This is a genomic window from Shewanella sp. 10N.286.52.E4 (genome assembly GCF_041468785.1).
GTDB classification, from domain to species: domain Bacteria; phylum Pseudomonadota; class Gammaproteobacteria; order Enterobacterales; family Shewanellaceae; genus Shewanella; species Shewanella electrodiphila.
The window spans coordinates 57,672-115,342 of sequence record NZ_JBFRJJ010000013.1; the positions used below are offsets into that span (position 1 = coordinate 57,672).

Annotated in this window: 50 protein-coding genes and 1 pseudogene (2 of these 51 cut by a window edge); 29 read left to right on the forward strand and 22 right to left on the reverse strand. The window is 41.4% G+C overall.

Features of this window, described 5'->3' with window-relative positions; genetic code table 11:
• Positions 1-774, forward strand: the 3' portion of a protein-coding gene (locus AB4153_RS07070; RefSeq protein ID WP_303517227.1) for an SEC-C domain-containing protein. It extends 225 nt beyond the left edge of the window; the window shows 774 of its 999 coding nt (coding positions 226-999); its start codon lies off the left edge, out of view; its stop codon occupies positions 772-774.
• A gap of 32 nt (positions 775-806) precedes the next feature.
• Here the strand turns inward: AB4153_RS07070 and AB4153_RS07075 are convergent.
• The 5 genes and pseudogenes from AB4153_RS07075 to AB4153_RS07095 all read right to left on the reverse strand — a co-directional run.
• Positions 807-1,109 (reverse strand): annotated as a pseudogene (locus AB4153_RS07075) (endoribonuclease YicC domain-containing protein); the annotation flags it as partial.
• Between the two features lie 3 nt (positions 1,110-1,112).
• The gene (locus AB4153_RS07080) at positions 1,113-2,420 is read right to left on the reverse strand and encodes a HipA domain-containing protein (protein WP_371996841.1); all 1,308 of its coding nucleotides are present in this window, start codon (positions 2,418-2,420) and stop codon (positions 1,113-1,115) included.
• A complete protein-coding gene (locus AB4153_RS07085; protein WP_102526821.1) occupies positions 2,407-2,649 on the reverse strand; it encodes a helix-turn-helix domain-containing protein in 243 nt (80 codons plus the stop codon). Before AB4153_RS07085 ends, AB4153_RS07080 begins: the two co-directional genes overlap by 14 nt.
• A gap of 725 nt (positions 2,650-3,374) precedes the next feature.
• Positions 3,375-4,817: a hypothetical protein gene (locus tag AB4153_RS07090; RefSeq protein WP_371996842.1), complete on the reverse strand. Its 1,443-nt coding sequence runs from the start codon at positions 4,815-4,817 to the stop codon at positions 3,375-3,377.
• 64 nt (positions 4,818-4,881) lie between these two features.
• A complete protein-coding gene (locus AB4153_RS07095; RefSeq protein ID WP_169731090.1) occupies positions 4,882-5,037 on the reverse strand; it encodes a hypothetical protein in 156 nt (51 codons plus the stop codon).
• Positions 5,038-5,314: 277 nt separating this feature from the next.
• On the opposite strand from AB4153_RS07095, the gene hsdR reads away from it, so the two are divergent.
• The 7 genes from hsdR to AB4153_RS07130 are packed head-to-tail and all read left to right on the forward strand — an operon-like array spanning position 5,315 to position 18,414.
• A complete protein-coding gene (gene hsdR, locus AB4153_RS07100; protein WP_371996843.1) occupies positions 5,315-8,731 on the forward strand; it encodes a type I restriction-modification system endonuclease in 3,417 nt (1,138 codons plus the stop codon).
• A 53-nt stretch (positions 8,732-8,784) separates the two neighbouring features.
• Positions 8,785-10,293: an N-6 DNA methylase gene (locus AB4153_RS07105; protein WP_371996845.1), complete on the forward strand. Its 1,509-nt coding sequence runs from the start codon at positions 8,785-8,787 to the stop codon at positions 10,291-10,293.
• Positions 10,290-11,918 carry a restriction endonuclease subunit S gene (locus tag AB4153_RS07110; protein WP_371996846.1) on the forward strand — a complete coding sequence of 543 codons (1,629 nt, stop codon included), beginning with the start codon at positions 10,290-10,292 and terminating at the stop codon, positions 11,916-11,918. The genes AB4153_RS07105 and AB4153_RS07110 overlap by 4 nt, the downstream gene beginning before the upstream one ends.
• Positions 11,915-13,510, forward strand: coding sequence for an AAA family ATPase (locus AB4153_RS07115; RefSeq protein WP_371996848.1), 1,596 nt, complete (start codon positions 11,915-11,917; stop codon positions 13,508-13,510). The genes AB4153_RS07110 and AB4153_RS07115 overlap by 4 nt, the downstream gene beginning before the upstream one ends.
• 2 nt (positions 13,511-13,512) lie before the next feature.
• Complete coding sequence (locus AB4153_RS07120; RefSeq protein ID WP_371996849.1) at positions 13,513-14,394, forward strand: hypothetical protein; 882 nt, start codon at positions 13,513-13,515, stop codon at positions 14,392-14,394.
• Positions 14,395-14,402: 8 nt separating this feature from the next.
• Positions 14,403-17,141 (forward strand): AAA family ATPase, encoded by a 2,739-nt coding sequence (locus AB4153_RS07125; RefSeq protein WP_371996850.1) that lies wholly within the window; start codon positions 14,403-14,405, stop codon positions 17,139-17,141.
• The gene (locus AB4153_RS07130; RefSeq protein WP_371996852.1) at positions 17,128-18,414 is read left to right on the forward strand and encodes an McrC family protein; all 1,287 of its coding nucleotides are present in this window, start codon (positions 17,128-17,130) and stop codon (positions 18,412-18,414) included. The genes AB4153_RS07125 and AB4153_RS07130 overlap by 14 nt, the downstream gene beginning before the upstream one ends.
• A 106-nt stretch (positions 18,415-18,520) precedes the next feature.
• Here AB4153_RS07130 and AB4153_RS07135 read toward each other — a convergent pair whose 3' ends face one another.
• From AB4153_RS07135 to AB4153_RS07160, 6 genes are all read right to left on the reverse strand, one after another.
• The gene (locus tag AB4153_RS07135) at positions 18,521-18,991 is read right to left on the reverse strand and encodes a hypothetical protein (RefSeq protein WP_371996853.1); all 471 of its coding nucleotides are present in this window, start codon (positions 18,989-18,991) and stop codon (positions 18,521-18,523) included.
• A gap of 178 nt (positions 18,992-19,169) precedes the next feature.
• Entirely contained in the window at positions 19,170-20,657 is a 1,488-nt protein-coding gene (locus tag AB4153_RS07140) for a protein PacB (RefSeq protein ID WP_371996854.1), read from the reverse strand.
• Complete coding sequence (locus tag AB4153_RS07145; protein WP_371996855.1) at positions 20,654-21,346, reverse strand: hypothetical protein; 693 nt, start codon at positions 21,344-21,346, stop codon at positions 20,654-20,656. Before AB4153_RS07145 ends, AB4153_RS07140 begins: the two co-directional genes overlap by 4 nt.
• A gap of 53 nt (positions 21,347-21,399) precedes the next feature.
• Positions 21,400-22,209: an inovirus-type Gp2 protein gene (locus tag AB4153_RS07150; RefSeq protein WP_371996857.1), complete on the reverse strand. Its 810-nt coding sequence runs from the start codon at positions 22,207-22,209 to the stop codon at positions 21,400-21,402.
• Between the two features lie 86 nt (positions 22,210-22,295).
• Entirely contained in the window at positions 22,296-22,442 is a 147-nt protein-coding gene (locus AB4153_RS07155) for a hypothetical protein (RefSeq protein ID WP_371996858.1), read from the reverse strand.
• 236 nt (positions 22,443-22,678) lie between these two features.
• A complete protein-coding gene (locus AB4153_RS07160; protein ID WP_371996859.1) occupies positions 22,679-22,924 on the reverse strand; it encodes a helix-turn-helix transcriptional regulator in 246 nt (81 codons plus the stop codon).
• A gap of 312 nt (positions 22,925-23,236) precedes the next feature.
• On the opposite strand from AB4153_RS07160, the gene AB4153_RS07165 reads away from it, so the two are divergent.
• On the forward strand, positions 23,237-23,956 hold the full coding sequence (locus AB4153_RS07165) for a GIY-YIG nuclease family protein (protein ID WP_371996861.1): 720 nt from the start codon (positions 23,237-23,239) through the stop codon (positions 23,954-23,956).
• 42 nt (positions 23,957-23,998) lie between these two features.
• Here the strand turns inward: AB4153_RS07165 and AB4153_RS07170 are convergent, their stop codons facing one another.
• From AB4153_RS07170 to AB4153_RS07180, 3 genes are all read right to left on the reverse strand, one after another.
• A complete protein-coding gene (locus AB4153_RS07170) occupies positions 23,999-24,724 on the reverse strand; it encodes a hypothetical protein (RefSeq protein ID WP_371996863.1) in 726 nt (241 codons plus the stop codon).
• A 20-nt stretch (positions 24,725-24,744) separates the two neighbouring features.
• Positions 24,745-26,019 (reverse strand): tyrosine-type recombinase/integrase, encoded by a 1,275-nt coding sequence (locus AB4153_RS07175; protein ID WP_371996864.1) that lies wholly within the window; start codon positions 26,017-26,019, stop codon positions 24,745-24,747.
• Between the two features lie 194 nt (positions 26,020-26,213).
• A complete protein-coding gene (locus tag AB4153_RS07180) occupies positions 26,214-27,077 on the reverse strand; it encodes a YicC/YloC family endoribonuclease (protein WP_371996865.1) in 864 nt (287 codons plus the stop codon).
• Positions 27,078-27,568: 491 nt separating this feature from the next.
• On the opposite strand from AB4153_RS07180, the gene lgt reads away from it, so the two are divergent.
• A complete protein-coding gene (gene lgt / locus AB4153_RS07185) occupies positions 27,569-28,351 on the forward strand; it encodes a prolipoprotein diacylglyceryl transferase (RefSeq protein ID WP_371996867.1) in 783 nt (260 codons plus the stop codon).
• A 178-nt stretch (positions 28,352-28,529) separates the two neighbouring features.
• On the opposite strand, the gene AB4153_RS07190 is transcribed toward lgt, so the two are convergent.
• Positions 28,530-29,525 carry a 2-dehydropantoate 2-reductase gene (locus AB4153_RS07190; RefSeq protein ID WP_371996868.1) on the reverse strand — a complete coding sequence of 332 codons (996 nt, stop codon included), beginning with the start codon at positions 29,523-29,525 and terminating at the stop codon, positions 28,530-28,532.
• A gap of 238 nt (positions 29,526-29,763) precedes the next feature.
• On the opposite strand from AB4153_RS07190, the gene rph reads away from it, so the two are divergent.
• Together rph and pyrE are read left to right on the forward strand one after the other, a co-directional pair.
• Positions 29,764-30,477, forward strand: a complete 714-nt coding sequence (gene rph / locus AB4153_RS07195) for a ribonuclease PH (RefSeq protein WP_055025233.1) — start codon at positions 29,764-29,766, stop codon at positions 30,475-30,477.
• A 108-nt stretch (positions 30,478-30,585) separates the two neighbouring features.
• Complete coding sequence (gene pyrE, locus AB4153_RS07200) at positions 30,586-31,227, forward strand: orotate phosphoribosyltransferase (RefSeq protein ID WP_102526826.1); 642 nt, start codon at positions 30,586-30,588, stop codon at positions 31,225-31,227.
• 89 nt (positions 31,228-31,316) lie between these two features.
• Here pyrE and folE read toward each other — a convergent pair whose 3' ends face one another.
• The 4 genes from folE to coaBC form a co-directional block, all read right to left on the reverse strand.
• Positions 31,317-31,970, reverse strand: a complete 654-nt coding sequence (folE, locus tag AB4153_RS07205; RefSeq protein ID WP_371996869.1) for a GTP cyclohydrolase I FolE — start codon at positions 31,968-31,970, stop codon at positions 31,317-31,319.
• Between the two features lie 282 nt (positions 31,971-32,252).
• Positions 32,253-32,846: a nucleoid occlusion factor SlmA gene (gene slmA / locus AB4153_RS07210; protein WP_102526830.1), complete on the reverse strand. Its 594-nt coding sequence runs from the start codon at positions 32,844-32,846 to the stop codon at positions 32,253-32,255.
• A gap of 34 nt (positions 32,847-32,880) precedes the next feature.
• Complete coding sequence (gene dut / locus AB4153_RS07215) at positions 32,881-33,339, reverse strand: dUTP diphosphatase (protein ID WP_229370478.1); 459 nt, start codon at positions 33,337-33,339, stop codon at positions 32,881-32,883.
• Positions 33,336-34,529 (reverse strand): bifunctional phosphopantothenoylcysteine decarboxylase/phosphopantothenate--cysteine ligase CoaBC, encoded by a 1,194-nt coding sequence (gene coaBC / locus AB4153_RS07220; RefSeq protein ID WP_229370480.1) that lies wholly within the window; start codon positions 34,527-34,529, stop codon positions 33,336-33,338. Before coaBC ends, dut begins: the two co-directional genes overlap by 4 nt.
• A 182-nt stretch (positions 34,530-34,711) precedes the next feature.
• Between coaBC and radC the strand changes: the two genes are divergently transcribed.
• The 5 genes from radC (at position 34,712) to AB4153_RS07245 (ending at position 38,509) form a co-directional block, all read left to right on the forward strand.
• Positions 34,712-35,389, forward strand: coding sequence for a DNA repair protein RadC (radC, locus tag AB4153_RS07225; RefSeq protein WP_371996870.1), 678 nt, complete (start codon positions 34,712-34,714; stop codon positions 35,387-35,389).
• Positions 35,390-35,511: 122 nt separating this feature from the next.
• Complete coding sequence (gene rpmB, locus AB4153_RS07230) at positions 35,512-35,748, forward strand: 50S ribosomal protein L28 (RefSeq protein ID WP_055025225.1); 237 nt, start codon at positions 35,512-35,514, stop codon at positions 35,746-35,748.
• A 6-nt stretch (positions 35,749-35,754) separates the two neighbouring features.
• Positions 35,755-35,928, forward strand: a complete 174-nt coding sequence (gene rpmG, locus AB4153_RS07235; RefSeq protein WP_011494790.1) for a 50S ribosomal protein L33 — start codon at positions 35,755-35,757, stop codon at positions 35,926-35,928.
• A 623-nt stretch (positions 35,929-36,551) separates the two neighbouring features.
• A complete protein-coding gene (gene argA, locus AB4153_RS07240; RefSeq protein ID WP_102526872.1) occupies positions 36,552-37,871 on the forward strand; it encodes an amino-acid N-acetyltransferase in 1,320 nt (439 codons plus the stop codon).
• A 116-nt stretch (positions 37,872-37,987) separates the two neighbouring features.
• Positions 37,988-38,509 carry a PH domain-containing protein gene (locus AB4153_RS07245; protein WP_371996871.1) on the forward strand — a complete coding sequence of 174 codons (522 nt, stop codon included), beginning with the start codon at positions 37,988-37,990 and terminating at the stop codon, positions 38,507-38,509.
• 2 nt (positions 38,510-38,511) lie between these two features.
• On the opposite strand, the gene rarD is transcribed toward AB4153_RS07245, so the two are convergent.
• A complete protein-coding gene (gene rarD / locus AB4153_RS07250) occupies positions 38,512-39,408 on the reverse strand; it encodes an EamA family transporter RarD (RefSeq protein ID WP_371996872.1) in 897 nt (298 codons plus the stop codon).
• Positions 39,409-39,582: 174 nt separating this feature from the next.
• Positions 39,583-40,047 (reverse strand): thioesterase family protein, encoded by a 465-nt coding sequence (locus tag AB4153_RS07255; RefSeq protein ID WP_102526836.1) that lies wholly within the window; start codon positions 40,045-40,047, stop codon positions 39,583-39,585.
• Positions 40,048-40,515: 468 nt separating this feature from the next.
• Here AB4153_RS07255 and recQ point away from each other — a divergent pair, with 468 nt between their 5' ends.
• The 7 genes from recQ (at position 40,516) to glpK (ending at position 51,673) form a co-directional block, all read left to right on the forward strand.
• Entirely contained in the window at positions 40,516-42,396 is a 1,881-nt protein-coding gene (gene recQ, locus AB4153_RS07260; protein ID WP_102526837.1) for a DNA helicase RecQ, read from the forward strand.
• A 784-nt stretch (positions 42,397-43,180) separates the two neighbouring features.
• Entirely contained in the window at positions 43,181-44,749 is a 1,569-nt protein-coding gene (leuA, locus tag AB4153_RS07265) for a 2-isopropylmalate synthase (RefSeq protein ID WP_102526838.1), read from the forward strand.
• A complete protein-coding gene (gene leuB / locus AB4153_RS07270) occupies positions 44,746-45,840 on the forward strand; it encodes a 3-isopropylmalate dehydrogenase (protein ID WP_371996875.1) in 1,095 nt (364 codons plus the stop codon). Before leuA ends, leuB begins: the two co-directional genes overlap by 4 nt.
• Complete coding sequence (gene leuC / locus AB4153_RS07275) at positions 45,840-47,255, forward strand: 3-isopropylmalate dehydratase large subunit (RefSeq protein WP_102526840.1); 1,416 nt, start codon at positions 45,840-45,842, stop codon at positions 47,253-47,255. Before leuB ends, leuC begins: the two co-directional genes overlap by 1 nt.
• A gap of 23 nt (positions 47,256-47,278) precedes the next feature.
• A complete protein-coding gene (gene leuD / locus AB4153_RS07280; RefSeq protein ID WP_102526841.1) occupies positions 47,279-47,884 on the forward strand; it encodes a 3-isopropylmalate dehydratase small subunit in 606 nt (201 codons plus the stop codon).
• Between the two features lie 537 nt (positions 47,885-48,421).
• Entirely contained in the window at positions 48,422-49,765 is a 1,344-nt protein-coding gene (locus tag AB4153_RS07285; RefSeq protein ID WP_303517237.1) for an outer membrane protein transport protein, read from the forward strand.
• A gap of 423 nt (positions 49,766-50,188) precedes the next feature.
• Positions 50,189-51,673 carry a glycerol kinase GlpK gene (gene glpK, locus AB4153_RS07290; RefSeq protein WP_371996876.1) on the forward strand — a complete coding sequence of 495 codons (1,485 nt, stop codon included), beginning with the start codon at positions 50,189-50,191 and terminating at the stop codon, positions 51,671-51,673.
• Between the two features lie 29 nt (positions 51,674-51,702).
• On the opposite strand, the gene AB4153_RS07295 is transcribed toward glpK, so the two are convergent.
• Positions 51,703-51,981 (reverse strand): hypothetical protein, encoded by a 279-nt coding sequence (locus tag AB4153_RS07295; protein ID WP_102526844.1) that lies wholly within the window; start codon positions 51,979-51,981, stop codon positions 51,703-51,705.
• 542 nt (positions 51,982-52,523) lie between these two features.
• Here AB4153_RS07295 and mraZ point away from each other — a divergent pair.
• The 5 genes from mraZ to murE form a co-directional block, all read left to right on the forward strand.
• On the forward strand, positions 52,524-52,982 hold the full coding sequence (gene mraZ / locus AB4153_RS07300; RefSeq protein WP_102526873.1) for a division/cell wall cluster transcriptional repressor MraZ: 459 nt from the start codon (positions 52,524-52,526) through the stop codon (positions 52,980-52,982).
• A gap of 22 nt (positions 52,983-53,004) precedes the next feature.
• Complete coding sequence (rsmH, locus tag AB4153_RS07305) at positions 53,005-53,946, forward strand: 16S rRNA (cytosine(1402)-N(4))-methyltransferase RsmH (protein ID WP_102526845.1); 942 nt, start codon at positions 53,005-53,007, stop codon at positions 53,944-53,946.
• 72 nt (positions 53,947-54,018) lie between these two features.
• Positions 54,019-54,333 (forward strand): cell division protein FtsL, encoded by a 315-nt coding sequence (ftsL, locus tag AB4153_RS07310; protein WP_102526846.1) that lies wholly within the window; start codon positions 54,019-54,021, stop codon positions 54,331-54,333.
• A gap of 57 nt (positions 54,334-54,390) precedes the next feature.
• Positions 54,391-56,127 (forward strand): penicillin-binding protein 2, encoded by a 1,737-nt coding sequence (locus AB4153_RS07315; protein WP_102526847.1) that lies wholly within the window; start codon positions 54,391-54,393, stop codon positions 56,125-56,127.
• A protein-coding gene (gene murE / locus AB4153_RS07320) for a UDP-N-acetylmuramoyl-L-alanyl-D-glutamate--2,6-diaminopimelate ligase (RefSeq protein WP_371996881.1) crosses the window boundary here: on the forward strand, positions 56,124-57,671 show its 5' portion. It continues 18 nt past the right edge of the window; 1,548 of the gene's 1,566 nt are visible here — the first part of the coding sequence; its start codon is at positions 56,124-56,126; its stop codon lies off the right edge, out of view. The genes AB4153_RS07315 and murE overlap by 4 nt, the downstream gene beginning before the upstream one ends.

The window sequence follows — 57,671 nt, forward strand, 5'->3', positions numbered from 1 at the left end:
ACACAAATGAGCAATTGGTTATATGCGCCTTTCAGTGAGTTGGAAGGGGTAGCAATACACGCATCAGATGACCTAATAACCAGCCCAGTGATGCGTTACTTAGCATTGATATTAGATGAAGCCATGCAAAGCGATGGTTCGTTTAAGGCCACTAGCAAAGGTAACTTGCCAGCCAAAATCGTTAAACAGGCCAGTGAGTTACTACCAGAGTTCGCCGTCTCTGAATTTGAACGACATATCAGCATCAGTGAATATGCAGGCAGTAACGAAGATAAATTTAATGCATTGCATTACAGTCGAGTGCTGGCAGAAATTGCAGGTGTTATTTATCGTCGCAGTGGGCGTTATCATATTAAAAAAGCGGCTCAAAAGAAGTACCTAGCCCACGGTATTCAATCGTTCTTCATTCCAATGCTCGAAGCTGCAACCTCTCAGTATAATTGGGGCTACTTAGATGGTTGGGAACAAGAGGTTGATCTAAGGGCTATTTGGTTGTTTTTGCTGTGGCGCTTGCAAAGTCATGGCAATACTGAGCAGCTGATGGAAGAGGTGATCACCGCATTCCCTGACTTACTGCTGAGATTCCCTGAAGACGGGTATTCATCTCCGAGTCAGCTACTAGGTGTAATGGTTGAATCGCGTTTTATTAAACGCTTTTTAGAATTCTGGGGCTTTGTGACTCTTACACCGAAGAGGCATGCTAATGAGCTTAAGATGTTAGATAAAGTAGCAATACAGCCATTGATGAAGCATGTTTTTAAATTCGACATTTAATGATAATAAGTGTCTGTTATCATATGTTTAGTTTAATGGAGTGACTGTGGAAACTTTATTAAACGTTCTCTCATTTGTTCTTTCATTTGTTCAATCAACACTTTAAGCTCTACCGCAGCGGCGGTGACTTCTGCACTGATTGACTTAGACGCTAGGGTGTTAGATTCACGGTTAAACTCTTGCATCATGAAATCTAAGCGGCGGCCTTGTGCGCCACCTTTTTTAAGGATTAAACGCGTTTCAGCAACGTGTGCATCAAGGCGGTCCATTTCTTCGGCGACATCCATTTTTTGTGCAAGCAATACCATTTCTTGTTCCATACGGGCTGGATCAAGTTATTACAGCTCAATATGTTTCATTTCTTCAGCTTGAGTTAGGTAGTACTCACATCGAGCTTTAATGGACTGCTTATATGCAGCAGCATACTCAGATTCTGCTTTTGTAAGCTCCCCAGCTTGTTTTGCCAGGTTATGCAGGTTATCGATGATTGCTTTTGCTAGTTGCTTGAGGGTTAATTCGAGTATGGCTTGCTTAATTCCACATTCTTCTGCAAATGTCATTAATTGATAGGCGTGGATCTTATTGGCTTCAAATTCATCACCAATGGCCATTGCTAGTTCTTGATCAAAATCAGGGTACATTTGCACGTTGACAAGATCATACCATGGGGTCGGTTCAAGCCCATTAGGGGTGACATAGAATGAGTAGTTTTTACCATGTGAGTCAGCATTGCAGACAAGTAAGTTAAAGATTGTCCACCGCAGCATGTCGAACTTGGCTTGTGCTGGGTTAGCGCAGTGCTCAGCGATGCTAAATAGTTTTTTAAGGCTCACTCCTTCACGAATATCTCGCACGTCACGCCCACTACCCAGATGTCGTTCATATTTTCTTGCGACAGAATAGCCTAAAGCCTGACACGCATCGATTTGATGGCGACGCATTACTCTGTGACGCTTAGCGTCATAAAGGCGATCGAAGCGGGTGACAGATAATGCTTTGTACTTCCCTATTGGCATTATCTCAACTTCGGCTACCTGCATGCCTATAAGTTTAGCCAGTGTCATGGTCATAAATTCGTTGAGTACTAGATGCTGCTGGCTGTTCTTTTCAAATTTAATAATATGAGTTGAACAGAGCTCTCCTTCGCCAAAACCGTATTCTGTATCGACGTGGAATAGGTTTAACTTTGATTGACCCCCTGCTACTGAAAGGCGTGGTTTTCCATCCCAGACTTCCATCGGCCAATATTCAGGGTCTTCGATGCGCTTGATAAGATCTGCTTTGCTAATTGGGGTAAAAGACGTCGCTGGTGCTTTAGTGCCTACTGGGAGATACAATATTGCCCCAGAGGTGTCGAATCCAATGGCCTTGATCAGAGCAAATGTATTACTCCTGGCAATGCCGAGAGCTTCAATTAGGTGATCAAGTCCTTTATTTTCAGGTAATAGATTAGTTAAGTAAATGGAAATTTGAGAACTGCTAGCTTGCCCATCAAGCGGTAGCTTGGGTGAAATTGGAAACCCATCTTCTTGCCAAGCTTGAGTGTATTCGATAGAAAATTGTTCAGTGTTTATATCAAAATTTATCGCACCAATTACCCTATCTCTAAAATGCATTTCTAGAGTGTGAACATTAGAACCATTCATTGCTGCCACCAACTTTGTTATTAGGCGTATTAACGGTTAGTTTGATGCCAAGACCATTGAGGATTTTGATTATTGTTGAAAAGTACACATCATCGCCTTTCTCGACTCTAATTAAGGTTTTTTTAGTCACACCACAGAATGAGGCTGCGATTTCCTGATTCATTCCTGAGGCTTTTCGGCAGTCTTTGATGAGTTCGCCTAAACTGCTGGGGTCGAGTTGAGAGGCCATTTCATTATCCTAAAAAGTGTACGTACGGTTACTTTAGTGCTTTGAATATAACTTATCAAGCTAAAGGTGTAACAAGCTACACTATTTGACTGATTGAAAGTTGTTATTATCAAAAAGTGTATTATTGTACACTTTTAGTGGGTGTGTACCGTTATGTGCTTTAAAAGAGTAATAAGGTACACCTATTGGTAGAGCCGTCAGTCATTACTTTGTTGTTAGGGGCTGAACTTGAATGCTAATGGTTCGAGATTCGCTTATTTTTATATAGATTTTTCAATGATATTAATGCAAACAAAAAGCCCAGCATTCGCTGGGCTTAGTTTTATAAAACGTCTGTAAAAACCTTATTCAACGTTCTGAATTTGAATGTGGCTTTAAATGCTCTAATTAAACAAATATAATGTCTTAGGTGCTGTGGCGGGATTCGTTCTTTTAGTTTGGTCACCAGTTTGGTCACCATTTGTCATTTGTTAACTCTGTTAGAAAGCAACTATTTAGCTTTGTCACCTATAACTGTGAATCGCCCTTTTTAACATGTTTCACACAGTAGAGTAGGTTCTTAACTAATATCAGTAACAGCTACATTGCTAAACTTGCGCATACCGTACCGTGTGGAGTATTTCATAAGTAGCTTTAAGGCGTTCTTCTGATTCATCTAAGCCTCGATACCAACGTACTTTAATACCTAGGTAATTAGCCCATGCGATGCCTTTTTTAAAGTCACGTCAAAACCTGCTTTTGGCACAAGATTCTATATATTGGTTGACTAAAAGGTACTGGTCTTGACCACTGCAGTATTTAGCCTCTTGAAAGGCCTTAGAGTAGTGCGGTAGAGCAAGAGCGTGCTCTTCTCGTCGGTAAAAATATGTTGCCCATATCCAGTTGATCACCCAACTAAGATAACTGTCTAGGTTTGCTTTATTTACCTGTTGCGTAAACTGTTCTATTTTTTCTACGTTGACGTTAGGAGCCTTGCGAAGTCTTAGCCCTTCAAGTAATAGTTCTAAAAATAAAGGAGGAGCCATGGCGATTGTATTTTCTCGGGCTTCCTCAAGTAAAGGCGATAAGAAAAATGGCTCAACACTTTGTAAGAAGAACTTTATATCAGTGGGATTGAATCCACTCTTATATTTCTCTCTAAATCTGAGGTCGATAGATTTTGAACCTTGCATAAATTGTATTGATTTTAGTTCCCAAAATTCCTGCGTCTTATCGAACCAAATTCTGTTGATCACTAGTGGATCACGGATCTTGTAGGATTCTATAGCTTTTGACAAACTAGCTTTAAGATTATGATGAACTTTGCCTAATCTGCGGTCTTGTCTTCTTAGATGCATCGTTATGTCGATGATAAAGTCTTTTCCAAATTGTTGTTCTAACTCTGTGAATATCGACGTTGAAAATCGAGCAATAAATAATATGGCCTTAAAGCTGCGCAAAGCGTCGTTATCAACAGTCCTCTTGTATTGACTAGATGTTGTCTCCATTGCAGATGCTGAGGTTACAAGGTTTTGTAATAAACTTGGCCAGCTAGGTAAATTCTTTCCAGTTGTCCAACGGGAAGCGTTCTCAAGGTTTTGCGATAAACGGTAATTGTCAGTCGATCCGAAGTCCGGGAAATGGAAATGTGTTTGATTAGTTTCACAAACCGAATACATCCAGTTCATGGCTTTGGCTATAGGCCATTGAATAGATTTCGATGTGAAATCCGGAAGCCACCAATAGGTGTCAGAAGGGGTTAAAAGATTAGATGCTGATACATTGTATTTTAGAGTGTTCTTTTGATAAGAGAGGATTATTCGGTCAAGTAGTTTGGTTTTTATCAGCCATTTAACAGACTCTGATTTTGATAGAAAGGTTCCATCACCTCTCACTAAGTCAAGATATTGAGTTAGTACATCTCCAACAGAGGCCATACATGCACAAGTGATTTTTGAGTTGTTAGTTGCTTCAAATATAAGATCTGCCAATAACTCTAATAAAGAGGTTAGGTTTTTCTCTAGCTCACTCTCTTCTTTTGCTAAGCGCCGCAGCTGCGTTTGGATTTTCTTCTTTGTTTTTTCATCACCAATAACTGTTGAATCATCATCTTTTTGTGGCAACACTCCTGTATGATCAAATAAAGCTTTGGTGATATCTCCGATACTGGGTAACTGTGGTTTTGGCATGTTCAACAATTCCGTATTGTTTTGGGAAAGGTAGCTTAAAAAAGCTACCTTATTCGTGGATGGATTACTTACCTTTAGCCGGTGCATTACCTCTTAGGCCACCAGATTTTCCACCAGTAGTGCTCGGCCAGTTACCACCTGGTCCAGGGTGGCTTGAAGGGCCACGTCCACCACTTTTTGCACCGCCATTACCTGATTGTCCGTTATTACCTTTAGCCATAATATTTTTCCTTTAACTTTAATTGATTAAATTTGAATAGCATTAGCACAAAGCTAAGCTTTTCGTTGAGTACATGGCTAAAGTTACTCTTTGGTGCATTTAAAGGCTTCCTGCATTTTGGCGACATTAATTATTTTGTCAGCTTAGAGTGGTAGTTAGGTTGTAACAGTGAAACTTAACCTTATAAGCTAATTGGATTTTATAGCCTGTTATAACGAATGTTGGTACTATCTTTTGATACCAATCTGTTCTGAATGTTCAAAAGAAGGCGCTATTGATGGGAAGCAATATTAGTAACTTCGATTTTCTTAAGCACCACGATGAGCTATTACTTCGTTTAGCACAAACCGCTGAATGGTGTTTCGCACCAGATCCAAATACCACATTATTAAAGATGCGTCAGTTAGGTGAAGAGTTAGCTAAGAACATCGCTGCTCGTGTAGGTGTTGATTCAGGCAAAGATATTAAGCAAATCGATTTACTCAAAAATCTTGATTACTCCTTAAGGCTTGACCAACGCATCAAAGATGCTTTCCATACCATCAGAAAACTAGGCAACAACGCCAATCACGATATTACCTCTAATAGTCATAGAGATGCCTTGCAGTCTTTGCAAATTGGTTATGCTCTCAGTGTTTGGTACCACCAGCTTTATGGTGGAGAAAAAGCAAAAGGATTTAAGCCTGGGCCCTATATAAAACCCAAAGACCCTTCTGATGAAGTTCGAATGCTCGAAGAAAAAATGCTTGAGCTTGAACGCAAACAGCAACGGACTACAGAACGATTAGCTGTAGCTGAATCTATCAATCAATTAGCCACAGAAAAAGCTGAAGCCGAGCGAAAGCGCTCTGAGAAAATGCTTGCCGAAAGCAAAGTATGGGAAGAGGTTGCAACTGAACAAGAAGCGCAGCTAAACGAATATAGAGCGAAGATGGAAGCGGCTAATCAAGAATTACTGATTAACTTCCAAGCTAAAGATCAAAAAAGCAAAACGACAGAAATCAAACGTATTGAGAAATTGCCATTTCATATGGATGAGGCTGAAACACGCATCATTATTGATAAACAACTTAATGACGCTGGTTGGAAAGCCGATAGTGTTAACCTTAGGTACTCTAAGAATGTTCGCCCTGTACCCAATGAAAATCGTGCTATCGCCGAGTGGCCAACTGAATCAGGCCCAGCAGATTATGTATTATTTATGGGCCTCACACCTGTTGCGGTTGTTGAAGCTAAAAAGACTGCCAAGAACGTTTATAGCTCAATAGATCAAGCAAAGCGCTATGCAAAAGGACTCAAACCCAAAAATTCATTTACTATAGATACCGTATGGGGCGAGTACAAAGTGCCGTTAACCTTTGCAACGAATGGCCGCCCATATCTTAAGCAACTCGAGCAAGAAAGTGGCATTTGGTTTCTTGATGTAAGAGATAACGCAAACAGGCGTAAAGCATTAAAAGGTTGGTATACGCCAACTGAAATAAAATTGTTGCTGAAGCAAACGCCACAGCAAGCAGAACAAAAACTCGATGTAATGGATTTTAATTACGACCTAAAATTACGTGACTACCAAGTTGATGCAATTAAGGCCGTAGAGCAAACCATTAAAGATGGTGAAGATCGTGCACTAGTAGCTATGGCAACGGGTACTGGTAAAACAAAAACCTGTATCGCGTTAGTATATCGTTTACTTAAATCTGAACGTTTTAGACGAATACTGTTTTTAGTTGACCGTTCAGCACTAGGTGAGCAAGCTGCTAACGACTTCAAAGAAGTACGGTTAGAGAATTTGCAAACCTTTGCCGACACCTTCGATCTAATGGATTTAGATGATAAAAGACCTGATGACAGTACCAAGGTCCATGTGGCAACGGTTCAAGGGTTAGTACAGCGTATTTTATACCCTAGTGATAACGATATTAAACCTGGTGTTGGTCAGTACGATTGTATTGTTGTAGACGAGTGTCACCGTGGTTACTTACTAGATAGAGAGCTTAGCGATACTGAAATCCTGTTTCGCGACCAAAAGGATTACCAATCAAAGTATCGTTCAGTAATAGATTACTTTGATGCATTTAAGATAGGTCTAACCGCAACGCCAGCACTTCACACCGTTGATATCTTTGGTGAGCCAGTGTTCAGCTATAGCTACACCGAAGCCGTGCTTGATGGCCATTTAAATGACCATCTACCGCCTATTCGCATTCATACCAAACTTTCAGAACAAGGTATTCATTACGAAGTTAATGAGGAAGTGAAAGTATATGATGTCGAAAATAATGACATCAAAATTTATAACACCCCAGATGAACTCGATTTTGATGTATCAGAGTTTAACAAAAAAGTTATTGCCCCTAGTTTTACCAAAGTCGTCACTAAATGGTTAATTGAAAGCGATGCTATTAACCCTTATTCAGAAGCTAAAACACTCATTTTTTGCGTAACAGATAAACATGCTGATGAAGTAGTTGAAGCACTAAAACAAGCCTGTGAAGATTATCACGGTGAAGTTGAAGACGATGCTATTCAAAAAATCACTGGCGCAACAGATAAACCGCTAGAAAAAATCCGCTTATACAAAAACGACCGCCTTCCAAATATTGCTGTTACCGTTGATTTACTGACAACGGGTATTGATGTACCCAAAATCTGTAATTTAGTCTTTTTGCGTCGTGTGAATAGCCGTATCTTATTCGAACAAATGTTAGGGCGTGCAACTAGGTTATGCCCTGCTATTGGTAAGGGGCCATTTAAAATTTACGATGCGGTGGATATTTATAAACAGCTAGAAAACGTCAATACCATGAAGCCAGTTGTCACTAATGTTGATATCAGCTTTACAGAGTTAGAGCGTGAAATGGCAGATGCTGCGAACGAAGATTTACAAGCTCTGGCTAAAAATCAGTTTATCGCTAAGTTACAAGTAAAACGACGTCACCTTTCACCTGAACAACAAGATAAGTTTGAAACGCTGACTGGTCAGCCACCAGCTGAATTTATTAAAGACTTGAAAGCAATGCCTGTTGAAAAAATAGCCGAATGGTTTACTCGGCACCCTGGTCTAGGTGAGTTGCTAGACGAAAAAGTTAAAGGTGCTGGTGGCGGTAATACGCAATATATTTCAGACCATGAAGATGAATTTACTAAAACCACCACAGGTTATGGTGATGGTCAAAAACCTGAGGATTATTTAAGCTCTTTTAACGACTTTGTTAATGCCAACAGCAATCGTATGCTCGCAATTCAAACAGTCGTGCAAGCGCCATGGGAATTAACCCGTCAAAGCTTAAAAGAACTGGCATTAGTGCTTGAACAAAACAAGTTTAGAGAACAAGATCTGCAGGTCGCTTGGAAAGAAGTGAAAAGTGAAGATATTGCCGCGCGTATCATCGGCTTTATTCGACAAGCCGCTATTGGTGAAGCGTTAATTCCATTTGAACAAAGAGTCGATCAAGCACTTAAGCGAATACTAGCAAGTCAAGAATGGAAAACACCGCAAATACAGTGGCTCAATACGATAGCCAAACAAATGAAGGCTACTACCATTGTTGACGAAGCCGCGCTAGACCAAGGTATATTTTTACACCAAGGCGGAACAAAGCGCGCGAACAAATTATTTGAACAACCCGTATCCAATGTACTACTCATGTTTAATAAGGCCCTTTGGCAAACTGACATGAGTAAATCTGCATAAGTATATTTTTATAAGCAATTCATTTTAAACAATGAGCAAAATTAGGTAATAACATGAGCACTCAAGATCTGGTCGCCAAACTATGGAACCTGTGTAACCTACTTCGTGATGACGGCGTCACCTACCATGAATACATAAATGAACTGACCTATCTGGTCTTTCTTAAAATGGTAGAAGAAACTGGCCGAGAAGAGCATATTCCCGTTGGTTACCGTTGGGCTGATTTAGAAAAGTACGATTCGGCCACACGCCTTGAAGAATATAAAAAATTGCTCATTCATCTAGGTACGCACGGTTCACAAATCACCAATGCCATTTATGCTAATGCCAGCACCGTTATCCGTAAACCTGCCACTTTAAGCAAGCTCGTCAGCGAGATAGATAAACTTGACTGGTACAGCGCTAAAACCGAAGGTTTGGGCGATATGTATGAGGGTTTACTAGAAATCAACGCTGGCGAGAAGAAGTCTGGTGCAGGCCAGTATTTCACGCCGCGTGTGCTCATCAATGCCATGGTCGAATTAATGAAGCCAAACCTTGATGACGTGATTGTTGACCCTACTGCAGGTACCGGTGGCTTCTTAATTAGTGCGCATCATTACATAAAAGAACATCACGACGTACAAGCGTTAGAGCCTGACGCCTACGACAAGTATCAACATAAAACCTTTTTCGGCATGGAGTTAGTGCCAGACACTCGTCGCCTAGCGATGATGAACTTGATGCTGCACGACTTAGCGGTTGATGATGAAAACTCCGGTATTTTATTTGGCGATACCTTATCTAACGAAGGTAAAGCGCTGCCACCAGCTAGCCTGATTTTAGCGAACCCGCCGTTTGGTACTAAGCAAGGTGGTGGTATCCCCACACGTGATGACTTAATCACTTACACCAGCAACAAGCAGCTAGCGTTTTTGCACTTAATGTATTTACGTATGTTAAAGCCTGGTGGCCGTGCCGCAGTCGTCTTGCCTGACAACGTGTTGTTTGAAGGCTCTACCGGCCAAACTATTCGCCGGGACTTAATGGAAAAGTGTAACCTGCACACCATTTTGCGCCTGCCAACCGGTATCTTTTATGCCGCTGGCGTAAAAACCAACGTGCTGTTTTTCTCCAAACCGACAGACCCAAAACAAGACAAAGGCCAAACCAAAAATGTCTGGGTGTATGACTTACGCTCCAATATGCCGCAATTTGGTAAACGCACCGTTTTAACCAAAACGCACTTTGACGAGTTTTATCAAGCAGTGGGTAGTGACTTAACCACAGTGGATGAAGCGGCACGCCAGGCCTTTATTAAAAACCATAAGCATGGCAGTGAAATTGGTAACGTTGATACCTGCCGCTTGCGCTGTTTTAGCCGCGAAGAAATCGCCAAAAAAGATGACTCGCTTGATTTAGCCTGGATCCGAGACGACAGCACCGAGGATAGTGCTAACCTGCCTGAGCCAGATGTATTGATTAATCAAGCCTTAGAAGAGATGGCTGGTGCCATGCATGAATTACAAGCCATTTTGGTTGAGCTTGGTTCTGCTGATGAATCAGATGAGGTGATGCTGTGAGTGAGTTACCTAAAGGCTGGTGCGTCCTACCATTAAATATTGCTGCAACTTTGATTCGTGGCGTAAGCTACAAGAAAAATGAGTCTTCAAGTGAATTTAGTGAAGGTTCTTTGCCCATACTTAGAGCAAACAATATCCAAGATGGAAAGCTATATTTTGACGATTTAGTTTATATACCTGCTGATAAAATTAAAGCTGAGCAAAAGATTAAGGCTAAGGATATTGTAATCGCAATGTCTAGTGGTAGTAAGAAGTTAGTAGGTAAAAGTGGTGTTGCGACTGTAGATTTCGATGGTGGTTTTGGGACGTTTTGCGGCTTATTAAGACCTAATAAACATCTTGATTCGCGGTATATCGGTCACTTTACTCGTTCAAAGTATTACGCTGACTTAGTTTCAAGTTTGTCAAAAGGCGTAAATATAAATAACCTAAAGCCAGCTCATTTTTCTGAAATTATGGTGCCACTTGCACCATTAAACGAACAAATTCGCATTGCTGACAAACTCGATTCGATTCTAGCCAAAGTTGATCAAGCCCAAGCACGCCTTGAAAAAATCCCCCATATCCTAAAACGCTTCCGCCAATCCGTGCTTGCAGCCGCTACGTCGGGTGAGTTGACTAGGGAGTGGCGGGAAGAAAATGGTCTTAGTTATGAATGGCAATCAATAAAAGTATCTACTTTAGTTTCAAAAATTGAAGCAGGGAAGAATATAAAATGTGATGAAAGACCTCCACATGATAATGAATTCGGGATCATAAAAATCAGTGCTGTCACATGGGGTTTTTACGATGAAGCACAAAGTAAGACGTTAAAGGATGATAAATTATTTATAGAAAATCGTAGAGTAGGAGTTGGTGATTTCCTGATATCTCGCGCCAATACACTTGAATTACTTGGAATGCCAGTAATAGTGAAAAAGGTGACAAAAAATTTAATGCTTAGTGACAAAGTCTTAAGATTAGTTATGCCGGAGCAAGAAAAGGCTTGGTTAGATATTTTTCTAAGATCCCCTAAAGGAAGGTTGGAGATTCAATCAAGAGCTACGGGGAATCAGGAGTCAATGAGGAATATAGGTCAAAAAGCATTATTTGACATTGATGTATTGTTACCAACATCAATAGAAAAGACAGAAATTGTTAAAATAGTAGGATTACTTACCTCACATGTAGAAATGCTTGAAAAGCAATATTTCATTATTAAAAGTAGGCTCGATAAGCTAGCACAATCCATTTTGGCCAAAGCTTTCCGAGGAGAATTGGTTGAACAAGACTCTAATGATGAGCCAGCCAGTCTGCTTCTTGAACGTATAAAACTGGAGCAACTTGAAAAGCCAAAACCTGCGAAGAGAACTAGAAACACTAAAGATAAGGCAGCTCAAAAAGTTGAAGAAGCCTCATCAACAGAAGCTTCAGAAGAGTCAATCCAGTTACAAAGTGAAGTGTTATCTATGCTGCAAAAAGCGAATGTTGAGTTAAGTGCGCAACAGTTAATGGATAAGTTAACTGAGCAGTCATTTGATGCCGTCGATGTTCTTTTCACCGAGCTAAAACGTTTGCTTGATGCGGCTGTTATAACCAAAGCAGGTAGTGGTGAAAACTGTACTTTTAAGGTTATAAAAAAATGAAGCTAGATTACCTAACCATTCGCTCTGGCTTCAAAAACATCAGTAACCTAACAGTTGATTTTGATGAAAGCCAGCTTTTGACAGTGCTGGTGGGACGTAATGGTTCGGGAAAATCAAATATTATTGAAGCTTTAGTTAAAATATTCCGCTCGTTAGATTTAGGTGAAGCCGCGCCTTTTAGTTATGAGTTAGTGTACTCGCTAGGTGCGGAAAACCGCATTTGGATAAAAGTTGATGCCGACCCAGCATATGGCAACACACCAATATCACAGCATCAAATAGAAGTGACTGAAAAGCATGACTTACATGCCATGCCTACTTGGAGCAAAGTATCTCTGGCCAAAGTGCAACGTGATGATTTAGGCAAATCGCAGTATTTACCGAAACATCTTTTTGCTTATTACTCTGGACCAAGCGACCGGCTTGAGGGCTTATTTGTCAAGCATAGAACTAATTTTTATAACCAGTTGCTTAAAGATGAAGTAAAAATTGAAGATGAAGTTCGGCCTCTTTTCTATGCGAAACCCTACCACAGCCAGTTTGTTTTGTTGGCGTTTTTTCTAAGTGGACAAAGTGATGAAGGACGTAAGTTTTTAGAGTCTCAACTGGGTATCAAGCGATTCCATTCAGCACATTTTGTTTTTAGAAAACCTGCATGGGCTCAAGCAAAAAACAAAACTGATATATTTTGGGGCGCCCGCGGAGTAGTTAGGCAATTTCTAGAACGGTTATTACCGTACACTTATGGCGCAGTGAAGGCTACACGTAAAGAAACAACGTCGTTAACAGGCTCTGGCGTTGATAATGATTTTGTGCACTTATATTTACCTGATTTAGCTGCGTTAAATGCCGCAGCTAACGGACTTGGTCCTAAAAACTTTTTCAAAATGCTCGAGAGCACCCTTCTTTCTGAATTAATTGCCAGCGTTCATGTGAAGGTAATGCTTAATAACGATGAAATCGTAAGTTTCAGTGAACTAAGCGAAGGTGAACAGCAGCTGTTAACTGTATTTGGATTGTTGCAATTTACGGCTGAGTCAGACTCATTGTTTTTACTTGATGAACCTGATACCCATTTAAACCCTGCATGGGCGGCAAAATATCATGCTTTTTTAAATCGCTTTATACCAAATCAAAAACACTGCCACATTGTTATGGTGACTCATCACCCATTAGCAATAGCAGAGCTAGACCGGGGTCAAATTCAAGTACTTCGCCGTGAATCAAATGGTCTTTCTTATGCTGAAAAACCTGCAGAAAGCCCTATTGGTATGGGGGTCAACGGCATATTAACAAGCGACATGTTTGGCATGGCAACAACACTTGATCAACATACCAGCAAGGTTATTGAAGATCGGCGCAAAATTTTAGAGAAAAGTGAATTAAGTGAAGACGATAAAGTAAAGCTGCGTAAGTTGAATAGCTTTCTTGAAAGATTAGGCTATGGATACACGCACCCTGATGAAGACTATAGACAGTTTTTGATTGAGCGGCACAATGCCTTAGAACAAATGGAAGAAAAAGGCTTAGACAATACTGCTTATCGATTAGAGATGATTCAGATGATACTCAAAAATAAAGGATTATTATAAGAGTGCGATATATTGATCTTCAGCAAGTAGAAGCTTGTAAGCCTGTTAATTGGGATGCAGATTCCAGAACTTGGTTAGCAGCGATTAAAGGAGCAAAAGATAAAAGTGCAAAATTTAAAAGCTTAGGTAGTGTGTGGAGTACTTTTAAGCCAAATTTTGTTCTGCAGTTTGGTGACAAATGCTGGTATTCCGAAGTGCCACGAATAGGAACTGATTTCAATGTTGATCATTTTCGCCCTAAAGGTGCGGTCAAAACCGGTAAAGGCATTTACGCTACAAAACTGTTAACAGGCGGTAAGCGTCAAAATCATCCTGGATATTGGTGGCTAGCTTTTGAAGCCCAGAATTATCGTTATTCATGCCAGTATGCTAATCAGCCAAGAGATAAAGGCGGCAAGCACGATTATTTCCCCTTAATAGACGAGTCTACAAGAGTCTGGCGGCCGTGTAGTTTCAAGGCTCACGCCAAAGAACAAGTATACTTATTAGACCCATGTGTTGTAGCGGATATCGAATTACTTTCTTTTGATAAATCCCCTGGCCTTGTACATTCTAGGTTTGATAAAGCAACAGACCCAGATAAATATGGAAGGGTTCAAAATAGCGCTAAATGCTACAACTTAAATCATAAGACAGTCACTGGACCACGATTAGAAGTCATTACAAATGTAAAGAGAGACCTTGATTTACTAGAGATGATTTCTAAGTTACCGCCAGATAGTCAGGAAATTATGCAAGCTCAGTTAGTTGCCACAGAAGAAAGATTAATCAAAGCATGTGATAGAACGTCACCATTCTCCGCTGCAGCAGTTGCTTTTGTAAAACCTAAAATTGGCGAAGCATGGATTGCAAATATTTTACCTCGTTTGGATTTAAAGCCTTAAGGAATAATATGGCTAGATATTGTGGTAATGAAAACTCTTCTCCGTTAATAAAAGTTGCACATGAATTTCAGGCTCAATGTTTAATTGCTGGTAGTTCATTACTGACGAGCAAACTAATTTGGAACCTTAAAACCATCGAAGAGCTGATAAAGTACTTTGTTGACAATTTGGATGAAGGTGAAGGTGACTTTTTCTCTAAATTGGAAACCCAGCTTACCCCTGCTTCTGCCGAAGCCAAGATAGTATTAGCTGAAATGCTTTGGTTCATGTCTTTATGCCCTAGCAGTGTTGGGCCTTCTTCTAAACGAGATACCGTAGAACGTGTATTTGCCTTTTCTGGCAAAAACCTAGCTGGTACTGTTCCTGTGGATGTTCAAAAAGAATACCTTTCTGATGAGGTGCTAACCGGAATAGGTAAAACGGGGGCGGCATATAACACTGGCCGTTGGCGTGAGTTAGTCTATTTTATTCGCTTATTAACTGAATTGTTTAAATTAAGTGCCAGTGAGCGCTCAACCTTACTTGCCAATCGCGAGGCATTTTCAACGTGGTTAGAGCTTATCCCTGAAAACAGTCAACGACAGTTTCGCCACATGCTCTTGTATCTGTTTTATCCTGATTCGCAAGAGCGCATTTTTGGTGGTGGTCATCGCCAGTCACTGCTCACTAAATTTGCCAACATCAGCGCTTCACAATTTAAGAAAATGCCTGCTCATGATGTTGATAATCAATTATTAGATATTCGCAGAAAATTTGAGCAAGAGTATGGCACTCAAACACTTGATTACTATGTTGAGCCGCTTAAATCTCGTTGGGATAGAGAGAATGTTTCAACCATTATTGCTGAGCAAAATGCTGAATATGAGAGTAAGGATAAAACTATGGCGTCCAACAAGAATAACACTAGTTTAAATCAAATCCTTTATGGCCCGCCTGGTACAGGGAAAACCTACAATACAATTAATCGTGCATTACAAATCGTAGCTCCAGAGTTCTACCGTTCGAATAAAGATAACAGAGTTGAGCTCAAGACACATTTCGATGATCTAGTAGCTAGGAACCGTATTGGTTTTGTCACCTTCCACCAGAGCTTTAGTTATGAAGATTTCGTCGAAGGGCTTAGAGCCAATAGTGATGAAGCAGGTCAGGTTAGTTATGATCTTGAGGATGGTATTTTTAAACGAATGTGTGCCGCTGCAAATGCTAAACCTATAATGGCGCGATCTCAGCATCGAGTTGATGTTTCTGGACGCAAGGTTTGGAAGATGTCGCTAGGCGATACTCTCGGTGATGAAGCATATATTTATCAACAATGTATTGAAAATAATTATGTGCTGTTGGGTTACGGTTATAACGTTGACTTTAGTACTTCAAAAGATAGGAAAGGCGTGATTGATGCCTATAAATTCAACGGTATTGAGATAGAAAATGAGAGTAACGACTACAGAGTAACATCGGTTCAAAACTTTAAAAATGTAATGTCTATCGGCGACTTAATCGTTATTTCTGATGGTAATCGAAAATTTAGAGCGATTGCCGAAGTGACTGGTGATTATCAATATGATCCTACGGCCATTGAGGATGATAGTTACTCGCAGATGCGCAAGGTTATTTGGCACCGCGTATACGAACCTTCTTTACCTGTAGATGAGTTGTTTAATAAAAATTTATCGCAGATGACGCTCTATCGATTGCGTGAGCCTGTATTGGATGTAGTAAAGCTTCAGGTAATACTCGCTGGTGAAACCACTCAAAATGGTACCGTGCCAAGTGTTACTTCTGGCTCTCAAATTTCTTCATATGTAGTCGAGTCCATATCTGATGAAATTATCAGCCTGAGAAAGCCAAATGGCACTTTATTGCATTTGCCGAGGATTATTATCGATGAATTGGTTTCTTTGGTGAAACTCAATCGAATATCAGTAGATGATATTCGTTCAAAGAGAGTATTTGAGCGTATTGTAGATTCGGACATGGAGAAGTACATTATCAATGGTTATCCCAATGTATTGGCCCCATTGGTTGAAACTATTCATCATTATGGTTTAGATACAAAAGCAACAACCCCTTCAGATAAGCGGGTCTTGATTATCGATGAAATTAATCGTGGCAATATTTCAAACATTTTCGGTGAGTTGATTACGCTGATTGAACCAAGCAAGCGTGCTGGTGGTACTGAGTCGCTGACAGTCAAATTACCTTACTCCAAAGAACCGTTTTCAGTCCCTTCAAATCTTCATATTATCGGCACAATGAACACCGCTGATAAATCATTGGCCCAAGTGGATATTGCGCTGCGTCGTCGTTTTGAGTTTGTCGAGATGATGCCTAAGCATGAATTGCTTGATGGGGTTTTGGTAGAAGGGGTAAATATTGCTAAGTTGCTTGAAACCATTAATCAGCGTATTGAGTTGCTTTATGATCGTGAGCATACCATTGGACATAGCTTCTTTTTACCATTAAAAGGTGATCCATCCATTGAGCGTTTGGCACGTATTTTTGAGCTAGAAATATTACCTTTACTAGAAGAATACTTTTTTGAAGACTGGGAACGTGTAGGGCAGGTGTTGGGTGATCATCTTAAATCTGATACCAGCTTGAAGTTCATTGAAGAGAAGTTTACTGATGCTGCAGTATTGGCATTGATGGGTAATGACTGGGCACAAGATGGCATAAGGCCCTATCAACGTAATAAAGATGCATTGCATAACCCTGAAGCATATAAAGGCATCTATGGCGCGCAATAGGGTTAACGATGTCACCGTGAGGGAGTTTGCATTATTAACTAATGAGGGTGATGACAGTAGTATTGATTGTCACTCAATACCCAAGCCTGCGTTTGAGTGGTTGCTTGCCAATGGAGTGAGTAGTGGTGAAAAGCAGCGGGAGCTAGTTAAGGTTAAACGCTACGGGAAATCAATCGCATTGCAGGTGGTGAATTTTGTTGGTGTGCTTGAGACGCCATGTAGAACCCGTATTGAGATTTTACCTAAGACCTCTACTGAAGCATGTGAACCTGAAGTTGCCCGTAAAACCCTGCTAAAGATGTTAGCAAAGGTTGAGAATTTAAAGTTGGAGGAGTTTCAGCAATCTCAGCTACAGCTATTGAAACAACCACTCTATGAATTGCTTATCACTCATTTTTTAAACGCTGTCTCTAAGCTAATTAAACGGGGAGTAAGACGCGAGTATCAGCGTATTGAGCGTGAATCATCCTATCTAAAGGGTCAGTTGCAAGTTTCTAAGCAAATCAGACAGCGTCCAGGTCGTCAGCATTACTTTCATATTTCACACGATATTTACCATGCTAATCGGGCTGAAAATCGTCTTCTACATTCATCATTAAAACAAGTGCTCAAGTGGTCTAAGTCTACTGCGAATCAGCGATTAGCGAGTGAGTTGCTTTTTGTGTTTCATGATATTGATCTATCATCGAATTATTCTCATGATTTTAGGTTATGGAAAGATGATAGAGGTCTTGCTCATTATCGTCCTTTAAAACCTTGGTGTGAGCTGATACTGAGTTACCAGTCGCCCGTTGCAATGTTAGGTAAACATAATGGTCTTTCTTTTCTCTTCCCTATGGAACAGCTGTTCGAGAAATACGTAGCTAAACAACTATCTAGTCAACTACCACCAGCATTAAAGCTAAAAGAACAGATTGCTAGTCACTGTTTGACTAATCATAACGGAAACGACTGGTTCAGGTTAAAACCTGACATCGTTGTTTATGATAAATCACAAGTTGTCACAGTAATGGATACCAAGTGGAAGTTGCTTGACGCTTCACTTAATACGACAAAGCATAAGTATAATTTGAGTCAATCAGATATGTACCAGCTGTTTGCTTATGGTGAAAAGTACCTACAAGGGCAAGGTGAGTTGTATCTGATTTATCCGAAGCATAAGGGGTTCACAGTGCCTTTAGCTAGTTTTGCGTTTTTCGATGATTTGAAGCTGCATGTAGTACCTTATGATTTAGAGGCTGATACTTGTTCTATCAACTTCTTAGTTTCTTAGGTAGCTAAATTACATGATTTTTTCGTGGTTATCATGTGTCACCTCAATAGCACTATAGTGGTAATAAAATCCTTGGTTGGGAGACTAAGGTGTTACTGATAAACCTTTATTCTTTGATGTTATTTTGCATGCGATTATAGCGCTCGCACAGCTGTGAATTACTTTCACCTAGTGAAAATGAAATTAATTTTTCTTTGATAATTTCAGGAGTAGATCGGCTATCTCCGAACAGGAAGAATACTATATCGTACAAAATAGATGCAGCTTGTGGATATTTTGCTGTGAGCTCATCGCAAATTTCATATAGCTTGTTGTTTTTCTCTTCAATTAAATTTTGATCCGTTTGGTAAAGTTCTTCAGAGCCTTCTGACGGTGAAAGTGATAACAACGTTTTCTTTATAATCTGAGGAGATAATATGACGAAATCTCCGTTTATATAGGTAATTATGTTGTATAGAAGTGATGCAGCTTTGGGGTGTTCAGCCCTTAGTTCAGTAGCAATCACGTATAGTTCACAGCTACCTTTCTCAAGTATTTCAGGATCCATGTAGCAAAGATCTTCAGTGTTAAATTTCATGTTATTTCCTCTTGTTAAATAAGTAGGTTGATTTATTGGAATTGAATGAGCAAATGGTCATGTCAATAAATGTGACCTGATCACCGGGTTTATCAAAATGCTCTTAACTTTGCTTATACATTTGGTTCTTGATACGCGCGCGCGGTGTTTCGCCGTGTTCACATTGTTAAACTCACGATCATATCCACTGGTTAAGGGCTTCCTCTCGCTCAGATTCAGCCTCTGTTACTGTTGAGGTTACAGGCTCCGGATTAGCTAAAAACATAAAGCAATAGGTGTCAGATCTATCAGGGGATTTGATGTTGTGCTTTTCTCGCATTTCCTTCTTAGCACATACAACCCACTGCCCTAGCTCATTGAGATGAACAGGTAGACGTGACAATTGGCTTTTGGTTAATTCCGAACCATCTATTTGCATTCGACCTGTTTTTATCGCATCGCGCATCATTATGTGGCTATAGGCGCGTTGATTGATGAAACGGCTTTTCTCTTCATTGTTAAATACTGGCTTTCCCCAGCGAACTTCTTGCACGTTTAAACCGAGTTCTAAGGCTATTTTGACTGTTGAAAAGCCTACGCCATCACCATCAATTAAAATGCTGATATTTTGGCTCTCATAGGGCTCTACGTGCTTTTTTATCTCGTAGGCAAAGTCTATTGGATCTATGTCGGCTCGCATTTCGGTTATGCTATGCGAGACCACCAGCCGAGTATTTGCTGATTCGATGGATACTTTGCAGATATTGATTACTGATTTGTCTCTACCATTTCCGACATCACAGGCAGCAACCCAGCCCCATTGACCATCAATTAGCGTTGGTGAGCTTCTTGCTGCACGTTCACAGTCGGTTCTGCTAAGTAGGTAACCGTTCATATTATCTGGAAACTGACCCAATACTTTGATTTGGTATTCTGGTGAGTCTTCGCCGCCATATGAAATTAGTTTCTCCCCGATAAACTGTGGCGTTACCAGTGGTGATTCTTCAGAGTTCAAGGTAATAGCTGTCCAAATTCCATTTGGATTATTTGATGTTTTAGCTAAACGATGGTGAGTGTCGTAAAAGAATCCTGCTGTACGAGTTGGCTGGCTTAACAAGCACATGTTGTTATTGGCTTCAGTTAACGCAGAGCTTAATACGTTGAGCGCTTTGTCAGATAAACCACTTGCCTCATCAACGACTACGAGATACGTATGACAATGCTCACCAGCTAACGCTTCTTCATTGCCTTGGCGAGCCGATTTAGCAATACAGCTCCATATTCCCTTATAACCAATGGCGTAAAACTCTCGTTCATTTAGTTCAAAATAGTGTTCTATCCATGGTAGGTTGCGGCATACAGCTTTGAAGTTGATTTTTAGGTACTTCCAGATGACATTTCGAACTTGGGCTGCGTTATTGGCTACCACTACAACTCTGCTTTCTGGGTTCAATATCATAAAGGCTAATATCATAATGCTGGTCATATCGCTTTTACCCGTTCCATGGCCACTAGAAACAGATACTCTTGACCCCTGCAGTTGAATCGCTGAGATAATTTGTCTTTGTTGCCAAGTTGGACTTTTTCCGGCTAAGACTGAAGCAAACCCAATCCAGTTGTGCTGGAATATTGCTAAAAGCTCAATATAGCGCGGGTCTGATAAAATTGATTTTAGTTGTTTCTTCAATTTTCAATCTCTCTATCTGATCCGTTAAACAGCTGCTCGTTGATTTTCTGTTTTTCAATTGATACCGATAACGCTCTCTGTTTAAGCTGCATTTTTTCAGTGTTAATTGTGTTTTTGTAGTCTTCTAACTTTTCAAATATTTGCTCTCGACTCAGTTCCTCATGCTCATGTTCAGTTTTTTGGTTGGATAGTTCTTGGTTAAGAAGTTGTTGAACGTATTTAGGAAGCTCTCCTAGCTGGTGGATTTCAAATTGATATGCTAATTCAATGGAAGAGCAATTCCCTTTATGAAGCTTGTTCAACCAACGATTACGGGTTTTGTTAACTTGAATCGATTCAGCCTTAGCAAATGAAGAGTCGAGCACTTTGTGAATTTGTGGGACTAACTTAGCAGTTCTATCGGCACATGAAAGCACCACGCTAAGGGCAACAGAATCTTCACCTTCATTAACCAACCTAGTAATTACCTCTTCTCCAAGGATGGTAATATTTGATAGTTGTCCTTTTAAGACTCCTAGCTCAAAACCAAGATCATTATCTAACATTGAGTTAAATAGCTCAGTAGGGACTTTTTTTGAATAACCCCCGTGGATTAAAGCTGTGCTGTTGTTCTTTTGGAATTTTGAACGTTTGGTCGATGGATCAATTGCATAGTCTTGGCCTTTTATTGCTGATTTTTTCTTTGACATTGTCCACCTCCTGATACTGTTTTATGTAGTCGATTTACTTATCTGGGCTTTAATCATTGCTTAATTACAGCCAAAGGAATAAGGCTGTCATATGGGATGATGGTATTGAGCCTGTTATCAATATTGATAGGCAATTTGTTCGCCGTAAACCAACCATATTTTCTAATTACTCTGCTACGAGTCCCGCTTGGAAGCTTACTTTTCTTGAGTGAGTAATAACGTTTGCTATTGTTTTTTGTGTATGTGATTTGTGGGTTTACAAGCAACAAGTCGCAGTTTTTGTCGATTTCTAATTTTGGTTTTAGCCTGCTGTTAATGAAGTTCCTAACTGAGTGGTTTAACTCTTTTGAGTATTGTTTTGTCAGGTAGCTAATACGGTATATCACAGGGTCAATAGATGACTTATTTCCTCTGACCATAGTGCTAAACGCATGTTTTACCTTTGCAAGGTTTCCACCGCAATATTTCTCCCACGACTCTGACATATTCGACACTAATTTACTTGGGTGCTGAATTTTATGACCGCTTAGCATTAGCACTACATGGTAGTGCTCTTTATGTGAATCAACTTGTTCCCTTGCGCAAAAATACTCAACTTTGCATTTGTATAGTTTTTGGAGTTTTACTTTCTCTGATTGAAGATATAAGCCTATGTTTTTGTTTGTAGGTGAGTATTTCTTCGGGTGAAGATCCACTCTTACTACAAACACTTTCTTATAATGACTAAGCATTGTTTCACACAATTCAAAGGCTCTATTTAATGCATTTTTTAAATGGTTTTTAACTTTCGGTTTATAGATTCGATAACAATGATTTTTGTAAGCATATGGGAGGGAGTTATTTTTGGTTATGATAAATGACATAATTTTATTTTCTGTGTGTTTAGTGCTTAATTTGATGGTGACCATGGCGGTTTATAATATTTAAATACCGCCATGGATTGAGCTTGTTAAAAAATCATATTGTCTTGATCTTCATCCATTATTAAATTTAGTAATTCAAGGTATTTATAGTTCACTTTTTTTAGTCTATATATCTCGTCAACAAGAGCCTTAAAATGGCGTTCAGTTTCATGTTCTTCTTCTGGTTTGTTCATTTTCTGTTTCCATATTTAGTTGCTTTTACAACCTTAGTTTATTGATGTTAATGAGGTGCTCTATATCTTTGAGCAACCAGCATTTAGAACTTCCTTTTTTTACTGTTGGCGAAGGAAAAGAGCCCTGCTTAATTCTGCGAGAAAGCGTCGAGCTACCTACTTTTTCTTTGAGGGCTAGTAATAGCTCTTGCCTGTTAATGATTCTTGTACCCTCAAGGTACAACCTACTTTCATTATTAATAAGTTGCATGATCTTGGTTAACCCCTATATTTTTAACTTTTCTAGACTCAATCCAGCTGCTCAATTCAATAAGTGACCATGCCACTTCACTGCCTCCTGGTATCAGCTCTCGTCGTTTGGGGAATAGACCTTGTCGTTCAAGAGACCAAGCTGTGGTTCGTGAAATGCCAGTAAGGTGCTTTCTTTCAGCTTCGCGGACAAGTCTGTCGTAAGGCTTTGGAGTGGTTGCTTTAGGATTCATTATTTACCTCGAAAAATGATTAAGTTGTCATTTGGGTTCGAGGCCATCTTGCGTTGTTTGCGTAGGCAGAAAAATAGCTATCGCTAGCGAAACTATGGTTTCGCTAGCGGTCGATAAGTATTTTGCAAATGTTGTGGTGAAGATGCCATTAACGGCTAGGGTGTTTTCAAATGTTAGCACTAGGGTGTGAATTGTTGATATTCTGCATGTCATGTAATGCTCATCACTTTAATCAAGTGACAACAATTGTTATAGCAATTCACTCTGGGTAAAATAGTCAAGCGTAGTAATTAGGCTAGTTACAAGGTCACCATGTCCCGTAAGAACACATTAGATTTGATTGAAAAGCATCATTTTGAAATAGCTAAGAAGAAAAACAAAGCTAAGTTTGATAGGTTAGCTGAGCTTGAGCTTACGGCGATGCGTAATAAGGAACCCTTTCAGGAAAAGACTAAATCCCCTAAAGAAATACGTAAAAAAATTGAAGCACATCAGCGTAAAATTTCTAACAATAAGCGATTTTCGGAAAGAGATAGGCTAGTAGAACTTGAACTTGAAGCTATGCGTAATGAGAGTGAACCTCTGCAAATTTCCAAGATACCTATAGTTGTAGAGTCAATCGAGACTACAAAAGCCACGCTTGATAGAAGTATACCTGAGTTAATTGTTCAGGCTTTACCTCAAGCGGAGCAAGTAGTTACTCGAACATATACTAAAAAGGTTAGTCATGTATCACCTATTAACGCAGCCGAGGGTTATGTATATTGCTTACGCAGCACTTTCACCAAGCTAGTAAAAATAGGGTTCACCACGCAAACACCTCAAGCGCGATGTGCTGAGTTAAATGAACATGGTGGTACAGCGTTACCAAGTCAATGGATATTAGCATGGTCAGAACATTGCCAATACCCATATCAAAAAGAGCAAGAAATGCACAAAATATTCGACCACGTGAGACACAACAGGAGTCGTGAATTTTTTAATGTCGATGCTGTTGTAGCGCATTCTAAGTTTAAGGCACTGTATAAATGAAGTAACTGATAAGGTTATTCTTGTTTACAATAAATTAGGTTGTTAAGTAAGTAGGTTAGCATATTGGTTCTTAATGTACTCTTGGACTATTAACTCACTCATGTGCTCTTTGCACGGGCGTCCACCAGCTTTTGCTTTTACTGGTACGTAGTCGAAAATTTGCCTTTTTATCACGCACTCAGGTATCGAAGACTTTTTATTTTCTCGGATAAGCTGTTTGATAGCTTTCGTTACATAGGAGTATTTTACTGCTTGGTGTTCAGGTTTTTGATAAAAATCTTTAGCTATTGAGATGGTTTTTTCTCGATATTGATTATTTTTTGCTATGACTGCATCCGCTCCACTTTTAGAATCCCTCTTCGATTTTACACCGTAAGTCATAGCTTGATTCGTTTGAGCTGCTGTATTGTGAATGCCGACTTCGTACATTATGGCACCAAAATTTAGTAGGATAATATTTAGTTGCTGTATTGCGGCTTCTGCTGGTAATTGATTAAGTAAGGCAATGTCTTCTTGAAAACAATTAATTTTAGTTTGAATGTTCCGTAGAGATTCGAAATCATCAGTATCAAAAACTGCTATGCCAAGTTTTTTTTGAATGTGAACTAATGATAATTTTATGTTGTTACATATCTCGACTGGCGTAGCTGCCTTTTTAGGACTAGCTCTAAGCTCACGGATTTTTTTTTCGGTAAGCTTATCATCTGAAAGATGTAGAGCGATATCATCAATCCATATGTGGCAATCTAAGTTAAGATCAAATTTCATATTATTACCCCTATAAATTTTTAAGCGCGTTTTGTGAATGGCGTAATGTTGTTTTCATCGTTAACCATTGGTGCAACCATGGATGCTAGTTTTTCAAGTGCTTCAGTCCTCTCCTTTAAGTAGTCATAATGATCATAAATATCTTCTATTCGACCTCGTTTATGATTGAGGCATCTTTCTGCAACATCGTTGGATACTCCTATTTCGGCGAGTAAACTTCTGCAAGTTCTTCTTAAGTCATGAATAACAAAATGCTCAATACCAGCAAGGCCTAAAAAGTTTTCGCTTGGTTTTTTTTTGCTATCGACTTTTTGCCCGAACATCTTTGCTAGGGCGTGATTTAATGTGTCATTAGAGATATGGCTTTTAGGCTTATTTTTATCAGGTTTGTTTATTCGTCTTGATGGTAGTAAAAACTCAGAACCGTTGGCTTTGACGTATAACTCTTTAAACCATGGAATGATGTGGTTAGATAAAGGAATTGTTATTGCAACTTTTGTCTTGGTTCTGTTCGCGGGTAGGTGCCATAGCTGCTTATCGAAATCAAATTCTTCCCACTTTGCTGCAATTAACTCGCCTTTGCGTACGCCCAAGCAAACTAACAATGAAATTGCTAAGTAGTTGTCTCTATTGAAGGAGTGATCGTTGTCGCGCAACACTTTTAATGTTGCTTTTAACTCAGTAAACGTAAGTCTTCTTGTTCTACTTGTTTCTGTCCCACCTGCATCAGAGACTTTAAATGCACTGGCGGGGTTTGCTGGGATAAGATCTAGTTTGCACGCATGATTAAATAGTTGTTTACAGCAAAATAGAACCTTATTTGACACAGTTGCTCGGTCACTTGCAGCAACTTTACTTATGATGGCTCTGATATCTCTGGCATTTACATCTTTGACTTTGATTCGACCAATAGTAGGTTTTATATCCTTGGTATATTGACGTTCAGGTATTTCAGGGTGTTTACGTTTACTAGCGACATGCAGATACCAGTCTGCATAAAGGTCATCAACAGTTACAATTTCCTCTTCGTTATTTCTTTCTCGCTCAGCTAGAGGGTCAATCCCCTGTTTTGCTTTATGGATGAGTATTGCGGCTGTCATTTTTGCATCTGCAAGACTCATTTGTGGATATGTACCACCATCAATGGTCATTGTTCTGCGCTTGCCATTTATAGAATAGCGAATTTCCCAGTATCCAATTCCTGTACCTCTAGAGCGAATGTACAGCCCGGCACCAATTGCTTTACGCTCAACTAGTCCAGCCCTTAAAAATGCTTTTATTTGCTTATCATTCATGACCTTACCTATGAAATGGTGACCATAAGTCAATTTGGGTGAAATTTAGGGTTTAAAAAGTGTTTTGGTCACCATTATGGTCACCACTTTTACTGAACAATAGCAAACAATCTAGGATATGTAAAAACATAAAAAACCTGTTATAACAAGCGTTATAACAGGGTTTTAGGTAGACTTGATGGGGTTGTTGAGCTCTATTCCACGTTCTGAATTTGTTCTCTCATTTGCTCAATCAATACTTTCAGTTCTACCGCTGCTGCGGTAACTTCTGCGCTGATTGATTTAGACGCTAGGGTGTTAGATTCGCGGTTAAATTCTTGCATCATGAAGTCTAAACGGCGGCCTTGTGCGCCACCTTTTTTGAGGATTAAGCGCGTTTCAGCAACGTGTGCATCAAGGCGGTCCATTTCTTCTGCGACATCCATTTTTTGTGCAAGCAAAACCATTTCTTGTTCCATACGTGCTGGATCAAGTTCGCCGGTGATTTCGGCTAAACGGTTAGTGAGCTTGTCACGTTGCCATTGCATTACTGCAGGCATGTGCCCACGTACAATCGCTACTTGCTCAACGATTTGGTCTAAACGGGTTTGAAGCATAACGTTAATCGCTTCGCCTTCACGGCCACGGGCTTCGATGAATTGCTCTACTGCGTCGTCAAATGCAACCAATAATTCTTTGTTGATTGCGCCCATGTCTTTTTCTTCACCCGCCATCACACCAGGCCAGCGCAAGATATCGACTAAGTTAAGCTCGCCTTGATTGGCTTCTTTTTTTAACCATTCAGCAGCATTGAGTAATTGCTTGGCTAAATCTTGGTTTAGGCGCATTTCACTGCTGCCTGAATCAGAGAGTTCGTAACGTAAGTTGACCTCAACTTTACCGCGATTTAAGCGTTTACGTAGGCGATCACGTAATACTGGCTCAAGGCTGCGCATTTGCTCTGGTAAACGCAGGTAAGTTTCTAAATAGCGTTGATTAACTGAGCGAAGTTCCCAAGAGGCAGTGCCCCATTCGGCTTTGTGCTCAATGCGAGCGTAGGCGGTCATACTTTGGATCATTGTTGAACCCTGATTAGTTAGCAGCAATATAGTGTGTCGATTATAGTCTGCTGAGGGCTAAGGTCAAAGCTTACAAAAACTTATGTGTGAGTTGAGGGCGGTTGTTTACAGGCTTATGCGCTTTTAGGGTTTATTGATTGTACTTCGCAGATTGCACAGTGCTGATCGTACTTCGCTAATCGTACTTCGCTAATCGTACTTAGCTAATCGTACTGTGCGGCATGAAACTAAAAGGGGTTAACTGAGTCTGAGCTTAGGGCGTTATCTTTAAGCTGTTTGTTTTTGTTTAATCGCGCCGTTTTAACCGTTTGCTTTTTAGTACTAGTTTAGTGCTGGTGAGTGATGACTATAGTGGGGTGTCGTGAGATGTTGCGGGTTAATTTCGCTTATCAAGGCTTTGTCATCGAATTAAGCTGATGAATTGTTTATAGTATGGCACATTCACGTTTAGACCTTGTGGTTTAGATGTTTTCAAATTTTGGAGTAGGCAAGTGGACCATTTTGTGTGGAACCTCGACCCAGTATTGATTTCTTTTATGGGTCTAAAAGTGCATTGGTATGGTGCGTTATTTGCGTTGGCAATTGCCAGTGGTTTTCAGGTAATGAAGCGCATGTACAAAAAAGAAGGCTTGGATGTTGAGTCGCTAGATAACCTACTCATGTATTGTGTGGTGGGGATTATTGTTGGTGCGCGTTTAGCCCATTGTTTCTTTTACGATCCGAGTTATTACTTTGCCAATCCGATGAAAATTTTAGCCATATGGGAAGGCGGCTTAGCCAGTCATGGCGGCGGGTTAGGGGCGATATTAGCGCTGTATTATTACAAGCGTAAAACCGATATGCCGTTTTTATTCTTATTGGATAGGTTGGCGATTGCGACGGCGATATTTGGCTTCTTTGTGCGTATGGCTAACTTTGCCAACTCTGAGATTTTAGGTCTGCCTACCACTAAACCTTGGGGCATTATTTTTGAGCGAGTGGACTTACTACCGCGCCATCCTGCGCAGTTATACGAAGCGATTAGCTACTTAATTATCTTTATCTCGCTTTATGCTGTGTACAAGTTTACTAATTTAAAAGAAAAGCACGGCGTTATTTTCGGCTTGTTCTTATGTAGCGTATTCAGTGCGCGTTGGGCCATTGAAATGGTCAAAGTGAAGCAAGCAGCTTATGCCACTGAGTGGACCATGAGTGCAGGGCAGTTACTGAGTATTCCGTTTTTAGTTGTGGGTATTGCGCTGCTGATTTTACCTATGCTTAAAAAGAACAAGTAAATGCTAATTAGTTTGAGTTAGCGCTTTATTGGGCTAATAGATAAAAAGGCCGATGCTCTTAGTGAGTATCGGCCTTTTTATTATTCTGCTATTAAGTTTTGATGCTGAGGGTTCATCAAATAGCATTTTTATTAATGCTTTCAGAGAAAGCTCATTAAAAAAGCTCGCTATAGGGGTGTTATAAAAGCTCTGTGATATTGACTGGTATACCTTGTTCGAGTTTTTTGATACCGGCACAAATAGCGGCGTTAATAGGCGTGTTGACTTGATATTGCTTACCTAATTCAACAACCGCTTGGTTAAGGTAGTCTATTTCGGTTTTACGTTTGGCTTGAATATCTTCCCACATGGATGAACGCGCCTGAGGATCGATATCGAGCATCTGTTTTGCCAGTAAAGTAAATAAACCATCAGGCAGCGATAGTATCAGTGGCAACCATTGGGGGCTGACTTTGGTGAATTGCGCTAAAGGGAGCTGGGCTTTTTTGCACACAGCTAACCATTCTTTCATCGCAAGGCTTAATAGTTTACGAGTTTGTTTTTGACTCAGTTGCTGCTTAATGGGTACATCGGTTATGGCATTGAGCGCATTATTGAGGTTAAGCAGCAGTTTGCCGTAAATGATCGGCGCCATGTCCTCTGCCAAGGTGCAACTTAAGCCAGCAGAAAGCATTGCTTGTTGAACAGTTTGCGTATGGGACGTGTTGGCAAAAGTGAATTCGCCTTCAGTGCCTTTATGAAAGGTGGCATGTTCTTTTTGCAGGACATTAAACGGGGTTATGCCTTGTATCAGCAGTCTTGGCTGCGCTGAGATGTTAGCGAGTGCTTGCTTAACTTCATCTAAACTGCCTAAGCCGTTTTGCATTAATACTATGGTGCTTTGCTGGTGGGATAACTGCAGTAGTTGTTCACTAATCTCACTAACTTGATGACATTTTAAGGTGACAAAAATCAAATCGAATTTGGGTGTGTCAGTGTCAACTTTGATAAACAGTGCGTTCGGCATGACTTTTTGATGTAAGCCTTGGTAGCTTGTGAGCGTGATACCTTGATTGTCGGCAATGCTGCGTTTAATCCGCTCGCGACAAATTAAGCTGACATCGAGTTTAGCCATGAGTAATTCGCCGGCTAAGTAACATCCTGTTGAACCTGCACCAAAGATGGCTATTTTCATCATTTCCCTTAAAGCATGAGTCACATTCCGCCTACCAGTGTGCCGTTTTGTTAATAAAAATCCAATAAGGGTTTTGTTTGACGTGGCATCAAGGCTAACAAGTCACTATAATGCTGTTCAATTATGAGCGTTGATTGCTGGTTTTGTTTTGATTGAGACGTCGATTGAACGATAATTTACAGCCAATTTCAGCTTAAAACCCAATTTAGTCACTGATCCCACACAATAGGAAATGCATATGCGTCCAAGCGACAGAACACCTGCACAATCTCGTCCAGTTACGATTACTCGTCAATTTACAGCTCACGCTGAAGGTTCGGTGTTGGTCGAGTTTGGTGACACTAAAGTGTTATGTACTGCAAGCTTTGAAGAAGGCGTACCGCGTTTTCTTAAAGGCCAAGGTCAAGGTTGGGTGACTGCTGAGTACGGTATGCTTCCTCGTTCTACTCATAGTCGTATGCAACGTGAGGCGGCTCGTGGCAAACAGTCTGGTCGTACTCAAGAAATCCAACGCTTAATCGGCCGTTCATTACGTGCTGCTGTAGACATGAAAGCCTTAGGTGAAAACACTATCGTTATCGATTGTGATGTGATTCAAGCTGATGGTGGTACACGTACTGCTGCGATTACTGGTGCCTGTGTTGCATTAGTCGATGCATTAAACTGGGCGCGTGGTAAAGGCATTTTAAAAACTAACCCGCTTAAGTTCTTAATTGCTGCTGTAAGTGTGGGTATTTACAAAGGTGAGCCAATCTGTGATTTAGAATATATCGAAGATAGCGCTGCTGAAACAGACATGAACGTTGTGATGACTGAAACTGGCAAGATGATTGAAATCCAAGGCACTGCCGAAGGTGAGCCATTCAGCCACGAAGAGTTATTAAGCTTACTTGAGCTTGCGAAGCACGGCATTCGCGAAATTGTCGATACGCAAAAAGCGGCATTAAGCTAAAACGTATTTGATTAAGGGGCTCTGTTAATAAGAGCCCCTTTTTTTAAGCTGTATTTAGGCTTAGTCATCATTAAATAAAAAAATAGATAACAGTGTTAAGGAGATAATGTGAAAGCATATCAACGTGAGTTTATTGAATTCGCTCTTGAGCGTCAGGTATTACGCTTTGGTGAGTTCACCTTAAAATCAGGCCGTACTAGCCCTTACTTTTTCAATGCGGGTTTATTTAACACGGGTCGTGATTTAGCGCGTTTAGGTCGTTTTTATGCTGCTGCATTGGTTGATTCTGGTATCGACTACGATTTAGTGTTTGGTCCTGCTTATAAAGGTATCCCGATTGCGACAACTACCGTTGTGGCTTTATGTGATCATCACGATGTGGATGTGCCTTACTGCTTTAACCGTAAAGAAGCGAAAACCCATGGCGAAGGCGGCTCATTAGTGGGTAGCGAGCTAGCGGGTAAAATCATGTTAGTGGATGATGTGATCACCGCAGGTACAGCGATTCGTGAGTCTATGGAAATCATTGCTGCACACGATGCCAGCTTAGCGGGTGTGTTAATTGCACTTGATAGACAAGAAAAAGGTAAAGGCGAGTTGTCAGCGATTCAAGAAGTTGAGCGCGACTTTGGCTGTGACATCGTATCTATCGTTAAGCTGTCTGACTTGATTAGCTACTTATCTGAAAAACCAGGTATGGAAAAAGAGCTAGCGTCAGTGAGTGCTTACCGCGAGCAATACGGTATTTAATCTCACTTCGCTAAAAGCTAAAAGCCAGTCATATGACTGGCTTTTTTGATTCTGTCGTTTGGCAATGCAGCCCATTTATACCGAGTAAATTAGCACTTAGATTGGTGTAAAAACTCAGCGCGGGTAGCAGGGTTAGATTTAAAAATCCCGCCTAATGCAGTGGTGGTGGTTGAGCTGGTTGAGTCCATCACACCGCGAGATTTAACGCAGTAATGCACAGCATCCATTTTTACCGCCACATCTTTGGTTTCAAGCAAGGTTTGCAGGGCAACCAGCACTTGCTGAGTGAGTCTTTCTTGCACTTGTGGGCGCTGGGCAAAGAAGCGCACAATGCGGTTAATCTTCGACAGGCCAATAATTTTGGTACGTGGCAAATAAGCGACAGTGGCAAAGCCATCAATGGTTACTAAATGGTGTTCACAGGTGCTGGTGAGGCTAATATCTTGTACTCGCACCATTTCATCAACGCCCATCTTGTTATCGATGACGGTGATTTTAGGGAAGTTTTGATAATCAAGACCAGAGAATATCTCATCAACATACATCTTTGCGATTCGACGTGGTGTGTCCATTAAGCTGTCATCTGATAAGTCTAACGCCATTAGGGTTAGCACTTCTTTCATGTGATGCTCAATTTTCTCTTTACGCACTTCAGGAGTATGAGTTTGCGGCAGCATCGGGGTTTCAAGCCCTTGCTCAGTTAGTGCTGCTTTAACTTTTATTGCTGCGTCACTTAATGCCATCTTATCCTCCAACCACAATGGTCAAACTTATTACTGAGTGTATGTTATAAATCGCCTTAGTGCTGAGTTTGAGCAAATAGCCCAGTAAGCATAAGGGACGGGGATAATAACGTGATTTGAGTCAAATTAATATTATTGAAATAAAAAAAGCCGACCTTTTTAGTCAAGTACTTGGTGTTTGATGATTTTTTACAGAGCCAATTTGTTGAGCGGTAGCTATTTAAAATAAAAAACGCACTCAGTTGAGTGCGTTTGATTGGTGGCTTTCAGTCACTTGTTAGCTTAGCTACGTAATAATTGCTGCTGCACAAACTGCCACTGTTCATCGAAGTGTTCTGTCGGCTTTTGCTTAAACTCACTGCGCACGAACTGAGCTATTCTGCCTTCTGCGATAGCTAAAAGCAGATTGGCTAAAATGGCTTCGTCTAAGTTAAAACCATGGCCTTCACGTAGTGTTTTCTCACGTAATATTTGCTTGATTTGAGTTTCAATTTTGGCAAATAACCCGCTGACACGGCTACGTAAACGTTCATTTTCACCTAATAGCGCATCGCCATTCAGTACCCGTGAAATACCTGGGTTACGTTCTGAAAAAACTAATAGTAACTGTAAGACTAACTCACAGCGTTTCATGGTGTCTTTTTCTTCATCCATGATGATATTAAGTCGAGACAAAATTGCATCTTCGATGAATTCTATTAGACCTTCAAACATTCTTGCTTTACTTGGAAAGTGGCGATAAAGCGCCGCTTCAGAAACACCAACTTCCGCGGCTAATTTAGCTGTGGTTATCCGTTGGCCAGGGCTGGTTTCCAGCATGTGCGCAAGACATTGTAAAATGTGCTCACGACGATTTATTTTTGGGCTAGCCGCCATTTGTTATTCCTAGGCTTGTGACTACTTGTAAAGGTTACTTGGTACCTGAGTGACCAAATCCGCCTTCACCACGATCTGAGGTATCAAACTCATCGACTAAGGTAAATTGTGCTTGTACTACGGGGACAAAAACGAGCTGTGCTAATCGATCTCCAATTTCTAAGGTAAATGGCTTATCACTGCGGTTCCAGCAAGAAACCATTAATGGACCTTGGTAATCTGAATCAATTAAGCCGACTAAGTTACCTAACACGATGCCGTGCTTATGGCCTAACCCTGAGCGCGGTAAAATGACAGCCGCTAAGCTTGGATCTGCCACATGCACTGCAATCCCTGTAGGGATTAATACTGTCTTACCAGGCTCTATCACCATGGTGGTATCAATCATGGCGCGTAGGTCCATGCCAGCGCTGCCAGGTGTGGCATAGCTTGGTAATGGAAACTCACTGCCGATGCGTGAGTCGAGTAATTTGAGTTCTACAGGTGTTTTCATGATGTTTTTATTTTTGTCGCTATCAGAGTAAGTAATTGTTTTGCCAACGTCAGTTTATCGGTTGCAGGCAGTTGTTGACTACCGTCTTGCCAAAAAACATGTAATGCATTGGCGTCGGCATTAAATCCAAGACCTGCTATTGATACGTCGTTAGCGGCAATTAAGTCCAACTTTTTACGTTCAAGCTTTCCGCGTGCATATTCTTCTACGTTATCGGTCTCTGCTGCGAAACCTACAGTAAAAGGTCGTTTAGTCAGCGCAGAAACGCTGGCTAAGATATCAGGGTTGCGCACAAGCGCAAGCTGCATATTCTCTGACGACTTTTTAATTTTTGACTCGGCCACTTCTGCGATTCGATAATCTGCGACTGCAGCGCAACCGATAAAAATATCTTGGTTATCGACATTATCCATCACGGCATCAAGCATATCTTGTGCTGACTCTACATTAATTCTTGTCACACCTAGCGGGGTGGCTAAGTTAACTGGCCCTGTCACTAAAGTGACTTCAGCGCCCATTTGGGTGGCTGCAGTGGCTAATGCGAAGCCCATTTTGCCAGAACTATGGTTTGAAATATAACGCACAGGGTCAATAGGCTCGCGGGTTGGGCCAGCTGTTAACAAGAGTTTATGTCCGGTTAACGGTTTAGGGCCAAAGAACTGCACTAATTGTTCGGCAATCGCTAGTGGTTCTTGCATACGGCCAGGGCCGACTTCACCACAAGCTTGATCGCCACTTGCAGGGCCCCAAACTGTGATGCCTTTGCGAGCGACATTAGCAAGGTTTTCTTGAGTGGCTTGATTGCGATACATCTGTTGATTCATCGCAGGGCATACAATTACAGGTGCTTCAGTGGCTAAGCAGGTTGTGGTTAACAGCTCATCTGCCATGCCTGCATTAATGCGGGCAATGAGGTTGGCGGTTGCTGGTGCGACAATTACGACGTCAGCCCAACGTGCTAGCTCAATGTGCCCCATTGCTGCTTCAGCTGCTGGATCAAGTAAATCAGAGGCTACAGGATGGCCTGACAAGGCTTGAATCGTCAGTGGAGTAATAAACTCCATTGCGCTTTGGCTCATGACCACACGGACATCAGCGCCGCGCTCTTTAAGACGACGAATTAAATCAGCGCTTTTGTACGCTGCAATACCGCCACCAATTCCTAATAGGACATTTTTATTTGTCAGCATGTTGTGCTTAATCCTGCTATTCACTTTATTGCCGCTACGATATCACAATCCGATTAATGGGGGATGATCCGAATTTAAAAATTTAGACCATACTCTTTAGTCGCAAGTGGCCATAAAAGGTCGTAAAGAAAAGAGTTAACTCGTTAACCTAGATTATAGAAGCAATAAACAAGGGAGTGTTTATGGCAATTAAAGATTGGCCGGAGGGAGAAGGACCGAGAGATAAACTATTAAAGCACGGTGCGGGGCATTTATCTGATGCAGAGTTATTGGCGGTATTACTGCGTAATGGGTTAGCGGGACATAATGCGGTTGATTTGGCCCGAGGGATGCTCAGCCAGTTTGGTGGATTAAGGCCATTATTTGCAGCGCCAAAATCACAAGTGTGCAAATTGGCGGGTATTGGGCCAGTAAAATATGCTCAATTACAGGCTGCATCCGAGATTTCGAAGCGAATTTTTGAAGAAAATATGCATCGAGGGCAAATTTTAATAAATCCTGATTTAACTCGGGACTATTTAATGAGACAATTAGCAGACCGATCCTATGAAGTGTTCGCATTATTATTGTTGGATAGCCAACATAGAGTGATTCAGTTCGTAGAATTATTCCGCGGAACGATTAATTCGGCATCAGTTTATCCACGTGAAGTGGTGAGCTTAGTGCTGGAGAAAAAGGCTGCGGCAGTCATAGTGTGTCACAATCACCCGTCTGGCATTGCAGAGCCAAGTCAGGCAGATCGGCAAATTACTGACAGATTAAAAAAAGCCCTCTCAACTATCGATGTTTCTCTATTAGATCATATGGTTGTAGGCGATCAAGAGATAGTATCCTTCGCTGAACGCGGGTGGATATTATAAACAATGCTTGATCTTAGTTTTGTTATCGTGTATAAAATGCGCCCTCTTTGTGCCTCGGGCGACGGCCACACGAGGCACATAAATGCTCGAGCGTTTTAAAATTGTTTTTGGAGAAGATTGACATGTCAAGAGTATGCCAAGTTACTGGCAAGAAGCCTATGGTTGGTAACAACCGTTCGCACGCTAAAAATTCGACTCGTCGTCGTTTTTTACCTAACCTACAAAACCACCGTTTTTGGTTAGAAGAAGAAAAACGCTTCGTGCAACTACGTGTATCTACTAAAGGTATCCGTATCATCGACAAAAAAGGTATTGAAGTTGTAGTTAAAGAACTTCGTGCCCGCGGCGAGAAGGTATAATAGAAAATGGCTAAATCTAAAGGTAATCGTGAGAAGATCAAATTAGTATCTAGTGCTAAAACTGGTCACTTCTACACTACTGAAAAAAATAAGCGTAACATGCCTGAAAAAATGGAAATCAAGAAATTTGATCCAGTTATTCGTCAGCACGTTATGTACAAAGAAGCTAAAATCAAGTAATTGATTCGCATCTTTTAAAAAGCCCCTTTATTGGGGCTTTTTTTTGGCCTTTTTTCAGTTAACCAGCCCTAGCTTTTATTTGTATAAGTACGCTCTCGCTTTATCAAAACTTTAGTCAGCGTCACTGAAACTCACCTTTAAAACTAGCAAGATATCTTTACAGCCGTTGAATTTACTAATCCAAGTTTGGTAGTCATTCTGTCATCTTATGGGACTAGGCTGCCGATTTAGTGGCTGATGTCTTCTGTTTCACCACAATAGCCTGATTAAAATGACCTAGCAGTGCACTGTTTGACTAGAGTCATAAATCATACGGTGTGCCCTTCGTTTGAATAGTGTGTGCAAAAATGTGTTAACACTGACGAATGGTCGCCTTATTCTGTTGCTATTGTTGATGTGTTTAAACAAAGCAAATGAGACTTGTTTGAATAGAGTGGAGATGATTGAGCAGTAAATTGTTAGCCGTAATCAATAAGTATTCACTCATAAAAGAATAAAAAGTCTTAGATAGACCAACATAATGCTTTTAAAGTGAATTTAAATGCAATATTATTGATTAATTATATTGTTGGCGAATTCGCTAATGAAACCGATTAGTTTACTTGTTAGGGGTTAATGTGCCTTTGAGAACCACAGAACTTGTTGATGGCTTCCGTCATTCTGCGCCGTATGTCAACGTACATAGGGGTAAAACCTTTGTTGTCATGTTAGGCGGTGAAGCGCTATTACATAACCAGTTCCGCAGTATTTTAAACGATGTTGCGCTGCTGCATTCATTAGGCATTAAAGTGGTACTGGTGTATGGCGCTAGGCCGCAGATTGATGCAGCGCTTCATGACGCAAACATTGAACCTAGTTATCACAACGGCGTTCGTATTACTGATGAAGACTCGCTAAAGGTCATTAAACAAGTCGCGGGTGCGGTGCAGTTTGATATTACCGCTCGGTTATCAATGAGCCTTGGCAATACGCCGATGCAAAATGCGCAAATTAACTTAGTCAGTGGCAACTTTGTTATCGCACAGCCTCTAGGTATCGATGATGGTGTTGATTTTTGCCTAACGGGTAAAGTTCGTCGTATTGATACCCAAGGACTTGAGCGTCAGTTGAATAACAACTGTATTGTGTTGATGGGCCCTATGGCGGTCTCAGTGACTGGTGAGTGCTTTAATTTAACAGCGGAAGAGGTTGCCACCAAAGTTGCGATAAAATTGAAAGCAGACAAGATTATCGGCTTTAGTAGCACCCACGGTATTTTAGATCAAGCTGGTGAAGTGATTGCTGAGCTTATGCCAAATGGTGCGCAAACCATTTGGGATGAGATGAATCAAGCTGGGCAAGCTTGTGTGGGGACTATGGCGTTCTTAAAGGCCAGTATTGATGCTTGCAGAAACGGCGTTCCGCGTTGTCACTTAGTTAGTTATCTTGAAGATGGTACCTTACTGCAAGAGCTGTTCTCTCGTGAAGGTATTGGTACCCAAATTGTTACTGAAAGTGCTGAACGTTTAAGGCGGGCTAACATTGGCGATATCGGTGGGGTATTGGATTTAATCCGCCCATTAGAAGAGCAAGGTATTTTGGTGCGTCGGTCACGTGAGCAACTTGAAATGGAAATTGAACAGTTCATGCTGATTGAGCGTGACAGTTTAGTGATTGGTTGTGCGGCTTTGTATCCTTTTGAAGAAGACAATGCCGGTGAGTTTGCATGTTTAGTGGTGCACCCTGATTATCGCGATGCGGATCGTGGCAGTGTGTTATTGAATAACATTATTGGTCAGGCGAGAGTGCGCGGTTATTCACGCTTATTTGCATTAACCACGCGTAGTATTCATTGGTTCTTAGAACATGGCTTTAATATCGTTGAAGTTGATGCTTTGCCGAATGTGAAAAAACAGCTTTATAACTTTCAGCGTAAATCAAAAATTTTAGCGTTAGATTTATAAACCTAACAAATTTGACGTAATAAATGCCACTTCATGGTCATACATGGGTGGCATTTTTGTTATGCTCGACAAAACTATCAGCTCGCTATTAGCACTTATAAGCCTTTGGAATAATAATGAATATTGAACTTGCAGGACTCTCTAGTAATGCCATGGCGAATTTTATTGGCTTGTTAATTGGCTTAGTGCTGTTAACGATTTTGCTCAAAGTAAAAAAATTGCCGAGTGCGGCGTTTTATTCAAGCTTAGGGATCATTATTGCAGTTTTCGCTTTGTTTTCGGTCACCATGTATCAATCGAGCCAGTCAAGGGTATCGGTAAGTCAGTCGGGTGCTGTTGAGGTGAATATTCCATTATATGGTCAACACTTTGAGGCGGGCGAGGTGGATTTGCAGCAAGCGCAGTTAATAAACCTATCACAAGCGCCTCAATTCACCCCTAGTAGACGAACTAATGGATTGGGTCTGACTGGATACTCTTTAGGTTGGTTTACGCTTAAAAACGGCGATAAAGCCTTAGTATCGGTAACAACTATTGAAGGTGTGCTGCTTGTGCCAACTGACAAAGGGTATTCGCTATTATTGTCAGTGGAAAATCCGCAAGCAGCAATGGCTAGCATCACTGCGTTGCTAGATTAAGATTAAGTCTGCTTTAAACGTCGTCTGCGTTGCAGTGCCATGTCAGTGGTAAAGATCAGCAGTGCACTCCAAATAAAGCCGAAGGTAATGCCTTTTTCAATATCAAAGGGTTCGTTGTATAAGAATATCGCCAGCACAAACATGATACTTGGGCCGATATATTGGAAGAAGCCCAGCATGGATAATGGAATACGCATTGCAGCCCCTGCAAAACACAGGAGTGGCACAGTGGTGACAATACCGGCTGCGATAAGGGTTAAGTTCATCGTCAGAACATTGGTAAAGATGTTTGCTGTTGCCGTATCTAATGTCAGCATTAAATAGCCTAACGCCACAGGCAACAAAATCGCAGTTTCAACCAGCAAACCGGTTTTTGCATCAATGTTGACCTTTTTACGCAATAAGCCATAAAAACCAAAAGAACAGGCTAAAGCCAGTGATACCAGCGGAATTGAACCAAACGAGATAAGTTGGATCAGCACTCCAATACTGGCTAGCGCCACAGCCACCCATTGCAGTTTTCTAAGTCGCTCAGATAAGAACACCATGCCAAGTAACACATTGAATAATGGGTTAATAAAATAGCCTAAACTGGCATCTAGCATGTGGTCATTATTTATCGCCCAAATAAAAATCAGCCAGTTAACAGCAATCAGTACCGAGGTTACGGTTAACACCAGCAGTTGTTTGGGCTGTTTCAGAACGAGTTTCAGGCGCGAAAATCCACCGATAAACTGCATTAAGATAATGATAAAGAAAAATGACCACACAACACGGTGAGCCAAAGTTTCAAATGCAGACACATCGCTTAATAATTTAAAATAAAGCGGCGCAATTCCCCAAAGGAAATAGGCACAAATGGCAAGGGCAATGCCTTTACGGTGTTCAAGATCTTGCATGGAAACCAACTGCGCGGAAATAAAGAAAGGGCGATTGTAGGTTGCTCGGGATGATCACTCAAGTTATTAGCGTAATCATTTGTTTCATGATGTCTCTCAGGTACGTGATGAACTAGTGCAATATTACCCAAGTTCATCATATTAGCGCCTAGTTCCTTATATTAAACCATCACATTAGCCGACCATATAAGTGCCCGTGCCAAATGCTAAATGGGTGCCTTCTTCGTTATGCAGTTCCATACGGCATACTGAAACGCGGTTTCCTGAGCGAATAACACAACCTGTGCCTGTGAATACTTCACCGCGACCAGGGCGTAAAAAGTCTACACGCATGTCGATGGTACCTAAGGTGGTTAAGCGTTTTTCTAATTGCTCTATTGTCCAATCTTCTCGACTTGAAACTAACCCAGCAAATGCGGTTAACCCGCCAACCACATCGAGCAAGGTGGCTGTGACACCGCCATGGAGAATATTTTGATGTATATTGCCGATGAGTTCAGGCTTCATTCGAATGACAACTTCAACACCCTCAGTGTCGTAGCGTTTAATGTCTAATCCTAAAAGATTATGAAATGGCACATGCTTATCAAAAATTTCAGCCACTTGTTTTAGGGCATTTAATTGAACTTCCGTGGTCATAGATAGCCTTTTTATTGTTATTTTATCTGTAAAAACATGCTTTTAATTAGCTAGGGTCTATTGAACTTTTCTGGTTGAATTTTGTTCGAAATAAAAGCGTTTTAATCGAGGCGGATGAATTGATGCCTAGTCATCTAAGCAAAATTTATCCAACAAAGAGTAAAACGCTTTTAGTCGAACCCTTCGGGCAGCGTTTGTTGGTTATTTTTACTGCGGTATCGACTTATTATGTAGAATAACTACACTACAAAGTCTCTGCCTTGCGACCTTGATGCATAGAATGGCCAACAACTCGCTGTAAAAACAACCTTGAAAGATCAATAGACCCTAGAGTATTTAATCTAACTTAATTAGCTTTATAAAATCAATGATGCATATTTGAGCAGTTAAAGCTGGCTTAATCATATTGAGTCGAGACATCTGCACTGCAGTGCTTTAAAATGATGCTTCTTATCTGCAGCCCAATAGATGGATAGCCCTATTTCCAGTTCAAGCTCAAGCCAAGCGATAGATCAAATCGACATTGCCCCCGCTGATTCTCAACATGAGTCGCAGGATGTGCTTGGGCATCAGTTACAACAAATTTTTGGTTACCGTGATTTTCGCGAAGGGCAACGAGAGATTATTGAGCAGACACTAAGTGGTCAAGATACCTTGGTGATTATGCCTACGGGTGGCGGCAAGAGTATGTGCTACCAGCTGCCAGCATTAATTCTTCCGGGTTTAACTGTTGTTGTTTCTCCTTTGATTTCCTTGATGAAAGATCAAGTTGATAGCTTAACGCAATCGGGCGTTGCAGCCGCTTATTTGAACTCTTCTCTTCCGCGCGATGAAACCGTGGCTATTTTACGTCGTCTTCATCAAGGCGAAATTAAATTACTCTATGTCTCTCCTGAGCGTTTATTAAGACCTGACTTTATCGAGCGCTTACATGAACTCAATGTGTCATTATTTGCTATTGATGAAGCGCATTGTATCAGCCAGTGGGGACATGACTTTAGACCTGAGTACGCCGCACTTGGGCAGTTAAAACAGATATTTCCTTATATTCCTTTGATGGCACTAACGGCCACCGCAGATCAAGCGACCCGAGACAGCATTTGTCAGCGCCTGCAAATTCAGCCGTTTTGTCTTTTATCGAGCTTTGATAGACCGAATATTCGATATACCGTGGTTGAAAAACTCAATGCTGCCAATCAACTTAAGCAATTTTTACAATTGCAAAAAGGCAGTAATGGCATCATTTACTGCAGTAGTCGTCGCCGAGTCGACGAAGTCGCTGACAGGCTAAAACTGCAAGGTTTTAGTGCTGCGGCATATCATGCGGGCATGACTCAAGAAGAGCGCATTGATATTCAGGATAAGTTTTTAAAAGACAAAATTGACATTGTGGTCGCAACGGTTGCGTTTGGTATGGGGATTAACAAGTCCAATGTTCGCTTTGTGGTGCATTACGATATTCCCAAAAGTGTCGAATCTTACTATCAAGAAACCGGCCGTGCTGGGCGTGATGGCTTAGATGCCGAAGCGTATATGTTGTTTGACCCGGCAGATATTGGCCGAGTAAAACATCTGATTGAGCAATCAGAGCCAGGGCCACAGCAAGATGTTGAGTTTCATAAAATGAATACCATGGCGGCTTTTGCTGAAGCGCAAACTTGTCGTCGCCAAGTGTTATTGCATTACTTTGACGAAAGCGCAGATAAGCCTTGCGGTAACTGTGACGTTTGTATTGATCCGCCAAAGCGCTATGACGGTACTGAAGATGCAAAGAAAGTCCTTTCTTGTATCTTTAGACTTAATCAACACTTTGGTGTTAATCAGGTGATTGATGTACTGCGCGGCTCAAAAGCCGCGAATGTGATGGACCGAGGTCATAATAAGTTATCGACTTGGGGCATTGGCAAAGAGCATAGTCATGAATATTGGTTATCGGTTACTCGTCAGCTCATTCATCGTGGACTGGCTAGCCAAGATATCACTCGAGGTTCATCGGTTAAGTTAAACGAGTCAGCAAGACCAGTATTAAGAGGCGATGTGACTTTGCAGCTAGCTGAGCCACGTATTCAGTTAGTGACCACCAAGCGCCGTTCGAGTTCATCACGTGCACCACAACAATATGATCGCAAATTGTTTGCTCGTCTTAAGTTACTGCGTCGTGAGTTAGCTGAAGAACATGATGTGCCACCTTACTTGGTGTTTAATGACGCAACCTTAGCCGAAATGTCGGCCATGGTGCCGACCAGTGCTGGCGAGATGTTGGCGGTCAATGGTGTCGGTGAACGTAAATTAAGCCGTTTCGGTAATGCGTTTTTAGATGAAATCAGTCAATACCTGATTGAGAACTAGTCCTTTCGCCTTTTATGGTGCCTTTGCTAATGTCCTTCCATAAAATGAACCCTTTAAAGAACACTAAAGGCTGCGTTGTCACTCCTGAACCAATGTTTTAATTCTCGAACGATACTCACTTCTAAAAATTCTTTCTTGTGACTTACAGTAATAGCAATCAGATTAAGTTTATTTCATATTTTATATAATCAAAATGATGGATGCTTGTTCAATTTTTTTATGCAAATTTTATCCGTTGCTAACTTGGTTGTTTTTCAATGTAAAACTGAGTAAAAATAAATGCTTAAATCACTGTATATCAAGCTTTACGCTTAGTTGTTGTGTTCAAAAAGATTGGTTTTACTCCATTTATGCTAAGCAAACCTAAGGTATTCTCTTAACCAATGGTAAAAAGATGAATAAATTGGGGTTGACACAGCAGGCTGGTCACGTTAAAAAGTGGGTATAGAAAAATTTAATTTAAGAATAATTAGTTAACTTTAATGAATATTTATAGTGGTAACATTCTCCTAGGTCTCCTTCTTCTCTTACGCAATATTTGCGCGGAGTCCTTTGTGTTACTTGCTAAATAAGTTTACTGGCATTCACAAACCCCGCGCTAACAGCCGCGGGGTTTTTTGTTTCTAGAACCGATTGATTTTAAAAACAGACCAATTAAAGCAACAAATTGAACGAACAAATACAGCTAACGAATTGGATTTAAGCACGACCAGAAAGATGGGATTAAATCGTTAGCTAAGCGAACAAACTTTTACTTGAACAATAGGTTCGATGGAGAAAACTGATGTCCAATAGAGTCATAATATTTGATACTACATTGAGAGACGGCGAGCAGGCGTTAGCAGCGAGTTTAACGGTCAAAGAAAAACTGCAAATCGCACTGGCGCTTGAACGTTTAGGTGTTGATGTTATGGAAGTCGGTTTTCCTGTTTCATCACCTGGTGATTTCCAGTCGGTACAAACTATTGCGAAGACAATTAAAAATAGCCGCGTGTGTGCTTTGTCCCGTGCATTAGAAAAAGATATCGATGCTGCAGCGCAAGCAATGTCTGTTGCAGATCAGTTCCGTATTCACACCTTTATTTCAACTTCAACGATTCACGTAGAGAGCAAATTAAAGCGCTCTTTTGATGATGTACTAGAAATGGCCGTGAGCGCGGTTAAATATGCGCGCCGTTTTACTGATGATGTTGAGTTTTCTTGTGAAGATGCTGGACGTACACCAATTGATAACTTGTGCCGCATGGTAGAGCAAGCAATTAAAGCAGGCGCGCGCACGATTAATATTCCTGACACTGTGGGCTACACAGTACCAAGTGAGTTTGGTGGCATCATTCAAACTTTATTCAACCGTGTCCCAAATATCGACCAAGCGGTTATCTCAGTGCATTGTCATGATGACTTAGGTTTATCGGTTGCTAACTCGATTACTGCCGTTGAACACGGCGCACGTCAAATTGAATGTACTGTTAACGGTATTGGTGAGCGTGCAGGTAACTGTTCATTAGAAGAAATCGCGATGATCCTTGCTACGCGCAAGAATTTGCTAGGGCTTGAAAGCAATATCAATGCAAAAGAAATCCACCGCACCTCATCGCTTGTCAGTCAGTTATGTAATATGCCAATCCAAGCTAATAAAGCGGTGGTGGGCACCAATGCATTCTCTCATTCTTCAGGTATTCACCAAGATGGCATGCTTAAAGCGAAAAATACCTACGAGATTATGACGCCAGAAAGCATTGGTTTAAATCGTAATAACTTAAACATGACCTCTCGTTCAGGCCGTCACGTGATTAAGCACCGTATGGAAGAAATGGGCTACAAGGCAACTGATTACGATATGGATACCTTGTACGAACAGTTTTTAAACTTGGCAGATAAAAAAGGCCAAGTGTTTGATTACGATCTTGAAGCATTGGTGTTTATGGAAGCGCAATCTCAAGACGATGATAACTATTCATTAGAGCACCTAATGGTGCATTCAGATTCGACAGAAGGTGTCGCAACGGCAACGGTTCGCATCATCGTGGATGGTAAAGAAATTACAGAGGCTGCGACCGGTAACGGTCCAGTTGATGCGGCGTATAACGCGATAGCTCGCGCTACTGGTCGCACCATCAATATTACTAATTACAAATTAGGTGCAAAAGGCGAAGGCCAAAATGCATTAGGTCAAGTGGATATAACTGCTGAGTACAATAAGCAGACATTCCACGGTGTTGGTCTAGCGACAGATGTGGTTGAGTCTTCAGCACAAGCATTAGTGCATGTGATGAATTTGACATACCGCGCAGATAAGGTCGCCAATTATAAACAACAGATTCATAAAGATAGGGAGTTAGGTGGAGTATGAGTTATCAAGTAGCAGTATTAGCAGGTGATGGTATTGGTCCAGAAGTTATGGCTGAAGCACGTAAGGTGTTAAAAGAAGTTGAAGCCAGATTTGAACTAGACATTGAATATGCTGAGTACGATGTCGGTGGTATCGCCATTGATAACCATGGTTGTCCGCTGCCTGATTCGACCCTTAAGGGGTGTGAAGCTTCTGACGCAGTATTGTTTGGTAGTGTCGGTGGTCCTAAGTGGGAGCATTTAGCACCAAACGATCAGCCTGAACGTGGCGCACTTTTACCATTACGTGGTCACTTTGATTTATTCTGTAATTTACGCCCAGCCAAACTGCATGCAGGCCTTGAGCATATGTCTCCGCTGCGCAGCGATATTTCATCTCGCGGGTTTGATGTGCTTTGTGTACGTGAATTAACTGGCGGTATTTATTTTGGTAAGCCAAAAGGGCGCCAGGGTGAAGGCGCTGATGAAGAAGCCTTCGATACTATGCGTTACAGCCGCCGTGAAATCGAACGTATTGCACGTATTGCATTTGAAGCCGCCCAAGGTCGCAGTAAAAAAGTCACTTCGGTAGATAAAGCCAATGTACTTGCGTGTTCAGTGCTATGGCGTGAAGTGGTTGAAGGCGTGGCGAAAGATTTTCCTGATGTTGAGCTTGAGCATATCTACATTGATAACGCGACAATGCAGTTATTACGTCGTCCGAATGAATTTGACGTGATGTTATGTTCAAACTTATTTGGCGACATCATTTCAGATGAAATTGCCATGTTAACCGGCTCTATGGGCTTATTGTCATCAGCCAGTTTAAACAGTTCAGGTTTTGGTATGTATGAGCCTGCTGGTGGCAGTGCACCTGATATCGCAGGACAAGGTATTGCAAACCCTGTGGCGCAAATTTTATCGGCGGCATTGTTACTTCGTCACAGTTTAAAACTTGAAGATGCAGCTAGTGCAATTGAACGTGCGGTGAGTAAAGCATTGTCGGCAGGGTATTTGACCGGTGAGTTATTAAGTAGCGATGAGCGTCACAATGCGAAATCGACCTCAGAAATGGGCAACTTTATCGCAAATGCTGTTAAGGAAGGTGTCTAATGGCCAATCAAGTTTCAGCGCAAACCTTATATGAAAAAGTATGGGATGCTCATGTGTTAGCTTCGCCAGAAGCAGAAGCGCCGATTATTTATGTGGATCGTCATTTGGTACATGAGGTGACGTCACCACAAGCTTTTAGTGGGTTGAAAACGGCGGGTAGAAAACTACGTGCGCCAGAAAAAACCTTTGCGACTATGGATCATAATATCTCTACCTTGAGCGCAAGCTTAGATGCCATGAGCCCAATGGCGCGTATTCAAGTGGAAACCTTAGCGCAAAACTGTAAAGAGTTTGGCGTCAAGCTTTACGATATTCACCATCCAAACCAAGGTATTGTCCATGTGATGGGCCCAGAACTTGGGATTACCTTGCCGGGTACAGTCATTGTGTGTGGTGATTCTCATACCGCAACCCATGGTGCTTTTGGGGCATTAGCATTTGGTATTGGTACCTCTGAAGTTGAACATGTATTAGCCACGCAAACCCTGCGTCAACTTAAAGCGAAAACCATGAAAGTGGAAGTACGTGGCAATGTAACCGAAGGGATTACTGCTAAAGACATCGTACTCGCTATCATTGGTCGCTTAGGCATGGATGGCGGCACAGGCTATGTTGTCGAGTTTTGTGGTGAAGCCATTGAAGCTTTATCAATGGAAGGCCGCATGACCTTATGTAACATGGCCATCGAAATGGGCGCTAAAGCGGGTATGGTTGCACCCGATCAAACCACGTTTGATTATCTTGAAGGCCGTGAGTTTTCACCTAAAGGTGATGACTGGGAACAAGCCGTAAAAGATTGGACTGCACTGAAAACAGATGCAGGTGCTCAGTTTGATGCTGAAGTTGTATTGGAAGCTGCAGATATTGCCCCGCAATTAACTTGGGGTACTAACCCAGGCCAAGTCGTGCCTATTGATGCAGAAGTGCCAAACCCAGCCACAGAGTCTAATGCCACTGTACGTGGCAGTATGGAAAAAGCACTAAAGTACATTGGCCTAACGTCAGGGACTAAAATGGTCGATATTCCAATTAATAAGGTGTTTATCGGATCGTGTACTAACTCCCGTATCGAGGATTTACGTGCTGCTGCTTATCATGCAAAAGATCGCAAGGTTGCTGATGGCGTTGTGGCGATTGTGGTGCCGGGCTCTGGTCAAGTTAAGCTACAAGCTGAAGCTGAAGGCTTAGATAAAGTGTTCCTAGAAGCAGGGTTTGAATGGCGCTTACCGGGCTGCTCAATGTGTTTAGCAATGAATGATGACCGTTTAGAAGCGGGCGATCGCTGCGCATCAACCAGTAATCGTAACTTCGAAGGTCGACAAGGCCGTGGTAGTCGAACTCACTTAGTGAGCCCAGCTATGGCAGCCGCAGCTGCTATTGCTGGTCACTTTGTTGATATTCGTAAGCCTTACTAACGGTCAAGCAAAAGGACAAACAGATGCAAGCTTTTACAGAACACACAGGCTTAGCGGTTGCTATTGATAGTGCCAACATCGATACCGATCAAATTATTCCTAAGCAGTTTTTATCGAAAGTGACTCGCGACGGTTTTGGAGTGCATTTATTCCATGACTGGCGTTATTTAGATGAAGCGGGTGAGCAAGATAACCCAACATTTTCGCTGAATTTACCTCGCTATAAAGGTGCGTCAGTCCTTTTAGCACAAGAAAACTTTGGTTGTGGCTCGAGTCGTGAACATGCGCCATGGGCATTAGCAGATTTCGGTTTACGAGTGGTTATTGCACCGACATTTGCGGATATTTTTTACGGTAATTCAATCAACAATGGTTTGTTGCCTGTCAAACTTACCCATGAGCAAGTTAATCAGCTCATGGCTGAAGTGGAGGCGAGTGAAGGTGCGGAGATTACGGTGAACTTAGAATCACTCACTGTGACTTCACCGTCAGGCAGTGTGTTTAGTTTCACTATTGCAGAATCAGCAAGACATAAACTATTAAATGGATTAGATGCGATTGGCTTAACGCTTGAATATGCTCAAGCAATTACTGAATATGAAGCCGCTATTCCAGCTTGGCGTGGTTAGTTTTATGACTTAAATACGCTTTTAAAAGTCATTCCATTATAAAATGGAATATTGAGCGTACACGTGTACCAAGATTATATTGGACAAAGCCTCTACTGCTATCAGTCGAGGCTTTTTTATTGGTATCATAAAATAGTTGTACTTTATCTTACTGTATTTAAAGGTTTAATATTTGTATTGGTGTCTTTTGTTAAAAGCTTAGCTGAATTCACTGGCAGTTTAAGCGAACCAGTGTTTTACATTTTTAACTTTATATCCATATGAAAAATAACAGTTTAACTATTGTTTTGTTTTTGTATCGTACCAAGCTTAGCGAATAATTTTTTGAAAACGCATCATTTTCATTAAAAATTGTGTGATACACGTCACTTAAAATGTTTCTTAATTATCAAAATGTAGTTATTTACTCTGTTTTAAGGCTTTTGGTTGTAAATTTATTCTGCATCAGTAAACTTGCCGCGATTTCAAATTGAGCAATTGCTCTAATGATGTAAGAGATTAGGCAAACATAAGATTTGCTATAAACAGAGACTAATAATGAAAAAGACAATATTGACTGTGGCCGTTAGTGCCATGCTTTTCGGGGCAACGACTCAAGTGAATGCTGCTGGATTCCAGTTAGCTGAATATTCTTCGACTGGTTTAGGTCGTGCTTTTGCTGGTGAAGCTGCTATGGCTGATAATGCTGCGGCTCAAGCAAGAAACCCTGCAATGCTAACGTACCTTGAAGGTCGTCAGCTTTCTGGTGGTGCGATTTACGTGATGCCAAATGTTGATGTGATGGGTGATGTCAGTATTTCTTCTCCATTATTAGGTGACGCTCCTGTTATGGTGCCAGCAGATGCTATCGATATTGCTGGTAACGCTGTAGTGCCAAATTTTTATTACTCAAATCAGCTGAATGATCAGTGGACTTGGGGTTTAGCTGTGAACTCTAATTATGGATTAGCAACAGAATTAGATGCTAACCATGCAGCAGCAATTTTTGGTTCAGAAACCGGTATTACCACTGTTGAATTCAACCCGAACATTGCTTACAAAATCAGTGAAGCATTCAGTGTCGGTGCAGGTTTACGTGTTGTATATGGCGAAGGTCATGTTGGCGCATCAATGCCAGGTTGGATTGATGGTGTTAAGCAAGCTGTGCCAGATTTAGCGCCAATGTTGCCTGATGCTGGTGCAAGCCTTAAATACATGGAAGGTGATGATATCGCGTTTGGCTGGCAATTAGGTACTAGCTGGCAGATTAACGAAACTCACCGTGTCGGTTTTGCTTATCATAGCGGTGTTGAGTTAGAACTTGATGGCGAGGCTTCAGGTTTACTTTATGATGGCGGCCAAGACGTTTACATCGAAGGTTACTTACCGATTGAGCTACCTGCTTTTGCTGAGTTAGCTTCTCATCATCAGTTCACTGACAACTGGGCAATGCACGCCAGTGTTAACTGGACTCAGTGGAGCGTTTTTGAAGAGTTAGTGGCTTATTTCCCTGGCGAAAACAAGCCGACTGGCGACCTTGATTCTGATTTAGTTAAAGAAGAAAACTTTAAAGACAACTGGCGCTTTGCTTTAGGCACGACTTATCAACTTAACGACAAGTGGTTAGTGCGTGGTGGTATGGCTTTAGATAAAGGCGCTGCTCAAGACGAATACCGTTCGACAACGATTCCTGATTCTGACCGCTTATGGTTCAGTGCGGGTGCAGGCTACCAAGCGACTAAAAACCTAACCGTTGATTTTGCTGTGACTTACCTTAAAGGTATCGGTGATGCGCCAATCAATGAAACACAAGATTTATTGGGTTTAGCGTCGGTTAACTACAGCGGCGATGTTGAAGCTGACGTATGGTTAGCGGGTATTCAACTTAGCTACAAAATGTAATGAGTTAGCCCATTACGCTAGATTCATTTAAAGCCTCGCAATTGCGGGGCTTTTTATTGCGCTAGATTCCGCATTCTATGCTGAGTTGCATGCTGAGTTGCATGCTGAGTTGTGTGGTTAGCGGGTATTCAACTTAGCTACAAAATGTAATGAGTTAGCCCAATACGCTAGATTCATTTAAAGCCTCGCAATTGCGGGGCTTTTTATTGCGCTAGATTCCGCATTCTATGCTGAGTTGTATGGTGAGTCGTATGCTGAGTTGTGTGGTTAGTTACTTATTATGGAGTGTTGAATTCATCACATTATTAATCGCCTTGTTACAAGTGACTTGTGATTAGTCGATATCCGTCTTAACTTATTATGATGAAGTGAACATGGTGCTAGCATTAATTACAATGCACCTTCGGTATTGAAAGGCAAAAAATGAATTCAAAGAAATATGTTATCGCGCTCGATCAAGGTACCACCAGTTCAAGAGCCATTGTTTTCGATCATAAAGCCAATATGGTGGCAGTATCTCAGCGTGAGTTTACTCAAATATATCCTCAAGCAGGCTGGGTTGAGCATGATCCAATGGAAATCTGGTCTTCACAAAGTTCATCATTAATTGAAGTACTCGCAAGGGCAGGGATCAGTGGTGATGATGTTGCGGCTATTGGGATTACTAATCAGCGCGAAACGACAGTTGTGTGGAACAAGCACACGGGTAAACCTATTCACAATGCCATTGTGTGGCAATGTCGTCGTAGCCAAGCCATTTGTCAGCAATTTAAAGCTGATGGCTTAGAAGATGATATTAAGTCATCAACAGGCCTAGTGTTAGATCCTTATTTTTCGGCCAGTAAAATTAAGTGGCTATTAGACAATGTTGAAGGCGCGCGGGAACAGGCTGAAGCGGGAGATTTATTGTTTGGCACAATTGATACTTGGTTGGTGTGGAAACTCACCAAAGGAAAAGTCCATGTCACTGAGCCAACAAATGCATCTCGTACCATGCTATTCAATATTCATCAGCAGCAATGGGATGAAAAACTGTTAAATGCCTTTGGTATTCCCCGTGCAATGTTACCTGAAGTGAAACCATCGTGTGCGGTTTACGGTACAACGAGTATTGCGGGTGGCGAGATTGCCGTGGCTGGTATGGCAGGCGATCAGCAATCTGCTTTATTTGGTCAGCTGTGTTTTGAGCCTGGTATGGCAAAAAATACTTATGGTACTGGCTGTTTCTTACTGATGAATACTGGCGACAAAGCTGTTACGTCGACCCATGGCTTATTAACTACGATTGGTATTGGTGCTGATTTATCGGTGAATTACGCTTTGGAAGGTGCTGTCTTTATGGGCGGCGCGGTTATTCAGTGGTTGCGGGATGAAATGGGCTTAATTCAAGACGCACAAGATACAGAGTACTTTGCTAATAAAGTCTCGGATACTAATGGGGTGTATTTAGTGCCCGCTTTTGTTGGGCTAGGTGCACCATATTGGGATGCCGATGCCCGAGGGGCCATTGTTGGATTAACCCGAGGCGTTAATCGAAGTCATATTATACGTGCGGCATTAGAGGCAATAGCGTATCAAAGTAAGGATTTACTTGAAGCGATGAGCCAAGATTCGGGTGTCGCACTGAAACAAATCAGAGTCGATGGCGGCGCTGTGGCCAATGATTTTTTGATGCAGTTTCAGGCTGATATTAGTGATGTTGATGTTATCCGTCCCCAAGTGACTGAAACTACCGCAATGGGCGCCGCATTTTTAGCGGGTTTGGCGGTTGGGTTTTGGCAATCAACTGATGAGCTTAAAAATATCGCTGTGACGGATAAACAATTTAGCGCTCAAATGCCATCCTCTACCCGAGAGCAACTTTATTTGGGGTGGAAAAAGGCAGTGAAACAAACCATGTCAGCATAAGATTAATGATATCAATTAAGGGAGTATGGCTAAACTTCGATATCAATGTGCTTGATATAAGGGGAATCAGCATCTTGAGCAGATTGCTCATGAGTAGGGTGCTCTTGAATAGATTGCTCTCGAGCTAATTGTGCTTTTGTGGACTGTTTTTTCACTGATGGATTATCTGCGGGCAGTTGTGATTGTGGATCTTCATGACTGTCAGCAGCAATAGAGTCACTATTACCAACTTTGTTTACCTTTCTTTTCACACCGTCAACTTGTCTAGGTGGCCTAGCGACAATGGCATATATGCTATCTAAACTCATGTTGACCTCCTTATTGCGATAGTTGTTTTACTGACACGGACTGGCTGTTAACTTTATATCGGCCATTGCTGATTATTATTTAATCTATTTTAGTATAGTACGCTTAGTAACAGCCCGACAAAAGCCACAGTCTAGTTGTTAATAACAATTTGGCAGTCAACCTTAAATGACTGGCACAATTTATACGTTAAAAGTGACCTATCACACATTGGATGGATATTTATTAATAAATAAATCTGCTGAGATCGATCCCTATTGTTATTTTTATATGAAAATAGTCACAATTTAGATCATATTCCCCACATTTATTACTGATATGAATGCTGTTATGTCTATGGTTTCGTTCATTTACCCGCCTAAAAGCCACTTTTCTCCACCTGAAACAACCTAATTATAATTTGCTGCTAACCCGCTTCAGAACTGGATTTAATTAATGTTCTCATCCCTTGACAATACTTGTGTTGTATCCCTAAACTTAAGGGTTGTGGGGAATTGTGGATATTTGTGGGAATTTTAATAACAATTAATAGGAATCGATGGCAGTGTTTCGGGGTGCTAGTGCGATAAATATGGATGCAAAAGGTCGGATCGCTATTCCAATGCGATACCGAGAATCCTTGCGCGCCGAGCACGAAGGCATTGTTGTTATCACGGTAGATATCCAATCACATTGTTTATTGATCTATCCGATCCACGAGTGGGAGTTGATAGAGGCGAAATTACTGCAACTATCTGACACCGACAAAGTTGAACGTTCCATGAAACGAAGATTACTAGGCCACGCTCATGAATGTGAGTTAGATGGCAATGGACGTGCGCTCGTTCCTCCAGCTTTAAGACAGTATGCAGGGTTACAAAAGAAAACCATGCTGGTGGGCTTATTGAATAAGTTTGAATTGTGGGATGAAGCAGCTTGGCAGGTACAAATGGATGAAAGCCATGAGTTGATCCAAGCTGAAGATCTCGCTAGCCATGAAAGATTAGCGAATTTTTCATTATAAATAACCAATTAAGAAGAGTCTGATGAGCCAAGAATTTGCCCATTTATCTGTACTACTGAAAGAAACCGTTGATGGTTTGAATATCCATGAAGATGGCATCTATATCGATGGCACTTTTGGACGTGGTGGTCATTCTAGGCATGTGCTGAGTCAACTCGGTGAAAACGGTCGTTTAATAGCAATTGATCGCGATCCGCAAGCGATTGAAGCTGCGAAACAGTTTGCTGACGATCCACGTTTTCAAATTGTTCATGGTGGATTTGGCCAGTTAGCGGATTACGTTACTGAGCTTGGCCTTAAAGGCAAAATTGATGGTGTGTTACTTGATTTAGGTGTGTCATCACCTCAATTAGATGATGCTGAGCGTGGCTTTAGTTTCCTACGTGATGGCCCATTAGATATGCGTATGGATAATAGCCAAGGTCAAACGGCAGCGCAGTGGATTGCCAAAGCAGAAATTGAAGATATGGCATGGGTCTTTAGAACCTATGGTGAAGAGAAAAACTCTCGCCATATTGCCCGTTGTATTGCTGCAGATCGTGATGAAACACCGTTTTTAAGAACTAAAGATTTAGCCGATTTAATTGCGCGAATTACTAAAAATAAAGAGCGTAATAAACATCCTGCTACGCGAGTGTTCCAAGCTATTCGTATTTATATCAATAGCGAGCTGGAGCAGATTGAACAAGCACTAGAAGGTGCTGTTTCTGTATTAGCGCCAGAAGGACGTTTATCAGTGATCAGCTTCCATTCGTTAGAAGACAGAATGGTGAAACGTTTCATTCGTAAGAATAGCCAAGGTGAGAGCGTGCCACATGGCCTGCCTATCACTGAAGCTGAAATCAATAAATCAAGAAAACTGAAAGCAATCGGTAAGGCCATGAAGCCTTCGGATATTGAAATTGAGCAAAATCCACGTTCACGTAGTTCGGTGTTACGTGTTGCGCAGCGTCTTGATTACTAATATTAAAATTGAACATTAAGCACTATTTTACGGTGTTTAACTCGGCCATATAAAGAACAAAATGGGGTTAACTTGGGGCAATCATCGATAAAATTATCACGTATTGTGCTTGCCGATATCTGGCGACATAAGTGGATTTTATTAATGTCGATAGTTGTACTGAGTAATGCAGTTGGGGTGGTGTATACCAGCCATGCTACGCGCAAATTAACCTCACAAATGGACCATCTATTACAAGAGCGCGATAGGTTAGATATTGAATGGCGTAACTTGTTGTTAGAAGAGCAATCTAAGTCAGAACATAGCCGTGTGACGAGGATTGCCACTAAAGATTTAAAAATGGTGCGACCGTTACCAAAAGAAGAAGTGGTTATTCGGTTGCAGTAAATTGAGTGAGAGACTTCATTAAATAAGGATTGTTGGGTAAGTGACTCGAATATAACTATGAGCAGACAAGCCAAACGTAAGTTAAACCCAGAGCTAATTCCATGGCGATTATTCGTTGTGGTTGGCTTTGTGTTGCTTCTATTTACGGCGTTGATTGCTCGAGCGGCTTATATTCAAATTATTGAACCTGATAAATTACGTCACGAAAGTGATATGCGTACCTTAAGAACCAGTAGTAACCAGGTTCAACGTGGCTTAATTACTGATCGTAATGGCGAAATGTTAGCGGTAAGCGTGCCAGTTCGTGCCGTTTGGGCTGATCCTAAAATTTCCCATGATAAAGATGCGTTTAAAGACATGCGCCGCTGGCAAGCTCTGGCTGACGTGTTGCATGAACCCGTCGATAAAATTGTGAGTAAGGTACAGCGCGATCCCAAGCGTCGTTTTATCTACCTGAAGCGCCAGGTCACTCCAGCAGTTGCTGAATACATTAAGCAATTAAAAATTTCCGGTATTTATTTAAAGTCTGAATCGCGCCGTTATTACCCTGCAGGTGAAACTGCTGCTCAGCTTGTCGGCCTGACTAACATTGATGACGTGGGAATTGAAGGCATTGAAAATGCGTATGACAGCTGGTTAACAGGCACACCGTCAAAGCAGAAGGTGCGTAAATCTCGCGATGGTAAAGTGGTTCAACGACTAGATATTGTTGAAGAAGGCGAAAGTTCAAATGATTTAGTGCTCAGCATTGATCAGCGTATTCAACAGTTAGCCTATCGTGAACTTAAACGTACAACAGAAATTAACCAAGCCACCTCAGGTTCAGTGGTGGTACTTGATGTGCTTACTGGTGAAGTGCTTGCGATGGTCAATACACCATCTTACAACCCTAATTCACGTGAAAATTTACAGTCATATCGTATGCGTAATCGTGCATTAACCGATACGTTTGAGCCGGGTTCGACTGTGAAGCCATTTGTGGTTGCAGCTGCATTAGAAGCGGGCACGGTTGAACGTGATGAATTAATTAATACCTCTCCTGGTTGGATGCGTGTAGGTGGACGACAGGTCCGCGATACGATCAATTACGGCAATATGACTCTAGATAAGATCCTCGTGAAATCCAGTAACGTTGGCATCAGTAAAGTCTCGTTATCAATGCCAGTACAAGAATTATTGGGCACTTACCAATCAATGGGCTTAGGTAATTACTCAGGTATTAACCTTGCTGGTGAAAGTGCTGGTCTTATACATGATCGCCGCCGTTGGTCTGATTTTGAACGCGCAACCTTATCTTATGGTTATGGCCTTACGGCAACGCCACTACAGTTAGCAAGAATGTATGCAACCTTAGGCAGTGGCGGGGTTCTGTACCCAGTATCGATTTTAAAACTAAAGCAAGCGCCTCGTGGTGAACAAGTGATTTCAGAGCAGACGGCGAAAGATGTCATGGAAATGATGTTAGGCGTCACCGAAAGAGGTGGCACTGCCACTCAAGCTCATATCGATGGTTACCCTATAGCAGGTAAAACAGGTACAAGCCGTAAGTCTATCGCAGGTGGTTATGGCGATGATTATGTTTCACTGTTTGCGGGTGTAGCACCGGTACATAACCCGCGTTTAGCGATTTCAATTGTGGTGAACGAGCCAAAAGGCGATCGTTATCATGGTGGTGATGTTGCTGGCCCTGCGTTTGCAAAAATTATGTCTGGAGCATTACAAATGCTCAATGTTGAGCCGTTAAATGAGAAAGAAAAAGTTGAACTGGCCGCAATCGCTAGGAGGGCAGAATAATGCTACTTAGTGATTTATTAGCCCCTTGGTTTCATTATGCTGGCCGTGAGTCGGTCTCAACGATGACTCTAGATAGCCGAGACGTTAGTGAAGATTGTTTATTTGTGGCATTACCAGGTCATCAAGTTGATGGTCGCCAGTTCATTAATAAAGCAATTGCGCAAGGTGCTTTAGGTGCATTAATTCATACTGACAATCCTGATGAGCATGGTCAGGTTAATTACCATGAGTCGGGCGCGGTATTGGTGTCCTTTTTTCAACTGAGCCGTCAATTGTCTGCAGTGGCAGCACAGCTATATCCGTTACAAAACGCTGAAATGGCCATTATTGGTGTCACTGGCACTAACGGTAAGACTTCAGTGAGTCAGCTTATTGCGCAGCTTGTGACCCTTAAACAGCAAAAAGCGGCTGTTATGGGCACATTAGGCAATGGTGTTTGGGGAAGCTTGATTGATAGTGGCAATACTACAGCAGATGCCATTACCTTGGTGCGTCAACTACACGAGTTTCAGAAGCAAACCGTCAACACCTGTGCGATAGAAGTCTCTAGCCATGGTTTAGTGCAAGGTCGTGTAGAAGCTGTACCTTTTAATACTGCAGTATTTACTAATTTAAGCCGCGATCACCTTGATTATCATGGTGACATGGACGCTTATGGCGCTGCTAAAAAACGCTTGTTTAATTTCCCTTGTATCAAAAATGGGTTACTGAACCTTGATGATGACGTTGGTGAACAATGGTTTACAGCGCTGCAATCGACCAACATATTCGGCTTTAGCCTTAAAAAGCATCCTTTAGCGCGTTTTTATACTGACAATATGCATTTCAATGATGCGGGTGTGACCTGCGATTTTTATTATCCTGCAGATATCCACGACAGTAGCTCAGCAATGTTGAAAGATCAGTTGTCTTCGCCTCTTTTAGGTGACTTTAATCTATCAAATCTTGTTGCTTCGCTGGGCGCACTGTATTTGCAAGGTACTGACAACATTTTAGCTACCCAAGATGGTTTGATGGCCGAGTTACTCTCATTAGTGCCGCATTTAACGCCTGTAGCTGGACGCATGGAGCGATTTAATCAAGCTAATGGCCCAACCTTAGTGGTTGACTATGCTCATACTCCTGATGCCATCGAGCATGCTTTGAAAGCGCTGCGCATCCATTGCCAAGGCACCTTATGGTGCGTGTTTGGTTGTGGTGGCGATCGCGATACGGGCAAACGCCCCTTGATGGCTCAAGCTGCTGAACAATTTGCTGATAAAGTGATGGTGACGAGTGATAATGCCCGCAGTGAAGAGCCGATGAGTATTATCAATGATGTGGTTGCAGGATTAACGCATCCAGAGCAAGCATTGACTGAAGTCGATAGAATTAATGCGATTAAATCCGTGGCGCAATTAGCTAAAGCTGGCGACATTGTCTTATTAGCGGGTAAAGGTCATGAAACATATCAAGAAGTTGCTGGTAGCAGAATTGATTACGATGAACGCGCTTTAGCGATGCAATTAACAGGTGGCAATGAAGCCTCAGATGAACCTCTTGTT

Excerpts from the sequence above, each read along its gene's own strand:
- AB4153_RS07080 (WP_371996841.1), bottom strand. The coding sequence starts at position 2,420 with ATGAATGGTTCTAATGTTCACACTCTAGAAATGCATTTTAGAGATAGG.
- AB4153_RS07085 (WP_102526821.1), bottom strand. The coding sequence starts at position 2,649 with ATGGCCTCTCAACTCGACCCCAGCAGTTTAGGCGAACTCATCAAAGAC.
- AB4153_RS07090 (WP_371996842.1), bottom strand. The coding sequence starts at position 4,817 with ATGCCAAAACCACAGTTACCCAGTATCGGAGATATCACCAAAGCTTTA.
- AB4153_RS07095 (WP_169731090.1), bottom strand. The coding sequence starts at position 5,037 with ATGGCTAAAGGTAATAACGGACAATCAGGTAATGGCGGTGCAAAAAGT.
- hsdR (WP_371996843.1), top strand. The coding sequence starts at position 5,315 with ATGGGAAGCAATATTAGTAACTTCGATTTTCTTAAGCACCACGATGAG.
- AB4153_RS07105 (WP_371996845.1), top strand. The coding sequence starts at position 8,785 with ATGAGCACTCAAGATCTGGTCGCCAAACTATGGAACCTGTGTAACCTA.
- AB4153_RS07115 (WP_371996848.1), top strand. The coding sequence starts at position 11,915 with ATGAAGCTAGATTACCTAACCATTCGCTCTGGCTTCAAAAACATCAGT.
- AB4153_RS07125 (WP_371996850.1), top strand. The coding sequence starts at position 14,403 with ATGGCTAGATATTGTGGTAATGAAAACTCTTCTCCGTTAATAAAAGTT.
- AB4153_RS07130 (WP_371996852.1), top strand. The coding sequence starts at position 17,128 with ATGGCGCGCAATAGGGTTAACGATGTCACCGTGAGGGAGTTTGCATTA.
- AB4153_RS07135 (WP_371996853.1), bottom strand. The coding sequence starts at position 18,991 with ATGAAATTTAACACTGAAGATCTTTGCTACATGGATCCTGAAATACTT.
- AB4153_RS07145 (WP_371996855.1), bottom strand. The coding sequence starts at position 21,346 with ATGTCAAAGAAAAAATCAGCAATAAAAGGCCAAGACTATGCAATTGAT.
- AB4153_RS07150 (WP_371996857.1), bottom strand. The coding sequence starts at position 22,209 with ATGTCATTTATCATAACCAAAAATAACTCCCTCCCATATGCTTACAAA.
- AB4153_RS07155 (WP_371996858.1), bottom strand. The coding sequence starts at position 22,442 with ATGAACAAACCAGAAGAAGAACATGAAACTGAACGCCATTTTAAGGCT.
- AB4153_RS07160 (WP_371996859.1), bottom strand. The coding sequence starts at position 22,924 with ATGAATCCTAAAGCAACCACTCCAAAGCCTTACGACAGACTTGTCCGC.
- AB4153_RS07165 (WP_371996861.1), top strand. The coding sequence starts at position 23,237 with ATGTCCCGTAAGAACACATTAGATTTGATTGAAAAGCATCATTTTGAA.
- AB4153_RS07170 (WP_371996863.1), bottom strand. The coding sequence starts at position 24,724 with ATGAAATTTGATCTTAACTTAGATTGCCACATATGGATTGATGATATC.
- AB4153_RS07175 (WP_371996864.1), bottom strand. The coding sequence starts at position 26,019 with ATGAATGATAAGCAAATAAAAGCATTTTTAAGGGCTGGACTAGTTGAG.
- AB4153_RS07180 (WP_371996865.1), bottom strand. The coding sequence starts at position 27,077 with ATGATCCAAAGTATGACCGCCTACGCTCGCATTGAGCACAAAGCCGAA.
- AB4153_RS07190 (WP_371996868.1), bottom strand. The coding sequence starts at position 29,525 with ATGAAAATAGCCATCTTTGGTGCAGGTTCAACAGGATGTTACTTAGCC.
- rph (WP_055025233.1), top strand. The coding sequence starts at position 29,764 with ATGCGTCCAAGCGACAGAACACCTGCACAATCTCGTCCAGTTACGATT.
- folE (WP_371996869.1), bottom strand. The coding sequence starts at position 31,970 with ATGGCATTAAGTGACGCAGCAATAAAAGTTAAAGCAGCACTAACTGAG.
- slmA (WP_102526830.1), bottom strand. The coding sequence starts at position 32,846 with ATGGCGGCTAGCCCAAAAATAAATCGTCGTGAGCACATTTTACAATGT.
- dut (WP_229370478.1), bottom strand. The coding sequence starts at position 33,339 with ATGAAAACACCTGTAGAACTCAAATTACTCGACTCACGCATCGGCAGT.
- coaBC (WP_229370480.1), bottom strand. The coding sequence starts at position 34,529 with ATGCTGACAAATAAAAATGTCCTATTAGGAATTGGTGGCGGTATTGCA.
- radC (WP_371996870.1), top strand. The coding sequence starts at position 34,712 with ATGGCAATTAAAGATTGGCCGGAGGGAGAAGGACCGAGAGATAAACTA.
- rpmB (WP_055025225.1), top strand. The coding sequence starts at position 35,512 with ATGTCAAGAGTATGCCAAGTTACTGGCAAGAAGCCTATGGTTGGTAAC.
- rpmG (WP_011494790.1), top strand. The coding sequence starts at position 35,755 with ATGGCTAAATCTAAAGGTAATCGTGAGAAGATCAAATTAGTATCTAGT.
- AB4153_RS07245 (WP_371996871.1), top strand. The coding sequence starts at position 37,988 with ATGAATATTGAACTTGCAGGACTCTCTAGTAATGCCATGGCGAATTTT.
- rarD (WP_371996872.1), bottom strand. The coding sequence starts at position 39,408 with ATGCAAGATCTTGAACACCGTAAAGGCATTGCCCTTGCCATTTGTGCC.
- AB4153_RS07255 (WP_102526836.1), bottom strand. The coding sequence starts at position 40,047 with ATGACCACGGAAGTTCAATTAAATGCCCTAAAACAAGTGGCTGAAATT.
- recQ (WP_102526837.1), top strand. The coding sequence starts at position 40,516 with ATGGATAGCCCTATTTCCAGTTCAAGCTCAAGCCAAGCGATAGATCAA.
- leuA (WP_102526838.1), top strand. The coding sequence starts at position 43,181 with ATGTCCAATAGAGTCATAATATTTGATACTACATTGAGAGACGGCGAG.
- leuB (WP_371996875.1), top strand. The coding sequence starts at position 44,746 with ATGAGTTATCAAGTAGCAGTATTAGCAGGTGATGGTATTGGTCCAGAA.
- leuC (WP_102526840.1), top strand. The coding sequence starts at position 45,840 with ATGGCCAATCAAGTTTCAGCGCAAACCTTATATGAAAAAGTATGGGAT.
- leuD (WP_102526841.1), top strand. The coding sequence starts at position 47,279 with ATGCAAGCTTTTACAGAACACACAGGCTTAGCGGTTGCTATTGATAGT.
- AB4153_RS07285 (WP_303517237.1), top strand. The coding sequence starts at position 48,422 with ATGAAAAAGACAATATTGACTGTGGCCGTTAGTGCCATGCTTTTCGGG.
- glpK (WP_371996876.1), top strand. The coding sequence starts at position 50,189 with ATGAATTCAAAGAAATATGTTATCGCGCTCGATCAAGGTACCACCAGT.
- AB4153_RS07295 (WP_102526844.1), bottom strand. The coding sequence starts at position 51,981 with ATGAGTTTAGATAGCATATATGCCATTGTCGCTAGGCCACCTAGACAA.
- rsmH (WP_102526845.1), top strand. The coding sequence starts at position 53,005 with ATGAGCCAAGAATTTGCCCATTTATCTGTACTACTGAAAGAAACCGTT.
- AB4153_RS07315 (WP_102526847.1), top strand. The coding sequence starts at position 54,391 with ATGAGCAGACAAGCCAAACGTAAGTTAAACCCAGAGCTAATTCCATGG.